We start from the raw sequence: 40390 nt of genomic DNA, 5'->3' as shown, positions 1-40390 counted from the left end.
CACTTCCCCTTCCAGCCTTCCTTGCAGGTTGAGGCGGGCGAAGGTGAACTCGTGGGGTCTCCAGCTGGCCGATATTGAGGCTCAGGTTGGCCTGTGGCTGCCGTTTCGGGTCGATCAGCTCCCAGTCACTCAGGGTGGCATTGAGGCCGCGCAGGGTCAGCTCGGGGCTCTCCAGACTGAGCCGGTCTATGGTGCTGTCACTGATGGTGAGGGAGTGCACCGGCAGGCTCGGTAGCAGATCGGATAACGATTGAGGCAGCGGCAGCTTGATGGCGGGACGAATGAGATCGAGATGGGCGATGCGCACGTCGCGGCTCAGCCAGTCGATGCTCTCGATTTCCAGATAGATCTTGTCGAGTGAGACTGCATCGCCGTAACGCACCTGCTCTGCCAGCAGGGTGTAAGGGTGCAGCGGGCTGAACACCAGTCGCCCTATGGTGACCGGCACGCCGGTCTGCTGGCTGATCCAGCTGGCGATGGGGCCTTTGGCGCGCTCGGCGTCGAACAGGCCGAGGGCAACCCAGACAAACAGCAGCAGGAAGGCGAAGGTGTAGAGCAGGCCGCGTAGCCAGGAATTCATGGTTGCTTTCCTCCTGTTTTGGGATGTGTTGTCAGGCGTTTGAGTAGTGGCCTCGCAGACCGAGCCAGCGCCGTATCAAGGGTTCGACATGACTCGGATGCCTATCCATAAGGACATGTGCCCATCTTCTGCATCTACTTCGATCAGGCATTGGAATAGTGATCCCGTAAGCCGAGCCAACGGCGAATCAAGGGTTCGACATGGCTTGGGTGCCTATCCATGAGGAAGCGCGCCATTTTTTGCACCTGCGGAATAAGCGGCTGATCCCGCACCAGATCGGCGATCTTGAGATCGGCCAGACCGGTCTGGCGGGTGCCGAGCAGTTCCCCCGGGCCGCGCAGTTCCAGATCGCGCTGGGCGATGAGGAAGCCATCGTTGGTCTCCCGCAGCACCCCGAGCCGGCTCTGGGCCGTCTTGGACAAGGGGGCATGATAGAGCAGCACGCAGTGAGAGGCTACCGCACCACGGCCAACCCGACCGCGCAGCTGGTGCAACTGCGCCAGTCCCAGTCGCTCCGGGTTCTCGATGATCATCAGGCTGGCGTTGGGCACATCCACCCCCACCTCGATGACGGTGGTGGCGACCAGCAGTTGCAGTATGCCCGCCTTGAACTCCTCCATCACCCGCTGTTTCTCCACCGGACGCATCCGGCCGTGCACCAGCCCGATGTGCAGGCCGGGCAGCAGGGTCTGCAGTTCGGCGGCGGTATCCTCGGCGGCTTGGCACTCCAGCACCTCCGACTCCTCGATCAGGGTGCAGACCCAGTAGGCCTGCTTGCCCTCGGTGCAGGCGAGTTTGACCCGCTCGATCACGTCGCCGCGACGGCTGTCGGGCAGCGCCACCGTGGTGATGGGGGTTCGGCCCGGCGGCAGTTCGTCGATGACCGAGGTGTCGAGGTCGGCATAGGCGGTCATCGCCAGGGTGCGGGGGATCGGGGTGGCGGTCATGATCAGCTGATGGGGATGTACCCCTTCCCGCTCCCCTTTTTCCCGCAGGGCGAGGCGCTGATGCACCCCGAATCTGTGCTGTTCATCGATGATGACCAAGGCGAGGCGCTGGAACACCACCTGCTCCTGAAAGATGGCGTGGGTGCCCACCACCATCTTGACGCTGCCATCGGCGATAGCGGCCAGCGACTCTTCCCGCGCCTTGCCTTTCTGTTTGCCCGCCAGCCAGCCGACTCCGATGCCGAGCGGTTCCAGCCACTTGGCGAAGTTGATGGCGTGCTGTTCCGCCAGCAGCTCGGTCGGTGCCATCAAGCCCACCTGACAGCCATTGCCGATAGCCTGCAGGGCGGCCAGCGCCGCGACCAGCGTCTTGCCGGAACCCACGTCACCCTGCACCAGCCGCATCATGGGGTGGCTCTGTTGCAGATCCTTGCTTATCTCGGCCACTACCCGGCTCTGGGCGCCGGTGGGCTTGAACGGCAGGGCGCCGAGCAGTTGTTCAACCAGCGCGGGCGCCGGTTTGAGGGCGCGGGCCAGCTGGGTTTGCGCCTGAGCGCGCACCTTGAGTACCGAGAGGTTGTGCGCCAGCAGCTCCTCCAGTACCAGTCGCTGCTGGGCCGGATGTTGGCCGCTTTCCAGCAGCGGCAGCGCTACCGATGGGGGCGGGCGATGCAGCAGTTTCAGGGCGGCGGCCAGTTCAATCTGGTGGGGATAGAGGCCGGCGGGCAGCAGCTCCTCCACGCCATAGAGGTCGAGCTGGGCCAGCGCCTGATCGGTGAGGTTGCGCAGGGTGAGCTGGCGTAGCCCTTCGGTAGTCGGGTAGACGGGGGTGAGCGCCTCTTCGGTCTGACCGGCCTGCTCCTCGCCGAGCAGCTTGTACTCGGGGTGGGCCATCTCCAGCCCGTATTTGCCGGGACGCACCTCGCCAAAGCAGCGGATCAGGCGGCCCGCCGCCAGACTGTTTTTCTGGGCGGCGGTGAAGTTGAAGAAGCGCAAGGTGAGGGTGCCGGTGCCATCGCTGATGCGACAGACCATCATGCGGCGGCGCCCCATCACCAGCTGAGTGTCCTGGATTTCGCCCTCGACGGCGCCGTGCAGGCCGGGCGGCAGATCGCCGATGGGCCACACCTGGGTACGGTCCTCGTAGCGCAGGGGGAGGTGGAACAGCAGATCCTGTACCGTGGCCAGCCCCAGCCGCTCGAGCTTCTCCAGCATCTTGCTGCCGACACCCTTGAGGCTATCGAGAGGAATTTTATCCAATTTCATCAATTAGATGCCCGAAAACACTGTAAATATGTCCAGATGATAGGGGTTGTTGAGGGGCCGATGCAAGCCGAGTTGCTGCTGGCTGGGCCGTCAAAGTGGGGGAAACGGCGGATATAACCAAGGCCTGCCGAAAACGGGAGGCCTTTGTGCGGCTGCCAACAGGCAAGGTGCGGGCGCATGGCGCCCGGAGTCAGATGATGCGTTTGAGCAGCAGGTGGGCCTTGACCCTGTGGATCCGTCCCAGCAGCTTGCGCACCTGTTCCGGGTAGTCCTGAATCTGCTCAACCTGATCAAAGTGGCTGATCCGCTTGGTGTTGGTCAGGATGTTCTCCCGCTCCGCGTTGAACTGGGGACGCAGCAGGTGGCGACGATCGTGTACCAGCAGGCCGTTCTCCAGATCCAGCGCCCAGGCGCGGGGGTTGAGGTTGTTGCCGGTGAGCAGGGCCCACTCGTCATCCACGAAGATCCCCTTGAGATGGTAGGAGTTGCGCTCGCAACACCAGAGCATCAGGTTGAGGCGACCGTCGTCGATGTGACGCTGGTTGCGCTCGGCAAACTTGCGCAGGTTGGTCTCGTAGAGATAGGGCAGGCCACCGATGGTGGAGAACTTCTCTTCCGGCGGAATGAAGAAGTCGTTGGCGGTCTTGTCGCCCACTACGATGGTCACCTTGCAACCGCGCTGCAGCAGATCCTCGATATCCTTGCTCAACTCCTTGGGGGGGTTGAAGTAAGGGGTGCAGATGAAGATCTCCCGCTCGGTGGCGCGCACCAGATTGCGGATCATCAGGTTGAGCTGATTGTTGCGCTTGCCCAGACCCACCATGGGGGTGATGGCCACCTCCTGGGTGTTGACCGGCATGGTGCTGAAACGGTACTGGCTCTGGCGCAGGCTCTGCTTGAAGCGGCGGATCGGCCCTTTCAGCTGTTTGGCGCTGGGGATGTCGCTGTGATCCAGTCGCTGCACCGCGTCGCTCTTCACGAACAGGTCATCCACATAGTTGACCATGCTGCGGGCCAGCTCCGGGCTGGTGATCTGGTGATAGCGATCGAAGCGGTAGCGATCCTGCTGATGCAGGTAGATGTCGTTGAGGCTGGCACCGGAGTAGAGCACCACATCATCAAAGATGAAGCCCTTGAGGTGGAGCACGCCGAGCAGTTCGCGCCCTTTGACCGGCACGCCGTAGATTTCGATCTGGTGCTCGTGTTCGGCAGCCATGGCCTGATACATCAGGTGGTTGCCGCCCTGCTTGCCTTTGCCGATCAGGCCGCGCTGGGCACGGTGGAAGTCGACGAACAGCTTGATGTCGAGGGCCGGATTGCGCTGCTTGGCGGCGTAGAGGGCGGAGAGGATCTCCCGGCCTGCTTCGTCATCTTGCAGATAGAGCGCGACCAGATAGATGCGCCGGGTGGCACTGGCGATAAGCGCAAGAATGCGGCGTTTGAAATCCTGGGCGCTATAGAGCACTTCAAACTGATCCGCTGCGACGGCGATCTGGGGCAGGCGCGCCAGCAGTTGTCGATAATGGGCCGATGAATGCATAGATAAACCTGAAATCACGGGGTTAAGCGTTCCACTCGGAGCGATGAATAGGCGATTCTAGCAATCTCGCCCTCTCAGCCAAAGAAAGAATCATCAGAAAGATGAAAAAGGCCTCACGAGTGAGGCCTTTTTGTCAGCATTTCCCCCTTGTCAGAGGAAGCTGTAGATGATCATCGCCATCACGCCGCCGGTGGTGCCGATGATGGTTTCCATCACGGTCCAGGTCTGCAGGGTCTGCTTCTCGGTCAGGCCGAGGTAGCGGTTCGCCAGCCAGAAACCGGAGTCGTTGACGTGGGAGAGCACGATGGCACCGCCGCCAATGGCGATGGTGACGGCCGCCAGCTGGGCGCCGTTCAGGCCGAGCGGCTCCAGCATCGGCAGCACCAGACCGCAGGCGGTCAGCATGGCGACGGTGGCAGAGCCCTGAATCACCCGTACCGCAGCGGCCAGAATGAAGGCCAGTGCGACGATAGGCAGACCGGAGTCGGCCAGCATGTTGCCCAGCGCGGCGCCCACACCGGAATCAACCAGCACCTGCTTGAAGACGCCACCGGCACCGGTCACCAGGATGATGACACCGGCGGGCTGGATGGCGCTGTTGCAGACGCTCATCACCTCGTCACGGGACATGCCGCGGCGAATACCCAGCAGGTAGAAAGCGGCCAGACAGGCGACCATGATGGCGGTGAAGGGGTGACCGATGAACTCCAGCCAGTTGTGCAGGGTGGAGCCTGCCTCGACGAAGCGACCGACGATGGTCTTGAGGCCGATCAGCAGCAGCGGCAGACCGATGAGGCCCATGGCCAGCCCGAAGGAGGGCAGGGATTTGCTGTCATCGTGAACGCTGTTCTGGGCATCAGCAGGCAGCGGCACATCGACGATCTTGCTGATGAAGTCACCGAACAGCGGGCCCGCCAGGATCAACGCCGGTACGGCGGCGATCAGGCCGAACAGGATCATATAGCCGAAGTCGGCACCCAGCTGGGAAGCCACCAGGATCGGGCCCGGCGCCGGAATAAGGAAGGCCTGGCAAGTGGCGATACCGGCCAGCAGGGCGATACCGATCTTCACCACGCTGCCGCCGCCACGACGGACGATGGCGAAGGCGACGCCGATCAGCAGCACCACGGCCACATCAAAGAAGAGCGGCAGGGCGCAGACAAAGCCGGTCAGGGCCATTGCCCAGTTGGCGCGCTTGACGCCGAACTTGCCGAGCAGGGTGTGAGCCACCCGGTCGAGAGCACCGGTCACTTCCATCACCTTGCCGAACATGGCGCCCAGCGCCACCACTACCGCGACGAAACCGAGGGTGCCACCCATCCCTTTCTGGATGGTGTTGGCGATGTCGGCCGGGTTCATGCCGGCGGCAAGACCCGCCACCATGGAGACCAGGATCAGGGCTACCACGGCGTGGAGCCGGGCCTTCATCACCAGGAAGAGCAGCAACACAATCGAGCCGGCGGCTGTCATGATCAGGGAGAGGTCAGACATTGTTATGCGTTCCTTTTTCCAAGTTCAGTCGTGACACCTTGCCGATCCGTCGGCAAACCATATCTTTATGATTTATTTAGATTTATGGCAAGGGCTCAACATCATATGCCCAGGTGACTATGGGTTTGCTCAGTCTGTGGCAGACTTCACATTTTTAATCGTTACCGGTAACATGTTACCGGTAACGTGTTAGATTAGAACCCATCAACAGCTGGTTTTTTGAAAAGTGGGACAGAGGTCAAATTATGGCGGGTAAGTGCATTATCGTGATGGGTGTGTGTGGTAGCGGCAAATCCAGCGTGGGTCTGAAAGTGGCCGAAGCGCTGGGCGCCAAGTTCATCGATGGTGATGACCTGCACCCCAAGGCCAACATCCAGAAGATGGCTGGCGGCAACCCCCTCAACGATGAGGATCGTGCCCCCTGGCTGGAGCGGATCCGCGACGCCGCCTACAGTCTCGAGCAGAAGAACGAGACCGGCATCATTGTCTGTTCCGCCCTCAAAAAGAAGTACCGCGACCAGATCCGCGAAGGCAACGAGTCGGTCAGCTTCATTTTCCTCGATGGCAGCCAGCCGCTGATCCTCGAGCGGATGCGTGCCCGCAAGGGCCACTTCATGCGTGAAAGCATGGTACAAAGTCAGTTCGATACTCTGGAGCGCCCGGATGGCGAAGCCGGTGTATTCCACATTGATATAGACGGCACCTTCGAACAGGTGGTTGACCGCGCCGTCACAGCATTGGAGCAAGCCCAATGATTCATCAGGTAATTTCCGACGTCACCGCCCGCATCCGCGAGCGCAGTGTCGCCCGTCGTCAGGCATTTCTGGCCCGCATCCAGCGTCAGGCAGAGCAGGGCAAGACCCGCGCCGCGCTGGCCTGCGGCAACCTGGCCCACGCCGTGGCCGCCTGCAGCAGTGACGAGAAGGGTCGCATTCTCGATATGACCCGCGCCAACGTCGGCATCGTCACCGCCTACAACGATATGCTGAGCGCCCATCAGCCTTATCAGGGCTATCCGGATCAGATCAAGGCGGTACTGGCCGAGCTGGGCCACAGTGCCCAGGTCGCCGGCGGCGTGCCAGCTATGTGCGACGGCGTGACCCAGGGTCAGCCGGGGATGGACATGTCCCTCTTCTCCCGCGACCTGATCGCCCAGGCGACCGCGCTGTCGCTTTCTCACAACACCTTCGACGCCACCCTGCTGCTCGGCATCTGCGACAAGATTGCACCGGGTCAGATCATGGGGGCCCTCTCCCACGCTCACCTGCCGACTGCATTCGTACCGGCGGGCCCCATGGCGAGCGGCATCAGCAACGACGAGAAGGTGAAGGTGCGTCAGAAGTACGCCGCCGGTGAAGTGGGCCGTGATGCCCTGCTGGAGATGGAGTGCGGCGCCTACCATGCGGCGGGCACCTGCACCTTCTACGGCACTGCCAACACCAACCAGCTGGTGTTCGAGGCCATGGGCCTGATGCTGCCGGGCTCCGCCTTCGTGCATCCCCATAGCGAACTGCGCCGCGCCCTCACCGATGAGGCCGCCCGCCGCATCAGCGCCATGATCCCGGGATCTCCGGCTTATCGCCCGCTCAGCACAGTGCTGGACGAGCGCTCGCTGGTCAACGGTCTGGTGGCCCTGCTCGCCTCCGGCGGCAGCACCAACCACAGCATTCACATGGTGGCGCTGGCCCGCGCGGCCGGTCTGGTACTGACCTGGGATGACATCAGCGATCTCTCCGATGTGGTGCCGCTGCTGGTGCGCATGTACCCGAACGGCCCAGCCGATGTGAACGCCTTCGAACAGGCGGGCGGTGTGCCCGGGATGATGCGCCGTCTGGCCGAAGATGGGCTGATCCACATGGATGCCACCCCGGTGTTTGGCGAGATGCAGGATTACCTCAGCCGTCCGGCACTGGTGGATGGCCAGCTGGTATGGCAGCCGGTCGGTGAGAGCGGCGATGCGAGCGTGTTGTCACCTTCCGGCAGCGTATTCCAGGCCACTGGCGGCACCAAGCTGCTGGCGGGCAATCTGGGCCGCGCCGTGGTCAAGGTCTCCGCCGTGGCTCCCGAGTATCGGGTTATCGAAGCGCCAGCGCGGGTCTTCTCCTCCCAGCATGCGGTGGAAGCGGCCTACAAGGCGGGCGATCTCAATCAGGATGCCGTTATCGTGGTGCGCCACAATGGTCCGGCCGCCAACGGCATGCCGGAGCTGCACAAGCTGATGCCGGTGCTCGGCAACCTGCAGAAGGCGGGTTACAAGGTGGCGCTGGTCACCGATGGCCGTCTCTCCGGCGCCTCCGGCAAGATCCCAGCCGCCATCCACGTCACCCCGGAAGCGCTGCACGGCGGGGCCATTGGCCTGCTTGCTGACGGTGACCTGCTGCGGGTTGACGCGGTAAACGGCAGCCTCGACTGCCTGACCGATTTGAGTGGCCGTACCCAGGCCGAGATTGACCTCACTCCGGAACAAGAGGGGTGGGGCCGTGAACTGTTCAGCGTGATGCGTCGCGCGGTATCGAGCGCCGAGTGTGGCGCCACCATCTTTGACTAAGGAAGAGCTATGCAGAACTGGAAAGTGACCCCGGCCGAGGTGTTTGCCGCCTCCCCGCTGGTACCCGTGATGGTTATCAACGAGCTGGATCAGGCCCTGCCGATGGCCAAGGCGCTGCTCGACGGCGGCATCTCTGTCTTCGAAATCACCTTGCGCACCCCGGTGGCGCTCGATGCCATCGCCCTTATCGCCAAGGCGATGCCGGATGCCATGGTCGGTGCCGGTACCGTGCTCAACTGCGAGCAGTTTGATGCAGCTGTCGCTGCCGGTGCCCGCTTCGTCATCTCCCCGGGGATGACCCCGGCCCTGCTGGCCCACGCGGCCAAGAGCACTGCACCGCTGATCCCGGGCGTGGCGACTCCGTCTGAAGTGATGCAGGCGCTGGAAGCGGGCTATGACCACCTGAAGTTCTTCCCGGCCGAAGCGAACGGCGGCACCAAGGCGCTCTCCGCCATTGCCGCGCCGCTGCCCCAGGTGAAGTTCTGCCCGACCGGCGGTATCGGCCCGAAAAACGTGGCCGACTATCTGGCGCTCAAGTGCGTCGCCACCGTCGGCGGCTCCTGGATGCTGCCGGCCGATGCGGTCAAGAGCGGCAACTGGGAAGAGGTGACCCGCCTCTCCCGCGAAGCGGTTGAGCTGGTTAAACGCTAAGCGTCAGTTGTGCAGAAAACCAAACAGGCCACCCTCGGGTGGCCTGTTTGTTATCGGCGTGACTTAAGTGGGTGAGGGAAGGGATTACCCCAGACTCTCCCCGACATAGAGGGAGAAGCCGATATCCTTGCGGGTGTCGGGTTGGGATTGGCCGCTGAGACGCGCCAGCAGCATGGTGGCCGCCTCCCGACCGATCGCTTCCCGCGGGGTGGCGATACTGGCCAGCTTGGGGGTCATGGCGTGGCCGATGTCGAGGGCGTTGCAACCGGCGATGGCGATCTGCTGGGGCACCGGGATCCACTTGGCCTGACACTGCAGCAGGGCGCCCACCGCCAGGTCATCGTTGGTGCAGAACAGGCCGTCGAGGTCGGGATAGCGCACCAGCGCCTGATCCAGCAGCTCGCCCCCCAGAGTGAAGCTGGAGGATTGTTCGGTCAGCAGATGCTGGCCGGTGAGGCCGAAGTCGGTCATCGCCTGATAGTAACCCTCCATCCGCAGCTGGGTACGCACGTCGAGCCGCGCTCCCAGATAGACCACCTTGCGTCGGCCCCGGTGCAGCATCTCTGTTACCATGGCCCGGGCCGCGGCTCTATGATCCATGCCGACCACCATGTCGATGGGGGTTTGCGGCAGATCCATGGTCTCCACCACCGGAATGCCGGCGGTGGCGATCATCTTGCGGGTGCGTTCGGTGTGCTGGCTGTCGGAGAGGATCAGCCCATCCACGTGATAGGAGAGCAGGGACGCGACCTGCTCCTCCTCCCGCTCCGGGCTGTAGCCGTAGTGGGCCAGCAGGGTCTGGTAGCCAGCCGGTCGGGTCACCGACTCGATGCCGTGGATCACCGCCGAGAAGACCTGGTTGGAGAGGGAGGGGATCAGGATGCCGATCGCCTTGCTGGTCGCGTTGGAGAGAATGTCCGGCGCCCGGTTGGGGATATAACCCAGCTCTTCCACCACAGCCGCGATCCGCTCGCGGGTCCCCTCCGCCACGGTCTGCGGGTCGCGCAGATAGCGGCTGACAGTCATCTTGGTCACGCCGGTCTGGTCGGCGATATCTTGCAGGGTGGGGCGGCGCTTGCGGGTGGGGCTCATAGGGGTTTCCAGCGTGGATGTTACATGTAACATTACCGTTTTTGGCGGATAAAGTCAGCATATGAAGCCGTTTTTGCAGGAGTTTTCCGATGATCAGAGGCAAGCAGTTCGTGGATGTCCGGTTCGAGCAACAGGATGTGGAGGGGGAGCAGTTCTCGGAGTGCCGCTTTATCGGCTGCAACTTCTCCTGGCTGGATTTGAGCGATAGCCGCTTCATCGACTGCAGCTTCTACGATCGGGAGAGTGAACGGGGCTGCCTGTTGCAGGGTTGCGATCTGCGCGAGGCCAGCTTCCTGCGCTGCGATCTCACCATGGCCGATTGCAGCCGCAGCCAGTGTCTGGGGTTGGAGATGCGCGACTGTCAGGCGGTCGGTATCAACTTCAGCCACGCCAGCTTCGCCAACCAGATCACCGCCAAAAGCTACTTCTGCGAGGCCCATCTGACCGGCAACAACTTCAGCTATGCCAGCTTCGAGGGCTGCCTGCTGGAGAAGTGCGAGCTGACCGGCAACCGTTGGCAGGGGGCCAACCTGTTTGGTGCCTCGCTGGTGGGTTCCGAGCTCAGCGGCTCCGAGTTTGGCCAGATCGACTGGACCAGCTTCAAGCTGCAGGGCTGCGATCTGCGCCAGTGCGACCTGCCGGGGCTGGATTTGCGGCGGGTCGATCTGCAAGGGGTGCAGATCAACGAGGATCAGCAGCAGACCTTGCTGGAGCAGATAGGTCTGGTTGTCTTCCCCTGAGCCGAGCGAAAAATTAGGTAATTTTTCATCAAATTAGGCCGACAGTGGGTAGGGCGCTCCTGAAACGACAAAAGCCTGCGTGATGCAGGCTTTTGTTCGTGAGCGTGTGACGCGTTTGTCGGCCGGGTTGACTCAACCCTTGGCCAGCCATTTGGTCGGGTTGATCGCCTCGCCCTGATAGCGAATTTCGAAATAGAGGCCCGGTCTGTCCTGACCGCCACTGTCACCGACCAGTGCCACAGGTTCACCCTGTTCCACATTCTGGCCCACCTGACGAAGCAGCGACTGATTGTGACCGTAGAGGCTCATATAGCCCTTACCGTGATCGATTACCAGCAGCATACCGAAGCCATCGAGCCAGTCGGCGTAAACCACTTGTCCCGGTGCGACCGCCTTGACCTGAGTTCCTTCGCTGGCGCCGATCAGGGTGCCTTTCCACTTAAGCTGGGCGGTGCGCGGCGAACCGTAAGAGATGAGGATCGGTCCCTGCACCGGCCAGCGCAGGCTGCCATTGGTCTTGAGGCCGCTGTAGTGACCGGCACTGCTGATGCCCGAGCCGCGCTCCGGTTTGCTGCTGGCCACCTCTTCGGCCGGTTCTGCCGGTTTGACGGTTTTGTTCTGCTGGGCGGCGAGTCGTTGTTGCTCGGCGCGGCGCTGTTCGGCCAGCTTGCGCTGACGCTCCTGCTCCGCTTTCAGCTTGGCCAGCCGTTCCCGCTCGGCCCGTTCACGGCGCTCCTGCTCTTCGCGCTTGCGACGCAACTCTTCCAGCCGGGCTTTCAGCGCTTTCTCCGCCTTGACCAGCTTGGTGAGCTTCTGCTCGTCATCCTGCACCGACTGCTGCAACTTGTTGCGCACCTTGGCCCGGCTCTGCTGGCTGGCCAGCAGGGTCTGGTGATGCTCCTGCTGTTCGGCAAGCAGGGTTTGCAGTCTGGTTTCGGTCTCTTTGGTTGCCTGCTGGTTTTTTGCCAGCTTGTCGCGGGTGGCGCGCAGGGCGTCGATGGCCTCGATACGGGCCTTGTTGAGGTAGTCGTAGTAGTCGAGCGAGCGGCTCAGTTTGGCCGGATCCTGCTGATTGAGCAGCAGTTTGAGGTAGTCGTGGTTGCCCGCCTGAAAGGCGCTCTCCGCCTGTTTGGCCAGCAACTGCTTTTGATGTTTGGCTTGAACTTCCAGCGCCAGCTTGTCTTTTTGCAGGGTCGCCAGCTTCTGCTGGTTCTGCTTCAACTGCTGCCTGGTCTGGTTGAGTTTGGCGGCGGCGGCCGAGATGGCCTGCTCGTCAGCCTTGAGCTGGGTATTGAGCTTGGCAAGCTCCTGCTTGCTGAGCTTGATGGTCTTCTGTTGCTCTTTGATCTGGGACTGCATGGTGCCCAGCTGCTGATTGGCGGCCAAAGCCGGTGTGCTGGCGCCAAACGACAGGCAAAAAAACAGCGCGCCGGCCAACAGGCCGACGCGACTGGTTTTCTGTGAAATAACTTCGCATCCCCGCATGGGGAAGGATTATTTCAGAATCATCAGGGGCTTGCCAGTCATTTCCGGCGGTACCGGCAGACCCATCAGGGTCAGCATGGTGGGGGCCAGATCGGACAGTTTGCCACCTTCAACCACCTCGGCTTTGCGACCGAAATAGATGAGCGGAACCGGCAGATTGGTGTGGGCGGTGTGGGCCTGACCAGTCTCTTCGTCCAGCATCTTCTCGGCGTTACCGTGGTCGGCAGTGATCAGGCACTCGCCACCCACTTCGGCCAGGGCGTCGGTCACGCGACCGATGCAGTGGTCAACGGCTTCACACGCTTTGACGGCGGCATCGAACACACCGGTGTGACCAACCATGTCGCCATTCGGGTAGTTACAGATGATGACGTCGTACTTGCCGCTCTTGATGGCCGCAACCAGCTTGTCGGTCAGCTCTTCGGAGCTCATTTCCGGCTGCAGGTCATAGGTCGCCACTTTCGGGCTGGCCACGATCTCGCGATCTTCGCCGGTGAAGCAGGACTCTTCGCCACCGTTGAAGAAGAAGGTGACGTGAGCATACTTCTCTGTTTCGGAGATGCGCAGCTGGGTCTTGCCCTGCTTGGCCAGCCACTCACCCAGGGTGTTGACCAGAGCGGTCGGCGGGTAGGCACAGGCAGTTTTGATGTCGGCCGCGTATTCGGTCAGCATCACGAAGTTCAGCTTCGGCTCAACGGCACGGACGAAGCCGGTGAAGTCGGTGTCAACGAAGGCGCGGGTGATTTCACGGGCACGGTCGGCACGGAAGTTCATGAAAATCAGCGCATCACCATCTTCCATCGGTGCAGCTTCGCCGATGCGGGTGGCTTTGACGAACTCGTCGTTCTCGTCGCGGGCATAGGCGGCAGCCAGGGCTTCGGTGGCGCTCTCGGCGGTGAACTCGCCCTTGCCCTGGGTCATCAGGTCATAGGCTTGCTGCACGCGATCCCAGCGGTTGTCACGGTCCATGGCGAAGTAACGGCCGATCATGGAGGCGAAACGACCCTTGCCGAGCTTGGCGAACAGGGCATCGAACAGCTCGATGGAGGACTGGGCGGAGCGCGGCGGAACGTCGCGGCCATCCAGGAAGGCGTGCAGGTAGATCTTCTCGGCGCCACGCTTAGCTGCCATTTCGATCATGCCCATGATGTGCTCTTCGTGGCTGTGTACGCCACCCGGGGACATCAGGCCCATGATGTGAACGGCTTTGCCGTTGGTCACGGCAGCGTCAACAGCCTTGGCCAGCTCGACGTTCTGGAAGAATTCACCGTCCTGGATGTCTTTGGAGATGCGGGTCAGCTCCTGATAGACGATGCGACCGGCACCGATGTTGACGTGGCCTACTTCAGAGTTGCCCATCTGGCCATCCGGCAGACCGACATCCAGACCGGAGCCGGAGATCAGGGTGCTGGTGTAGTCACGGGCCAGACGATCGAGGTTGGGAGTCTTGGCGGCAGCGACGGCGTTGTGCTCTTGCTTGGTGCTGTAGCCCCAACCGTCCATGATGACCAGAACCAAAGGTTTCTTAGCTGTTGACATAAGACTATGTCCTCTCGGATTGGAAAAAATGCGGGAAATGAAACTAGCGTAATATTACTACATCTGCCGAAATAGTCACCTGATAGCCAAGGGGCGCTCCCGCGGCCCCGCAAGCCACGCCCTTCCTGCCATGATCGATGCCCAATGATGATGGGAGCCTGCTCGCGCTTTGCCGCCAAGATGGCTGATCTTATCAATACCCCCATGTATACTCGGGCCCTTGTCTTGGTCCCTGGATAGTAGAAGATGCAAGAGTATTTGGATTTTGCGGCCCGTAACCCGCTGCTGACCGCAGCCTGGTTGGGTCTGGCTGGCACCCTGGTTTACACCACTGTGCGTGCCCGTTTGTCCCCGGTAAAAACCGTCAACAACCACACCGCGACCCTGCTGATCAACCGCGAGAATGCCACCGTGGTGGATATTCGCAGTCAGGAAGAGTACGCCAAGGGCCATCTGGCCGGTGCCCAGCACCTGCCGCTGACCCAGATCCAGAGCAATAACCTGGGCCCGGTTGAAAAGCATAAAGATGCCCCCATCATAGTGGTGTGCGAGTCGGGAATGACTGCGGGCGGCGCGGGCCGTCAGCTGAGCAAAGCTGGCTTCAAGCAGGTTTATGTGCTCGGCGGTGGCATGGCCCAATGGCGTGCAGAAAATCTGCCGGTAACCAAGAAACGCTGATTTAAGCAGGGCCTGAGCCCACTTATCCATATAACAAGGAATCAAACGAAATGGCTGACGAGATCAACAACCAGGAAGTACAACCGGAATTCCACATCCAGCGTGTTTACACCAAGGATGTCTCTTTCGAAGCGCCGAATACCCCGCACATCTTCCAGAAAGAGTGGCAGCCGGACGTCAAGCTGGATATGGATACCAAGACCAACATCCTGGCTGAGAGCGTGTATGAGGTTGTCCTGACCCTGACCGTAACCTGCAAACTGGAAACCGAAACCGCCTTCCTGTGCGAAGTACAGCAAGCCGGTATCTTCACCATAGGCAACCTGCCGGAGCCGCAACTGGCTCACTGCCTGGCTGCCTTCTGCCCGAACATCCTGTTCCCGTATGCCCGCGAAGCCGTGGCCAACATGGTGAGCAAGGGTTCCTTCCCGCAGCTGAACCTGGCACCGGTCAACTTCGATGCCCTGTTTGCCCAGCACATGGCGCAAGCACAGGCCCAGCAGGCGACTGCGGAAGCCTGATAATGGCTGACCAGATCGCTATCTCGGTCTTGGGGGCGGGGTCTTATGGCTCCGCCCTTGCCATTTCTCTGGCGCGCAATGGTCATCCGACCCTGCTGTGGGGTCACGACCCTGCTCATGTCGCCGAGCTGGAACAAGACCGCTGCAACAAGGCATTTTTGCCTGATGTCCCTTTTCCCGCCGATCTGCAGCTGACTGCGGATCTGCAACGTGCGGTACAAGCTGCCCCCGTGCTGCTGCTGGTCGTGCCAAGCCATGTATTTGGCGATGTGCTGACCCGGATCAAACCCTTCCTGCGCCCCGATACCCGTATCGCCTGGGCCACCAAGGGTCTGGAGCCGGACAGTGGCCGTCTGCTGCAGGATGTGGCCCGTGAAGTGCTGGGTGACGAGATACCGCTGGCGGTGATCTCCGGCCCCACCTTCGCCAAGGAGCTGGCTGCCGGTCTGCCGACCGCCATCTCGGTCGCTTCGACCCACGACGAGTTCGCCGACGATCTCTCCCACCTGCTGCACTGTGGCCGCTCGTTCCGGGTCTATACCAATCCGGATTTCGTCGGTCTGCAGCTGGGTGGGGCGGTGAAGAACGTCATCGCCATCGGTGCCGGCCTCTCCGACGGGCTCGGGTTTGGCGCCAATGCCAGAACCGCGCTCATCACCCGGGGTCTGGTGGAGATGCAGCGTCTGGGTGCGGCGCTGGGTGCCGATGCCAAAACCTTTATGGGGATGGCGGGGCTCGGGGATCTGGTGCTCACCTGTACCGACAACCAGTCGCGCAACCGTCGCTTCGGGCTGGCCCTCGGGGCTGGCAAGGATGTGAACACCGCCATGACCGAGATCGGTCAGGTGGTGGAGGGATATCGCAACACCAAAGAGGTGCATCTGCTGGCGGCCCGCTGCGGCGTCGAGATGCCCATTTGCGAGCAGATCTTCAAGGTGCTCTACGAGGGTAAGAACCCGAAAGAGGCGGCCATCGCCCTGCTGTCGCGAGACAAGAAGGACGAGTAATCTGCCGATTACCCATGCAAAAGGCCCCGCCAGATGGCGGGGCCTTTTCTTTGCTGCAAGGGCTGCAAATCAGTAGTAAGAGTGGTCGCCGCGCTGGTGCTCGGTGGCGTCTTTCACACCGTTGAGCTCACCCGGGAACTTCTCCAACAGCTGCTTCTCGATCCCCTCTTTCAGGGTGTAATCGACCATGGAGCAACCGTTGCAACCGCCGCCAAACTGCAGGATGGCCAGTTTGTCTTCAGTCAGCTCGACCAGGGTGACCTTGCCACCGTGACCGGCCAGCATGGGGTTCACTTCGGACATCAACACGTACTCGATGCGCTCGATCAGCGGCGCGTCGTCGGCCACTTTACGCATCTTGGCGTTCGGTGCTTTCAGGGTGAGCTGGGAGCCCATCTGGTCGGTCACGAAGTCGATGGTGGCATCCACCAGGAAGGGGGCGCTCAGGGGATCGACCATGCAGTCGAAGCCGCTGAAGGGCAGGTGTTGATCTTCCGGGTCCACGGCATCGGGCGGGCAATACGATACGCCACACTCGGCATTCTGGGTTCCCGGATTGACCACAAACACCCGGATATTGGTGCCATCAGGCTGTTTTTCCAGCAGTTTACGGAAATGGGCCTGGGCGGCGTCGGAAATGCTGATCATCACTATCCTCATAAACCTGAGTGTACGACTAGGGTATTCATGATAACGCGGTTATTAATGCTTGGGTAGCATGCCGATGTCTACTTGCTGTGCCGCAGGGTACGACAGATCGCCCACACTTCTACGTTTGTGATGCCGCTCTCATGGAGCAGACGGCTGAGCTGACCGGCGGTGGCGCCTGTGGTCACAACGTCATCGAGCAGGGCGACATGATGGTATTGGTGGGAGCGGATCCGGAATGCCCCGCGCAGATTGCGCCGCCGCTGCCCGGCGCTCAGGGTTGTTTGTTGCGGGGTCGCCTTGATGCGCTGCAACAGGGTGTTGTCGCAGGGAATGGCGGTGAACTCGCCAAGGGCTTGCGCGATCTCCTCCGCCTGATTGAACCCGCGCCGCCACTGCCGCCACCAGTGAAGGGGAACCGGAATGATCGCTTCTGGCGGCTCGCGGCTATCCAGATGATCGGCCAAGAGGCGTGCCAGTAGCGGCGCCAGCAGGATCTGGCCGGAATATTTGAGCCGGGGGATCAGCATGGGGTAGGGGGTTTGGTAGTCGCCGATCACCTGCAACCGCTCCCAGGGGGGAGGTCTGCGCTGGCAGCGGCCGCAGACCGGTATGCTCTCCTCTATATAGTCAGTCAGCGGTGCGGCGCAGAGGCGGCATCTCGGCTGTGACTGGTGCAGCGCCTGCCGACACCAGCTGCAGAGCAGGGGCTCGTTGTCGCAAGGCTGATGGCAGAGCAGGCAGCTCCCTTGCCAGTCACCGTGGCTGCCTAGCAGCGGGCTTGCTTTAGCGAGCAGTCGCTTTAACATGCTGACCCCAAGAGCATGAACAGGGATCTTGAGTCTAGATGAGCATATCGGTAGAGCAGTTTGGCCAGGGGCCAGATTTGGTGCTGTTGCACGGGTGGGGGATGAACGGTGCGGTCTGGCATGGTGTTGCCCAACAGTTGGCGCCCCACTATCGGGTTCATCTGGTGGATTTGCCCGGCTTTGGCAACAGCCCGCTGGCAGACGAGGTGGATTACAGCCTGCCCTGGCTTGCCGAGCAGGTGGCCGCCATCTTGCCGCAGAAGTGCCATCTGCTTGGCTGGTCGCTCGGCGGTCTGGTGGCAAGCCAGTTGGCGCTGACGCATCCCGATCGGTTGCACTCCCTGATCACGGTAGCCAGCTCTCCCTGTTTCATGGCCCGCGATGAGTGGCCGGGGATCGCCCCCAAAGTACTGACCGGTTTCAACCAGATGCTGGCAGGGGATTTTCGCCAGACCATAGAGCGCTTTCTGGCGATCCAGGCAATGGGCAGTGAACATGCCCGGGACGATATCCGCCAGTTGCGCCACTGGCTGGCCGAGCGCCCGGCGCCCCAGTTTGCCGCACTCGAGGCCGGGCTGACGCTGTTGGCCGAGATTGACCTACGCGAACCGCTGCGGGAGCTGGATCTGCCCTGGTTGCGGATCTATGGCCGACTGGATTCATTGGTACCCAAGGCCGCCATTCCCCTGCTGGATGATCTCTACCCTGCCAGCCGCAGCGTGACCCTTAATAAGGCCTCACACGCACCTTTTATCTCCCATCCTGACGAATTCATTGAAATCGTTCGAGATTTTGTTGGCTAAAAAATAGCCTGCAAGCTTCATTAATCCTCTGGTCTGGCGGATAATTAAGCTGTGACCAGAGGAGTAACACCATGCGTATTGATTCTGCTTTCAACAGCGGGGTACAGGGATTTCAGCGAGCCGAGCAGATTGCCGACAAGGCATCCAGTCAGATCGCCCGCCTCAACACCCCCAGCGGGGATCAGGTGCAAGTGACTGATGAGCTTGTCAATCTCAAGGTGGCCGAGCAGCAGGCTGGCGCTTCCGCCAAGGTAGTGCAGACCGCCAGCGATATGATGGGAACCCTGATCGACATCCGGGTGTGAGATGAACATCAATGTCAGTCTGCCTCCCCTTATCCCGACACAGCTGCAACCCCAGGTGGAAGCGGCGAGGACGGATAATCGCCGGGCAGAACTGATCCCACAGGCACGAGCGGGCCAAGCCTCCGTTGCCGAATCCGAAGTCGGCTCCCAGAAAGAGAAATCCAAAGCCGGTCAGGCCTCCAGCAATCAGAGCTCCCAGAATAGCCGTGAAACCGGGCAATTAGCCCCGACGACACTGCCAGACAATCGCTTTGTCGAGGCCACCGGCGAGGATGGGCAGCGCAAGCAGCAAGATCCCAAACAGCAGGAGCAGCAACAGCGGCAAGAGCAGCAGGTTCAGGATCTTGTCGAGCGTGACAAGGAGGTGCGCACTCACGAGCAGGCGCACCAGTCTGCGGGTGGAGAGTACGCCAGCTCGCCCACCTATCAGTTTACGCAAGGGCCGGATGGCAAGCGTTATGCGACGGGTGGCGAAGTCCAGATCGATACCAGTGTCGTACCCGGTGACCCTGCCGCTACCATCGCCAAGATGCAGCAGATCCGCTCTGCAGCGCTGGCGCCTGCCGAGCCTTCCGCGCAGGATTTGGCCGTTGCACGCAGCGCCGCCGCCAGTGAAGCCAAGGCGCGCAAAGAGCTGATGGCCGAGCAGAGCGCGAAATCGGGCGGTGTGCTGAGTGCCTATATGGACAAGCGCAACAGCGTCATCGCGGGCCACTATCAACAGGCTGTCAGCCCGGCTTCTACCCTGTCCCTCAGTCTGCATATCTGAATCACCCTCGCCAAACTTTCAGCTGCTTTGCCTGTTTTGCAACTAACCTGAAGATCAGGCCCATTCCAATTTCACAGGAGCTGTCATGCATTTCGATGAAGTCAAAGCGGAAGATTTCACCACCTTCTCCCGTGTACCGCCCCCCCACCTGCAGATGGAGCAATTTCTGATGCAGCTCGGAGGAGGAGGAACTGAAGGAACCAGTTTTAAGAAGAAAGTGATGCTGGCGGCTGGCTGGAGTCACACCGGCGTCGTCTCTTACGGCAAGTATCCGCAAGAGGCCTGCAAGGCATTCAACCGACTGCGGGAGGTGCTGGCCCAGCATGGAGAGCCCGAGAGCATTCTTGCTGCCCTGACGCAGTGATCCTGAGCTTCGCGTGTAAAAAAGCCCCTTGCGGGGCTTTTTGCATTCAGAGGCGTTCCGGACGGTTTCGTTACTTTTTCGCTTTGGAGAGCGCCGCCGCGAAGGCGTTGCCCATGGCACCACCCATAGGGGCGCTTTGGCGCGGCTCATTTCTTGGTTTGGCGTTGCCAGCACTGCTGTTGCGCGCTTCAGCCGACTTGCGGGCGGGTTGCCCTGCCTTTTCGTCGAGGCGCATGGTCAGGCTAATCCGCTTGCGCGGGGCGTCCACTTCCAGCACCTTGACCCGCACAATGTCGCCCGCCTTGACCACCTCACGGGGATCCTTGACGAAACGGTCGGTCAGGGAGGAGATGTGCACCAGCCCGTCCTGATGAACACCGATATCGACGAAGGCACCGAAGTTGGTGACGTTGGTGACCACCCCTTCCAGCACCATCTCGGGCACCAGGTCGCTGATCTGCTCCACCCCTTCCTTGAAGGTCGCGGTTTTGAACTCGGGGCGCGGGTCGCGGCCCGGCTTGTCCAGCTCGCCGATGATGTCGGTGACGGTAGGTACGCCGAATTGCTCATCGGTATAGTCGGCCGGTTTCAGGCTGCGCAGCAGGCTGCTGTTGCCGAGCAGGCTCTCAACTGTCTGCTCCAGCTTGGCGAGGATCCGCTCCACCACCGGATAGGACTCCGGGTGTACCGCCGAGCTGTCGAGGGGATTGCTGCCGCCGCGAATGCGCAGGAAGCCGGCACACTGTTCGAAGGCTTTGGGGCCGAGTCGGCTCACTTTCAGCAACTGCTGACGGCTCTTGAAGGCTCCGTGCTCATCCCGGTAGGCGACGATGTTCTGGGCCAACGTTTGGGAGAGGCCGGAAACCCGGTTGAGCAGGGCGACCGAGGCGGTGTTCACATCGACCCCGACCGCGTTCACGCAATCCTCAACCACGGCATCCAGCCGGCGGGCCAGCTGGCTCTGGCCGACGTCGTGCTGATACTGGCCCACCCCGATACTCTTGGGATCGATTTTGACCAGTTCGGCCAGCGGGTCTTGCAGGCGGCGGGCGATGGAGACGGCGCCACGGATCGAGACGTCGAGATCCGGGAACTCCTGAGAGGCAAGTTCGGAGGCGGAGTAGACCGAGGCTCCTGCCTCGCTCACTACTATCTTCTGCGCTTTGGCGGCGGGGTAGCGCTCGAACAGATCGCTCACCAGTCGGTCGGTCTCCCGCGAGGCGGTGCCGTTGCCGATGCTGATGAGCTCGACCTTGTGTTTCTGGCACAGCTCTCTCAGGGTCTTGAGGCTTTGATCAATCTGGCGTTTTGGTTCGAACGGATAGATGGTGGCGTGATCGACCAGCTTGCCGGTGGCATCCACCACGGCAACCTTGACCCCAGTGCGGATGCCCGGATCCAGCCCCATGGTGCAGCGCATGCCCGCCGGGGCCGCCATCAGCAGATCCTTGAGGTTCATGGCGAACACCTTGATCGCCTCCTCCTCTGCCGATTCGCGGATACGGCCGATCAGCTCGGTCTCCATCTGAAGCGACAACTTGATCTTCCAGGTCCAGCTCACCACCCCTTGCAGCCATTTGTCGGCCGGGCGGTTCTGCAGATTGAGCTTGAGGTGGTGGGCAATGATCCCTTCGCAGGGGCTGGCACTCTCATCGTCACCGGTTACCAGCGCCAGATTGAGGATCCCTTCATTGCGGCCGCGCAGCATGGCCAGCACCCGGTGGGAGGGGGCCTTGTGCAGGGGTTCGTCGTGTTCGAAATAGTCCTTGAACTTGGCCCCTTCCTGCTCCTTGCCTGCCACAACGCGGGCGCGCAGGGTGGCATTTTGCCACAGGTAGTCGCGCAGCTTCTCCAGCAGGTCGGCCTGCTCGGCGAAGCGTTCCATCAGGATATAGCGGGCGCCGTCGAGGGCTGCTTTGCTGTCGGCAATGCCCTGTTCGGGATTGAGGAAGGTGGCTGCAGCTTGCTCGGGATCCTGCATCGGGTCGCTGAGCAGCAGATTGGCCAGCGGCTCCAACCCGGCTTCGATCGCCATCTGCCCCTTGGTGCGGCGCTTGGGCTTGTAGGGGAGGTAGAGATCTTCCAGTCGGGTCTTGCTGTCGGCGCCATTCAATTCGCGCATCAGCTCGGGGGTCAGCTTGCCCTGCTCTTCGATGGAGCGAATGATCACCTGACGGCGATCTTCCAGTTCACGCAGATAGCCGAGGCGGCTCTCCAGAGTACGTAGCTGGCTGTCGTCCAGACCGCCGGTCACCTCTTTACGGTAACGGGCGATAAAGGGCACGGTCGAGCCTTCATCCAGCAGGCGCACTGCGGCCTGCACCTGCTCCGGGCGAGCATTGAGCTCACCGGCAATCTGTCTCTCTATGGTTTGCATCATGATGTTGTTGAGGGCCTCTGTGGTCGAGTCCGCGCCATCAGGCGCCAAGTGTGAGCACTATATGGGGTCGTGTTGCGGGATGCCACCCTGCGCCGGGGTCTGCACCCGTCAGACTGATAAGTCGCAGGGGAGAGCGCATATCTTGCCATTGCACCTGTGACTCAGGATGTGCCTGTGGCAAGCAGCTCACCAGTAGTCCGGCTATTTGGGGTAGCTGATCTCGTTGATATACCAGCAGACGTCACCAACTGGCGTACGGACGATGGCTTCATCACCGACCTCTTTCTTGAGCAGGGCGCGGGCCATGGGGGAGTCGATGGAGATGTAATCCTTGCGCTCGAAGATCTCGTCATAGCCGACGATGCGAAAGCGCTTGGTCTCGCCCTCTTCGTTTTCCACCTCGACCCAGGCGCCGAAGAAGACCTTGCCCTCCTGCGCGGGGGCATAGTCGACGATCCCCAGCTCTTCGAGGCACTTGCGCAGGTAACGCACCCGCCGATCGATCTCCCGCAGCCGCTTCTTGTTGTACTGGTAGTCGGCATTTTCGCTGCGATCCCCCAGACTGGCGGCCCATGCCACCTTCTTGGTGACCTCGGGGCGCTCCTGGCGCCAGAGGAAATCGAGCTCTTCTTTCAGCTTGTTGTAGCCTTCGCGGGTGATCAGCTTTGTCTTCATGGTGATGCGGACCTGGTCAAAGAGGGGTATTCATCGCTAACTGCTCCGGAATATTAGCTTTTGTCCTCTTGCTGTCGAGGGAAATCGTGATGGCTCGGCTGGCGCCATTCAGGGAGTCGCTGGCCAGCGCAGTGACTTGATGGCCTTCACGCTCTGATCATGGGTAATAACCGGTAACATATTTGTGCTTTGCTCCCGCTATATCCCCCCCTAGTATTGGGGGCAGCTAAAGAATGAAGAGGCAAAGCAATGAGTCAGCAGCAATACAAGGTCCTGGTCGTGGACGATGACCTGAAATTACGTTCCCTGTTGGAACGCTATCTCACCGAGCAGGGATTCGTAGTGCGCGGTGTGGCCAATGGCGAGCAGGCCGATCGCTTGCTGACTCGTGAAAACTTCAGCCTGATGGTGCTCGACCTGATGTTGCCGGGGGAGGATGGGCTCTCCATCTGCCGTCGTCTGCGGGAAGCGGGCAACCAGATCCCGGTGCTGATGCTCACTGCCAAGGGGGATGAAGTGGATCGCATCGTCGGGCTCGAGATGGGGGCTGATGACTATCTGCCCAAGCCGTTTAACCCCCGCGAACTGCTGGCGCGGATCCGTGCCGTGCTGCGCCGCCATACCGTCGAGCTGCCGGGGGCACCCTCTGCTGCAGAGAAAGTGGTCAACTTCGGTGCCTTCCAGCTCAATCTGGCGACCCGCGAGCTGAGCCGGGATGGTGAGCCGATGGCGCTCACCAGCGGTGAATTTGCGGTGCTCAAAGTGCTGGTCAGCCATCCGCGTGAACCGCTCTCCCGCGACAAGCTGATGAATCTGGCCCGTGGCCGCGAATACACCGCCACCGAGCGCAGCATCGACGTGCAGGTCTCTCGCCTGCGCCGCCTGCTGGAACAGGATCCGGCCCAGCCCCGCTACCTGCAGACCGTCTGGGGTCTGGGGTATGTGTTCGTGCCAGATGGTGACGGTGCATGAAAAAGGTCGGCAGCATGTTCTCGCGCATGCTCTGGTTTCTGGCTGCCGTTCTGGTGGTCTATCAAGCAGTCTCCTACGTCACCTTCTACAACTATCTGCTGGCGCCAACCGTCAAGCAGATCAGTCACTTGCTGGCCAATCAGGTCAAGCTGATCTTTCCGGTCAACACAGAACAACTGGCGCTGAGTGAAGATGCCGAGGCGCTGGTCTATGTGACGACCGGTACCGATATCTATACCCAGAGCGAGGCGGTGCAGCATGGCTTCAACGAGGCCAAGCCGTACCCCTATCTGGAGGAGAACATCAGCCGCGAGCTGGGTGGCCCGGCCAAGGTGCGGGTCGAGATCCAGGATCACTACATCATCTGGATCCAGCCGCCGCAGGCCAGCAAAATCTGGGTGCGGATCCCGCTGACCGAGATCGAAGATGACGATATCGAACCCCTTATCATCTATCTGAGCGTGCTGCTGGTGATCACCCTGTTTGCGGCCTGGCGCTTTGCCCGGCAGCTGGTGCGCCCGCTCGAAGATCTCGAGGCTGGTGCCGTTGCTGTTGCCAGGGGCCATTTCCCCGAGGCGCTGGGGGAGCTGGGATCACGGGAAGTGCGGCGACTGACCCGCACCTTCAACCACATGTCGCACTCCATCAAGAGCCTGATCGAAGAGCGTAACCTGATGATGGCGGGGGTTTCCCACGATCTGCGAACCCCGCTGACCCGCATCCGGCTGGCGACCGAGATGATGTCCTCCGGTGACGAGTACCTCAAGGAGAGCATCAACGCCGACATCGATGAGTCAAATGCCATCATCGATCAGTTCATTGATTACATCCGTCCGGATGAAGGCCAGGATCTGGAGCCTATCGACCTGACCCAACTGGTGCACGATACCTTGCTGATCTACTCGGAGCAGGGGTTGGAGGTCGATCTGGCGCTGCCGCAAGAGGCGGTGCGGGTGGCCTGCAATCCGGTCAGTATCCGGCGGGTGTTGAACAACCTATCAAGCAACTCGCAGCGTTACGGGGCGAGCCGCTTGCATGCTGAGCTCAAGGACGATGGGCACTGGGTGCGCCTGCGCCTATCCGATGATGGCCCCGGCATTCCGGAGCAGGACTACTCCCGGGTGCTCAAGCCGTTTACTCAGGGTAATGTGGCCCGGACCGTTGGCGGCAGTGGCTTGGGGTTGGCTATCGTGGCCAAGATAGTCGCCCAGCACCATGGCACTATCCGACTGGGAAGTTCGGATCTCGGCGGCTTGCTGGTCGAGATGCGGCTGCCGAAACATCAGCCACAGGAGTGGATGGATTGAGAGAAGGGCGTATCCGTTGATACGCCCTTCTGCATGGTCAGCTCTTGCTTTCGACTGATGCTCGATAGCGTTTGCCGTACTTGAGCTGCTGGATCAACAGGGCGGCAACGATGAGCGCCAACCCGATTGGGGTGGCTGGATGGATGGCTTCGCCTATCAACAGGTTGAGCAGCACCAGTGAGGCAAACGGCGAGATAAAGATGAGGTTGCTGATGGGGGCCGTGTTGGTGGCATGGCGCAGCGCCATCAGCCAGAGCACGAAACCGAAGCCCATTTCGAACAGTCCCACATAGATGGCTCCAGCCCATCCCTGCCAGGCGGTCATGGCAAAATCGGAGAGCAACCAGGTTGCAACGACGATAAAAGGCAGGCTGATCATAAAGCCGAGCAACAGGCTGACGATGGGATCGCCCTGATTGCGGGTGTTGAGGATCCAGTAGCTGGCCCAGATGAGGGTCGAGACCAGCGCCAGCGTCACGCCGAGGGGGCTGTCGAACTGGAGGCCGAATACATCCCCTCTGGTGGCGATCACCAGTGCGCCAAAGTAGCCGAGCACGATGGCGACGCCATCGCGCCGACGCAGCTTCTGGCCGAGGAAGGGGACGGCCAGCAGACTGAGGGTAATGGCCCAGGTGTAGTTGAGGGTCTGTGCCTGCTGGGCAGGCAGCAGGTCATAGGCCTTGAACAGCAACAGGTAATAGAGAAAGGGGTTCAGTACGCCCAGAGTCAGGTAGTAGAAAGGGCGGGCCTTGATGTAGCTCCCCAGCAGCGGCAGTTTGCCCTGTTTGGCGACGACGGCTGTCAGTGTGAGAGTCGAGGTGAAGGCGGCCACAAGCAACAGTTGCACAGGTTCGAAATAGGCGAGGGAGATCTTGAAGGCTGTGGCGACCGTCGACCAGAGGGCAACGGCGCAAAGGCCATACTGATAGGCTTTCTTTTGATCTTTGAGCATGGGATGTCGTTCCACTGACAGAGGCAAGCGCACAGTCTACCAGTCTGCTTGTAACATTGTCGTTACCTTGGTGTCGGCAGCAGAGTGTGTTGCCGCAGGCGAGATCCATCTGTCACATAAAACTGCGCATAATCTGTTCTCTCTCCCTTGCGCAAATTTGAAAAATCCGTATAATCCCCTCCGCTTACCCATGAGGTAAGCCAGACGATACGTCTGCTGCTGAGTTTCCTGTTTACAGGAGCCAGCCATACAGTCCTCCCGATATGGGGGGAAACGTGAAAAATCACACCTCTGGCGGGAGAAGTCTCGGTCGGGCGGTGTTGATTTATGTTCTTTTATCTATTGGAGCTCTGTCAATGCAGAACCAAAGAATCCGTATCCGCCTGAAGGCTTTTGATCATCGCCTGATTGATCAATCCACTGCGGAAATCGTTGAAACTGCTAAGCGCACTGGCGCGCAGGTTCGCGGTCCTATTCCGCTGCCGACTCGCAAAGAGCGCTTCACCGTCCTGATCTCCCCGCACGTCAACAAAGATGCGCGTGATCAGTACGAGATCCGCACTCACAAGCGTCTGGTAGACATCGTTGAGCCGACTGACAAGACCGTAGACGCCCTGATGCGTCTGGATCTGGCAGCTGGTGTAGACGTCCAGATCAGCCTGGGTTAATTACGGAAAGAGGTTGATAACAATGACAATCGGTCTTGTAGGTCGCAAAGTGGGTATGACTCGCATCTTCACTGAAGATGGCGTTTCTATCCCGGTGACTGTTATCGAAGTTGAAGCTAACCGTGTAACTCAGGTCAAATCTGTAGAAACCGACGGCTACAACGCTATTCAGGTTACCACTGGCGCCAAGAAAGCCAGCCGTGTGACCAAGCCGGAAGCTGGCCACTTCGCCAAAGCTGGTGTAGAAGCCGGTCGCGGTCTGTGGGAATTCCGTCTGAACAACGGTGAAACTTTCACTGTTGGTAGCGAGCTGAAAGTAGATCTTCTCGCTGACGTTAAGCTGGTAGACGTTACCGGCACATCCAAAGGTAAGGGCTTTGCTGGTACTGTTAAGCGCCACAACTTCCGCACCCAGGATATGACCCACGGTAACTCCTTGTCTCACCGCGTTCCGGGTTCTATCGGTCAGAACCAGACTCCGGGTCGTGTATTCAAGGGCAAAAAGATGGCTGGTCACATGGGTGCTGAGCGTGTAACGACTCAGAACCTGGAACTGGTTCGTGTTGACGCTGAACGCAACCTGCTGCTCATCAAAGGTGCAGTACCGGGTGCAACCAACGGCAACGTGATCGTCAAACCTGCCGTCAAAGCGTAACGTCTGAGGAGATAGTAATGGAATTGGTAATGAAAGACGCCAAGAGCGCTCTTGAAGTTTCCGAGACTACCTTCGGGCGCGAATTCAACGAAGCTCTGGTTCACCAGGTCGTCGTTGCATATGCCGCTGGTGCCCGTCAGGGTACTCGTGCGCAGCTGACTCGCTCTGAAGTGTCTGGTGGCGGCAAAAAGCCGTGGCGTCAGAAGGGTACTGGTCGTGCCCGTGCTGGCTCCATCCGTTCGCCCATCTGGCGTTCCGGTGGTGTGACTTTTGCTGCTAAGCCGCAAGATCACAGCCAGAAAGTAAACAAGAAGATGTACCGCGGCGCTATCCGTAGCATTCTGTCCGAGCTGGTACGTCAAGAGCGCCTGATCGTTGTTGAGAAGTTCGGCATCGAAGCTCCGAAGACCAAAGAACTGATCGCCAAGCTGAAAGAAATGGAACTGACTGACGTTCTGATCGTGACTGCTGAAGTCGATGAGAACCTGTTCCTGGCTGCTCGCAACCTGTACAAAGTTGACGTGCGTGACGTTGCCGGTATCGACCCGGTCAGCCTGATCGCTTTCGACAAGGTTCTGATGACTGCTGACGCAGTTAAGCAAATCGAGGAGATGCTGGCATGATCCGTGAAGAGCGTCTGCTGAAAGTTCTGAAGGCTCCGCACATCTCTGAAAAGAGCACCATGGTTGCAGAAAAGCAGAACACTATCGTGTTCAAAGTTGCTGTTGATGCTACCAAGGCGGAAGTCAAAGCTGCAGTTGCGAAACTGTTCGAGGTCGAAGTTGAGACCGTCCGTACCCTGAACATGAAGGGTAAGACCAAGCGCGCAGGTGCACGCGTAGGCCGTCGTTCCGATTGGAAAAAGGCTTATGTGACCCTGAAAGCTGGTCAGGACATCGACTTCATGGGCGCAGCCGAGTAAGAGGAGTTCTCAAAAATGGCAATCGTTAAGTGCAAGCCTACTTCTCCGGGCCGCCGCCACGTCGTCAAGATCGTCAATCAAGAGCTGTACAAGGGCAAGCCCTTCGCCGCTCTGCTGGACAGCAAAAGCAAGTCCGGTGGTCGTAACAACAACGGCCGTATCACTACCCGTCATATCGGTGGTGGTCACAAGCAGCACTACCGTATCGTCGACTTCAAGCGCGACAAAGACGGTATCCCGGCTAAAGTAGAGCGCCTGGAATACGATCCGAACCGTACCGCTAACATCGCTCTGGTGTTGTATGCAGACGGTGAGCGTCGTTACATCCTGGCTCCGAAAGGCCTGAAAGCTGGTGACGCGATCGCTTCTGGTGCTGATGCAGCCATCAAGGTAGGTAACGCCCTGCCGATGCGCAACATCCCGGTTGGTTCTACCGTTCACGCTGTAGAGATGAAACCTGGTAAAGGTGCCCAGCTGGCTCGTTCCGCTGGTACTTTCATCCAGATCCTGGCTCGTGAAGGTAACTATGTAACTCTGCGTCTGCGTTCCGGCGAAGTACGTAAAGTTCTGGCCGAGTGCCGCGCTACCATCGGTGAAGTCGGTAACTCCGAGCACATGTTGCGTCAACTGGGTAAAGCCGGTGCAAACCGCTGGCGTGGTATTCGTCCGACCGTTCGCGGTATGGCGATGAACCCGGTTGACCACCCGCACGGTGGTGGTGAGGGTCGTAACAAGGGCATGCAGCCTGTGTCCCCATGGGGCCAGAAGGCTAAAGGCTTCAAGACCCGTAAGAACAAGCGTACCGACAAGTACATCGTACGTCGTCGTAACAAGTAATTGTTAACATAGAGGAATCACCATGCCACGTTCTCTCAAGAAGGGTCCATTTATTGACCTGCACTTGCTGAAGAAGGTAGAGAAAGCGGTGGAAAGCGGGGATAAAAAGCCGGTTAAAACCTGGTCCCGTCGTTCAATGATCATCCCGAACATGATCGGTTTGACCATCGCTGTCCATAATGGTCGTCAGCACGTTCCGGTTTTCGTTACCGAAGAAATGATCGGTCACAAACTGGGTGAATTCGCACCGACTCGTACTTATCGCGGCCATGCTGCTGATAAGAAGGCTAAGAAGCGCTAAGGGATAAATGATGGAAGCTATCGCTAAACACCGTTATGCCCGTACTTCTGCCCAGAAAGCTCGTCTGGTAGCCGATCAAGTACGTGGTCTGTCCGTAGACAAGGCTCTGAATATCCTGACCTTCAGCCCGAAAAAGGCTGCAGTGCTGGTTAAGAAAGTGCTGGAATCTGCCATTGCAAACGCTGAGCACAACGAAGGCGCCGATATCGACGCGCTGCGTGTTGCTACTATCATGGTCGACGAAGGTCCCTCCATGAAGCGCATCCGTCCGCGTGCCAAAGGTCGTGCGGATCGTATCCTCAAGCGTACCGCTCACATCACTGTAGTGGTATCCGACGCTAAGGCTGGGAGATAAGCAATGGGTCAGAAAGTACATCCTAATGGCATTCGCCTGGGTATTACCAAGCCTTGGAATTCTACCTGGTTCGCGAACACCAAAGACTTCGCTGACAACCTGTACAGCGATTTTCAAGTACGCCAGTTCCTGACCAAGGAACTGAAAAACGCGTCCTTGTCCAAGATCACCATTGAGCGTCCGGCCAAGAGCATCCGTGTGACCATTCACACCGCTCGTCCGGGTGTTGTAATCGGTAAGAAAGGCGAAGACGTTGAGAAGCTGCGCAAAGCTGTAGCCACTATTGCTGGCGTGCCTGCTCAGATCAACATTTCCGAAGTCCGCAAGCCGGAGCTGGATGGCAAACTCGTTGCCGACAGCATCACTTCCCAGCTGGAGCGTCGTGTAATGTTCCGTCGTGCTATGAAGCGCGCCGTACAGAACGCAATGCGCCTGGGTGCCAAGGGCATCAAAGTGGAAGTTTCCGGTCGTCTGGGCGGCGCTGAAATCGCGCGTACCGAATGGTACCGTGAAGGTCGTGTGCCGTTGCACACCCTGCGTGCCGACATCGACTACGCAACTTCTGAAGCCCACACCACTTACGGTGTGATCGGCGTTAAAGTTTGGATCTTCAAGGGCGAAGTTCTGGGCGGTCTGGCTGCTGTTAACGCTGCCGCTGCTCAAGAGCAAGCTCCTGCAAAGCCCAAGCGTGACAACAAGCGCCGCGCTGCTAAGTAAGGAGATTCGGTAAATGTTGCAACCTAAGCGTACTAAATTCCGCAAGACCCACAAGGGTCGTAACCGCGGTCTGGCCACCTCTGGTAACGAAGTATCCTTCGGTACCTTTGGCCTGAAGGCGACATCCCGTGGTCAACTGACTGCTCGTCAAATCGAAGCAGCCCGTCGTGCCATGACCCGTCACGTTAAGCGTCAAGGTAAGATCTGGATCCGTGTGTTCCCGGACAAGCCCATCACCGAAAAGCCCCTCGAAGTTCGTATGGGTAAAGGTAAGGGTAACGTGGAATACTGGGTTTGCCCGATCCAGCCTGGCAAGGTTCTGTACGAGATGGACGGTGTACCTGAGGCTCTGGCGCGTGAAGCGTTTGCCCTGGCCGCAGCTAAGCTGTCTGTTCAGACCACTTTCGTAATTAAGACGGTGATGTGATGAAAGCCCAAGATCTGCGTCAAAAGAGCGTCGAAGAACTGAACCAGGAGCTGCTGGGCCTGCTGCGTGAGCAATTCAACATGCGCATGCAAGCGTCCACCGGCCAGCTGGCTCAGACTCACACTCTGAAACAAGTGCGTCGTGACGTCGCACGTATCAAGACTGTACTGACTGAGAAGGCAGGTGCGTAATGACTGACAAGATCCGTACTCTGCAAGGTCGTGTAATCAGCGACAAGATGGACAAATCCATCACTGTTGCTATCGAGCGCAAGGTAAAGCACCCGATCTACGGTAAGATCATCAAGCGCACTACCAAGCTGCACGTGCATGACGAAAACAACGAGTGCAAAGCTGGCGACCTCGTGGAAATCCGCGAATGCCGCCCGCTGTCCAAGACCAAGTCCTGGACCCTGGTTGCCGTTGTAGAAAAGGCCTAATCGGTACTTTGTAGTCCAAGCGGCCCCTTTCAGGGGCCGTTTGTTTTTTAGGCTACCTTTTCTGAAAATCCTGTGTTATAGTTTCGCGCCTTTTGAAGGCAGCCAGATCCCATTAGGGATAAGAAGTAAACAAAGCGGAGCACTAAGATGATCCAGATGCAAAGTATGCTGGGTGTTGCCGACAACTCCGGCGCTCGCAGTGTAATGTGTATTAAGGTTCTGGGTGGCTCGCACCGCCGTTACGCCGGCATCGGCGACATCATCAAGGTTTCCATCAAGGAAGCCATTCCTCGCGGTAAAGTGAAGAAAGGTGATGTGTATAACGCGGTGGTCGTACGCACCCGTAAAGGCGTTCGTCGTCCGGACGGCTCTGTCATCCGTTTCGACAACAATGCGGCTGTGTTGCTTAACAACAACCAACAGCCAATCGGTACTCGTATTTTTGGCCCGGTGACCCGTGAACTGCGTAATGAGAAGTTCATGAAGATTGTGTCCCTGGCACCCGAAGTACTGTAAGGAGTCGAACGATGGCAGCTAAAATCCGTCGCGAAGACGAAGTGATTGTTCTTACCGGCAAAGACAAGGGCAAGCGTGGCAAAGTCACTCAAGTCCTGATTGCAAAAGGTAAGGTAATCGTGGAAGGCATCAACCAGGTGAAGAAACACCAGAAGCCGGTACCCGCACTGGGTCAGGCTGGCGGTATCGTCACCAAAGAAGCCCCCATCGATGTATCAAACGTAGCGCTGTTCAACTCTGCCACTGGCAAAGCTGACCGCGTTGGTTTCCGGATTGAAGACGGCAAAAAAGTCCGTTTCTTCAAATCCACCGGCGAACTTGTGAAGTAATTGGAGTTTAACGATGGCGAAACTGCATGATTACTACAAATCCGATGTAGTAAATGAACTGTCCAAGCAGTTCGGTTACAAGACTATCATGCAAGTCCCTCGGATCGAGAAAATCACCCTGAACATGGGTGTTGGTGAAGCGATCTCTGACAAGAAATTGCTGGAAAATGCTGCTGCCGATATGGCTGCCATTTCCGGTCAGAAGCCGCTGATCACCAAAGCTCGCAAATCTGTTGCGGGCTTCAAGATTCGTGAAGGCTACCCGATAGGTTGTAAAGTAACCCTGCGTGGCGAGCGTATGTGGGAGTTCCTGGAACGGCTGATCTGCATCTCCGTACCGCGTATCCGTGACTTCCGTGGCCTGAACGCTAAAGCGTTCGACGGTCGTGGTAACTACTCCATGGGCGTGCGTGAGCAGATCATCTTCCCGGAAATCGACTATGACAAAGTCGATCGCGTCCGTGGTCTGGATATCACCATCACCACTTCCGCGAATACCGATGAAGAAGGCCGTGCTCTGCTGGCTGCCTTTAACTTCCCATTCCGCAAGTAAGGTTAGGGTTATGGCTAAAACATCCATGAAAGCGCGCGAAGCAAAGCGTGCCAAGCTGGTAGCCAAGTACGCGACCAAGCGTGCCGAGCTGAAAGCTATCATCGTTGACATGAACGCTTCTGAAGAAGCGCGTTGGGATGCTGTACTGCAACTGCAACAGCTGCCCCGTGATTCCAGTCCGTCCCGCCAGCGTAACCGTTGCAATATTACTGGTCGTCCGCACGGTTTCCTGCGCAAGTTTGGCCTGTCTCGCATCAAGGTGCGTGAGCATGCCATGAAGGGCGAAATTCCGGGCCTGAAGAAGGCTTCTTGGTAACGAATCTCGGGAGTTAGACTTATGAGCATGCAAGATCCGATCGCGGATATGCTGACCCGCATCCGTAACGGTCAGGCGGCGAGCAAAGTTGCGGTTTCCATGCCTTCTTCCAAGCTGAAAGTGGCTATCGCCAAAGTGCTGAAAGAAGAAGGTTACATCGCTGGCTACTCCGTAGCTGGTGACGTGAAGCCGGAACTGGAAATTGAACTGAAATATTTCCAGGGCAAGCCAGTTGTAGAACTGATCCAACGCGTAAGCCGTCCAGGCCTGCGTATTTACAAGCGCACTACTGATCTGCCGAAAGTTATGGGCGGTCTCGGTGTTGCTATCGTGTCCACGTCTAAAGGTGTGATGACTGACCGTGCTGCTCGCAAAGCAAGCATGGGCGGTGAGATCATCTGCTACGTCGCTTAATAGGAGGTAGGAAATGTCTCGTGTTGCTAAGGCACCCGTCACTATTCCTGCTGGCGTAGAGGTGACTCTGAACGGCCAGGAACTGACCATCAAAGGTGGTAAAGGTTCTCTGGTTCGCTCTATTCACGCCGGTGTAGAAGTGACCAAAGAAGACAATGTACTGAAGTTCGCCCCGCGCGGCAGCATCGCTGGTGCTGACGCTCAGGCCGGTACTGCCCGTGCATTGGTCAACAACATGGTAATCGGTGTTACCCAAGGCTTCGAGCGCAAGCTGCAGCTGGTTGGTGTAGGTTATAAAGCCTCCATCAAGGGCAATGCTGTTGCGCTGGCTCTGGGCTTCTCTCACCCGGTAGAGCATGCGCTGCCGGCTGGTGTGACCGCTGAGTGCCCGACAGCTACAGAAATCGTTCTGCGTGGCGTCGACAAGCAGCTGGTTGGCCAAGTCGCCGCCGATATCCGTGCTTACCGCGCTCCGGAGCCCTACAAGGGCAAGGGTGTACGCTATGCCAACGAGCAAGTGCGTACTAAAGAAGCTAAGAAGAAGTAAGGTAACACTATGGACAAGAAAGCAGCTCGTCTCCGTCGTGCTACTCGTGCTCGGAAAAAGATGCAGGAACTGGGAGCTACCCGTCTGGTTGTTCACCGTACCCCGCGTCATATCTATGCGCAGGTTATTGCAGCCAACGGTTCCGAAGTTCTGGCCTCTGCTTCCACAGTAGAGAAAGCCATCAGTGAAGCTCTGAAATACACCGGTAACGCAGATGCTGCTACCGCTGTAGGTAAGGCTATCGCTGAGCGTGCTATTGCCAAAGGCGTTCAGAACGTATCTTTCGATCGTTCCGGTTTCAAGTATCACGGTCGCATCGCTGCCCTGGCAGCTGCCGCACGTGACGCTGGTCTTCAGTTCTAAGCTAGGAGTCGAAGATGGCTAAAGTCGAATCTCAAGCCGGCGAACTGCAAGAAAAGCTCATTGCAGTAAACCGTGTTTCGAAAACTGTTAAAGGTGGTCGTATCATGTCCTTCACCGCGTTGACCGTGGTGGGTGATGGTAACGGCCGTGTAGGTTACGGTTACGGTAAAGCCCGTGAAGTTCCGGCTGCTATTCAAAAAGCAATGGAACAGGCTAAGCGTAACCTGAACAAGGTTGAGCTGAACAACGGCACTCTGCACCACCCGGTGCGTGGTGTTCACTCTGGCTCCACCGTGTTCATGAAGCCGGCCTCCCAAGGTACTGGTATCATTGCAGGCGGCGCTATGCGTGCTGTTCTGGAAGTTGCCGGTATCCACAACGTGCTGGCCAAGACCTACGGTTCCACCAACCCAATCAACGTTGTTCGCGCTACTGTAGACGCTCTGGTTCACGGTCAATCACCGGAACAGATCGCTGCCAAGCGTGGTCTGCGCGTTGAAGAAATTCTGGGGTAATGCGACATGGCTAACACTGTAAAAGTAACTCAAACTCGCAGCTCTATCGGCCGTCTGCCAAAGCACAAGGCGACTCTGCGTGGTCTGGGTCTGCGTCGCATTGGTCACACCGTTGAGCTGGAAGATACTCCTTGCGTACGCGGCATGATCAACCAGGTTTATTACATGGTTAAGGTGGAGGGCTAAGCATGCGTCTGAACACTCTGTCTCCGGCCGCTGGTTCCAAGCCTGAAAAACAACGTCGTGGTCGTGGTATCGGCTCCGGCCTGGGCAAGACTGGTGGTCGTGGTGTTAAAGGCCAAACCTCTCGTTCCGGTGGCGGTAAAGTCCGCAACGGTTTCGAAGGCGGCCAGATGCCTTTGAAAATCCGTCTGCCGAAGTTCGGTTTCTTCTCTCGCAAATCTTTGGTTTCTGCCGAAGTGCGTCTGAACGAAATCGCCCTGGTAGAAGGTGATGTGGTCGACCTGAGCACTCTGAAGCAAGCCGGTGTTGTTACTAAGAACATCGTGTTCGCTAAAGTTGTTCTGTCAGGCAACATTGACCGTGCTGTGACCGTTCGTGGTCTGTCCGTCACCAAAGGTGCACGCGCAGCCATCGAGGCCGCTGGCGGTAAAATCGAGGAATAATCAGTACAATGGCTAAGAAACCAGGATTGGATGTTAAAGCACAGGGTGGTCTGAGTGAACTGAAGAGCCGTCTGCTCTTCGTTCTCGGGGCGATTATCGTTTTCCGTGCAGGCTCTTATGTGCCGATTCCTGGTATTGACGCCGCCGTACTGGCCGAGTTGTTCCAGCAACAGAAGGGCACCATCATTGAGATGTTCAACATGTTCAGTGGTGGTGCACTCTCGCGTGCTTCTATTCTTGCGTTGGGGATCATGCCGTACATTTCGGCATCGATCATTATCCAGCTGCTGACAGTGGTTCACCCCGCTCTTGCTGAACTCAAGAAAGAAGGTGAATCCGGCCGTCGCAAGATTAGCCAATATACCCGTTGGGGCACGCTGGTTTTGGGAACTTTCCAGGCCATTGGTATTGCAACCGGTCTGCCGAATATGATGCATGGACTCGTGACTAATCCGGGTCTAGGCTTCTATTTCACAGCGGTTGTGAGTCTGGTCACCGGTACCATGTTTTTGATGTGGTTGGGTGAACAGATTACCGAGCGTGGGATTGGTAATGGTATCTCGTTGATTATTTTCACAGGTATCGTTGCTGGTCTGCCGCATGCCATTGGCGCTACGGCCGAACAGGCACGTCAAGGGGAATTGCACATCCTGCTGTTGTTGTTGCTGGGCTTGATTGTTTTCGCAGTGACTTACTTTGTGGTGTTCGTGGAGCGTGGTCAGCGTCGTATCGTCGTTAACTATGCCAAGCGTCAACAAGGCCGCCAGGTATTTGCCGCGCAAAGCACACACCTGCCGTTGAAAGTGAATATGGCTGGTGTGATTCCTGCGATTTTCGCATCCAGTATCATCCTCTTCCCGGGGACCATTACCTCTTGGTTTGGTCAGGGCGAGGGTAAAGTAGCTGATATCCTGCAACAGGTCTCTATGGTCCTGCAGCCGGGTCAACCGCTTTACGAGATGCTGTATGCAGCAGCCATTATCTTCTTCTGCTTCTTCTATACCGCGCTGGTGTTCAACCCCCGCGAGACAGCAGATAATCTGAAGAAGAGTGGAGCCTTTATCCCGGGGATTCGCCCGGGCGAGCAGACAGCACGTTACATCGATAAGGTTATGACTCGCCTGACATTGGCAGGTGCGCTCTATATAACCTTTATCTGTCTGGTACCCCAGTTCTTGATGACTGCCTGGAACGTACAGTTCTACTTCGGTGGCACTTCGCTGCTGATTATCGTGGTAGTTATCATGGACTTCATGGCTCAGGTACAAACCCATATGATGTCTCATCAATATGGCGACGTCCTGAGGAAGGCCAACCTGAAGGGCTACGGCCGCTAAAGGTCGGCGTAGTTACGGAGTTAAGCAATGAAAGTTCGTGCTTCCGTTAAGGCAATCTGCCGTAACTGCAAAATCATCAAGCGTCACGGTGTGGTGCGTGTGATTTGCAGCGAGCCAAAGCATAAACAGCGCCAAGGCTAATTTTTTACGGTTAGTACTTGCAACAAATAGTTGTGCTGGCTAATATAGCCAGCCAACTTTTGTTGTGTATTGGTTGACCGCCACGTATCCGCTCACGGGCTTTGTGGTGGTCGTAATCTACTATATGTAGGAGTGAATAGTGGCCCGTATCGCTGGCATTAACATTCCTGACCATAAGCATGCAGTCATCGCTTTGACTGCTATTTATGGCGTCGGTCGTACCCGCTCCAAGGCCATCTGTGCCGCAGCCGGTATCGCTGAGAATGTGAAAATTAAAGACCTGGACGAAGCTCAGATCGAGAGTCTGCGTGAACAAGTAGGTAAATTCACCGTTGAAGGTGACCTGCGTCGTCAGATTTCCATGAACATCAAGCGATTGATGGATCTGGGTTGCTACCGTGGTTTGCGTCACCGTCGTAGCCTGCCTGTTCGTGGTCAACGTACCAAGACCAACGCTCGTACCCGTAAGGGTCCGCGCAAGGCTATCAAGAAGTAACGGGAAGGTAGAAAATGGCTAAAACTCCGACTCGTGCTCGCAAGCGCGTTAAAAAGCAAGTGAGCGACGGTATTGCGCACGTTCATGCATCTTTCAACAACACAATCGTGACCATTACTGACCGTCAGGGCAATGCTCTGTCTTGGGCTACTTCTGGTGGTTCCGGTTTCCGTGGTTCTCGTAAGTCCACCCCGTTCGCTGCTCAGGTAGCTGCCGAGCGCGCTGGTGAGATGGCCAAAGAATATGGCGTCAAGAACCTGGAAGTCATGGTCAAAGGTCCGGGTCCCGGTCGTGAGTCTTCCATCCGCGCCCTGAACGCGGCTGGTTTCCGCATCACTAACATTACTGATGTGACTCCGATCCCGCACAACGGTTGTCGTCCTCCCAAGAAGCGCCGCGTATAACGCTGTAGCTACTTGGTCTAGGATTGTTGGAGAAAGAAGATGGCAAGATATATCGGTCCTAAGCTTAAGCTTAGCCGTCGTGAGGGCACCGACCTCTTCCTGAAGTCAGGTGTTCGTGCGATTGATTCTAAGTGCAAGATTGACACCGCCCCTGGTCAGCACGGTGCGCGTAAAGCGCGTCTGTCCGACTACGGTGTTCAGCTGCGCGAGAAACAAAAAGTTCGTCGTATCTACGGCGTATTGGAAAAACAGTTCCGCAACTACTACCGCGACGCTGCCCGTCAAAAGGGTAACACCGGTGAAAACCTGTTGCAGCTGCTGGAAGGTCGTTTGGACAACGTTGTTTATCGTATGGGCTTCGGCGCTACCCGTGCTGAATCTCGTCAGCTGGTGAGCCACAAGGCCATCATGGTAAACGGTCGCGTTGTGAACATTCCTTCTTTCCAGGTTTCCCCTGAGGACGTGATCTGCGTTCGTGAGAAGGCTAAAGAAGCAAGCGCGTATCAAAGCTTCCCTGGAAGTTGCTGGTCAGCGTGAGAAGCCGACTTGGGTAGAGGTTGACGCCGCTAAAATGGAAGGTGCTTTCAAGCGTCTGCCAGAGCGTTCCGACCTGTCTGCCGACATTAACGAACAGCTGATCGTCGAGCTTTACTCCAAGTAAAGCTAGCTTCTAAAGAGAGGACACAATGCTGGGTTCTGTAACAGATTTTCTTAAACCGCGGCTAGTTGACATCGAGCAAGTTAGCCCGACTCATGCGAAAGTGACTCTTGAGCCACTCGAGCGTGGCTTTGGTCACACGCTGGGCAACGCCCTGCGTCGTATTTTGCTGTCATCTATGCCCGGTTGTGCAGTTACTGAAGTCGAAATTGACGGGGTACTGCATGAGTACAGCAGCAAAGAAGGTGTACAGGAAGACATTCTTGAAATCCTGCTCAACCTGAAAGGTATCGCTGTGAAGCTGGAAGGCAAGGACGAGGTAACTCTGTCCCTGACCAAGTCTGGAACAGGCCCCGTTACCGCTGGTGATATCACTCACGGTGATGAAGTCGAGATCGTAAACCCGGAGCACGTAATCTGCCACCTGACTGGTGCCAATGCTGAAATCAGCATGCGCCTGAAAGTTCAGCGCGGTCGTGGTTATGTGCCTGCTTCTGCTCGTGTTCACAACGATGACGAAGAGCGCCCGATTGGTCGCCTGCTGCTGGACTCTGCGTTCAGCCCCATCGTTCGTATTGCCTACAATGTTGAGGCAGCACGTGTGGAACAGCGTACCGACTTGGACAAGCTGGTCATCGACATGGAGACCAATGGTACCCTGGATCCTGAAGAAGCCATCCGTCGTTCTGCCACTATTCTGGCCGAGCAACTGGAAGCCTTCGTGGATCTGCGCGATGTCAGCGTGCCCGAGAAGAAAGAAGAGAAACCCGAGTTTGATCCGATTCTGCTACGTCCTGTCGATGATTTGGAGCTGACAGTTCGTTCTGCGAACTGTCTGAAGGCAGAAGCTATCCACTATATTGGTGATCTGGTACAGCGTACCGAAGTTGAGTTGCTTAAGACTCCTAACCTCGGTAAGAAGTCCCTGACTGAGATCAAGGACGTGTTGGCCTCCCGTGGTCTGTCTCTTGGCATGCGCCTTGAGAACTGGCCGCCCGCCAGCATCGCTGACGAGTAATCCAGATTACGGGTTTCACAGATTTAGTTAGAAGGATAAGGTCATGCGCCATCGTTTGAGTGGTCGTCAACTGAACCGGAACAGCAGCCATCGTCAGGCAATGTTCCGCAACATGGCCAGCTCCCTGGTTCGTCATGAGATCATCAAGACGACTCTGCCTAAGGCAAAAGAGCTGCGTCGTGTAGTTGAACCGCTGATCACCCTTGCCAAGACTGATAGCGTTGCTAATCGTCGCCTGGCATTCGCCCGTACTCGCGATAACGCGATCGTGGCTAAGCTGTTCAATGAACTGGGCCCGCGCTACCTGGAGCGCGCCGGCGGTTATACTCGCATTCTGAAATGCGGTTTCCGTGCAGGCGACAACGCCCCTATGGCTTATATTGAGCTGGTAGACCGCCCGGCGGCTGCTGAAGCAGCTGCTGAGTGATAAAGAAAAAGCCGGGCTTGTCCCGGCTTTTCTTTTAATGAATTCTGATACTGCCTCAACTGCCTCAACTGCCTCAACTGCCTCAACTGCCTCAACTGCCTCAACTGCCTCAACTGCCTCAACTGCCTCAACTGCCTCAACTGCCTCAACTGCCTCAACTGCCTCAACTGCCTCAACTGCCTCAACTGCCTCAACTGCCTCAACTGCCTCAACTGCCTCAACTGCCTCAACTGCCTCAACTGCCTCAACTGCCTCAACTGCCTCAACTCATCATTCACCTCTTATTTTTCTATAGAAGTAAGCGCTGTTCCCAAGCCCTGCTGAACGGTGAATAGTTAGG

Annotated in this window: 51 protein-coding genes and 2 pseudogenes; 41 read left to right on the top strand and 12 right to left on the bottom strand. The window is 58.2% G+C overall.

Going from position 1 to position 40390, the window contains the following annotated elements; translation table 11 throughout:
- From ACTG1K_RS23685 to gntU, 4 genes and pseudogenes are all read right to left on the bottom strand, one after another.
- Window positions 1-580: pseudogene (locus ACTG1K_RS23685) on the bottom strand (membrane assembly protein AsmA); the annotation flags it as partial.
- Between the two features lie 143 nt (window positions 581-723).
- Window positions 724-2793, bottom strand: coding sequence for an ATP-dependent DNA helicase RecG (gene recG, locus ACTG1K_RS23680; RefSeq protein ID WP_368150119.1), 2070 nt, complete (start codon window positions 2791-2793; stop codon window positions 724-726).
- Window positions 2794-2983: 190 nt separating this feature from the next.
- The gene (gene pssA, locus ACTG1K_RS23675; protein ID WP_193860903.1) at window positions 2984-4333 is read right to left on the bottom strand and encodes a CDP-diacylglycerol--serine O-phosphatidyltransferase; all 1350 of its coding nucleotides are present in this window, start codon (window positions 4331-4333) and stop codon (window positions 2984-2986) included.
- Between the two features lie 150 nt (window positions 4334-4483).
- Complete coding sequence (gene gntU, locus ACTG1K_RS23670) at window positions 4484-5824, bottom strand: gluconate transporter (protein ID WP_005355418.1); 1341 nt, start codon at window positions 5822-5824, stop codon at window positions 4484-4486.
- A gap of 245 nt (window positions 5825-6069) precedes the next feature.
- Here gntU and ACTG1K_RS23665 point away from each other — a divergent pair, with 245 nt between their 5' ends.
- From ACTG1K_RS23665 to ACTG1K_RS23655, 3 genes are read left to right on the top strand one after another with little or no spacing between them, the layout of a single operon-like run.
- Entirely contained in the window at window positions 6070-6579 is a 510-nt protein-coding gene (locus ACTG1K_RS23665) for a gluconokinase (protein ID WP_005340649.1), read from the top strand.
- Window positions 6576-8372, top strand: a complete 1797-nt coding sequence (gene edd / locus ACTG1K_RS23660) for a phosphogluconate dehydratase (RefSeq protein WP_440004742.1) — start codon at window positions 6576-6578, stop codon at window positions 8370-8372. Before ACTG1K_RS23665 ends, edd begins: the two co-directional genes overlap by 4 nt.
- Before the next feature lie 9 nt (window positions 8373-8381).
- Window positions 8382-9023, top strand: coding sequence for a bifunctional 4-hydroxy-2-oxoglutarate aldolase/2-dehydro-3-deoxy-phosphogluconate aldolase (locus ACTG1K_RS23655; RefSeq protein WP_005342660.1), 642 nt, complete (start codon window positions 8382-8384; stop codon window positions 9021-9023).
- An 84-nt stretch (window positions 9024-9107) separates the two neighbouring features.
- On the opposite strand, the gene ACTG1K_RS23650 is transcribed toward ACTG1K_RS23655, so the two are convergent.
- Entirely contained in the window at window positions 9108-10115 is a 1008-nt protein-coding gene (locus ACTG1K_RS23650) for a substrate-binding domain-containing protein (RefSeq protein WP_106844209.1), read from the bottom strand.
- An 89-nt stretch (window positions 10116-10204) separates the two neighbouring features.
- On the opposite strand from ACTG1K_RS23650, the gene ACTG1K_RS23645 reads away from it, so the two are divergent.
- Window positions 10205-10855, top strand: coding sequence for a Qnr family pentapeptide repeat protein (locus ACTG1K_RS23645; protein ID WP_374880129.1), 651 nt, complete (start codon window positions 10205-10207; stop codon window positions 10853-10855).
- Between the two features lie 132 nt (window positions 10856-10987).
- On the opposite strand, the gene envC is transcribed toward ACTG1K_RS23645, so the two are convergent.
- Together envC and gpmM are read right to left on the bottom strand one after the other, a co-directional pair.
- On the bottom strand, window positions 10988-12340 hold the full coding sequence (gene envC / locus ACTG1K_RS23640) for a murein hydrolase activator EnvC (protein ID WP_440004741.1): 1353 nt from the start codon (window positions 12338-12340) through the stop codon (window positions 10988-10990).
- A 9-nt stretch (window positions 12341-12349) separates the two neighbouring features.
- A complete protein-coding gene (gpmM, locus tag ACTG1K_RS23635) occupies window positions 12350-13879 on the bottom strand; it encodes a 2,3-bisphosphoglycerate-independent phosphoglycerate mutase (RefSeq protein ID WP_421284604.1) in 1530 nt (509 codons plus the stop codon).
- Between the two features lie 246 nt (window positions 13880-14125).
- On the opposite strand from gpmM, the gene ACTG1K_RS23630 reads away from it, so the two are divergent.
- The 3 genes from ACTG1K_RS23630 to gpsA are packed head-to-tail and all read left to right on the top strand — an operon-like array spanning window position 14126 to window position 16085.
- The gene (locus ACTG1K_RS23630) at window positions 14126-14557 is read left to right on the top strand and encodes a rhodanese-like domain-containing protein (protein ID WP_005340640.1); all 432 of its coding nucleotides are present in this window, start codon (window positions 14126-14128) and stop codon (window positions 14555-14557) included.
- 50 nt (window positions 14558-14607) lie between these two features.
- On the top strand, window positions 14608-15078 hold the full coding sequence (gene secB / locus ACTG1K_RS23625; RefSeq protein ID WP_042054222.1) for a protein-export chaperone SecB: 471 nt from the start codon (window positions 14608-14610) through the stop codon (window positions 15076-15078).
- A 2-nt stretch (window positions 15079-15080) separates the two neighbouring features.
- Window positions 15081-16085, top strand: a complete 1005-nt coding sequence (gene gpsA, locus ACTG1K_RS23620) for an NAD(P)H-dependent glycerol-3-phosphate dehydrogenase (RefSeq protein ID WP_005356865.1) — start codon at window positions 15081-15083, stop codon at window positions 16083-16085.
- Between the two features lie 69 nt (window positions 16086-16154).
- On the opposite strand, the gene nfuA is transcribed toward gpsA, so the two are convergent.
- Together nfuA and ACTG1K_RS23610 are read right to left on the bottom strand one after the other, a co-directional pair.
- Window positions 16155-16733, bottom strand: a complete 579-nt coding sequence (nfuA, locus tag ACTG1K_RS23615; protein ID WP_005340636.1) for a Fe-S biogenesis protein NfuA — start codon at window positions 16731-16733, stop codon at window positions 16155-16157.
- Window positions 16734-16813: 80 nt separating this feature from the next.
- Complete coding sequence (locus ACTG1K_RS23610) at window positions 16814-17542, bottom strand: ComF family protein (RefSeq protein ID WP_440004740.1); 729 nt, start codon at window positions 17540-17542, stop codon at window positions 16814-16816.
- A 38-nt stretch (window positions 17543-17580) separates the two neighbouring features.
- Between ACTG1K_RS23610 and bioH the strand changes: the two genes are divergently transcribed.
- The 4 genes from bioH to ACTG1K_RS23590 all read left to right on the top strand — a co-directional run bounded on the left by bioH (window position 17581) and on the right by ACTG1K_RS23590 (window position 19783).
- Window positions 17581-18345: a pimeloyl-ACP methyl ester esterase BioH gene (gene bioH / locus ACTG1K_RS23605; protein ID WP_425856567.1), complete on the top strand. Its 765-nt coding sequence runs from the start codon at window positions 17581-17583 to the stop codon at window positions 18343-18345.
- 71 nt (window positions 18346-18416) lie between these two features.
- The gene (locus tag ACTG1K_RS23600) at window positions 18417-18650 is read left to right on the top strand and encodes a flagellar basal body rod C-terminal domain-containing protein (RefSeq protein WP_075113715.1); all 234 of its coding nucleotides are present in this window, start codon (window positions 18417-18419) and stop codon (window positions 18648-18650) included.
- A 1-nt stretch (window position 18651) separates the two neighbouring features.
- A complete protein-coding gene (locus ACTG1K_RS23595) occupies window positions 18652-19419 on the top strand; it encodes a putative metalloprotease CJM1_0395 family protein (protein WP_439971415.1) in 768 nt (255 codons plus the stop codon).
- Between the two features lie 85 nt (window positions 19420-19504).
- Complete coding sequence (locus tag ACTG1K_RS23590) at window positions 19505-19783, top strand: hypothetical protein (protein WP_005355353.1); 279 nt, start codon at window positions 19505-19507, stop codon at window positions 19781-19783.
- Window positions 19784-19853: 70 nt separating this feature from the next.
- Here ACTG1K_RS23590 and ACTG1K_RS23585 read toward each other — a convergent pair whose 3' ends face one another.
- Entirely contained in the window at window positions 19854-22163 is a 2310-nt protein-coding gene (locus ACTG1K_RS23585) for a Tex family protein (protein ID WP_440006901.1), read from the bottom strand.
- A gap of 201 nt (window positions 22164-22364) precedes the next feature.
- Window positions 22365-22838, bottom strand: coding sequence for a transcription elongation factor GreB (gene greB / locus ACTG1K_RS23580; RefSeq protein ID WP_005342682.1), 474 nt, complete (start codon window positions 22836-22838; stop codon window positions 22365-22367).
- A gap of 249 nt (window positions 22839-23087) precedes the next feature.
- On the opposite strand from greB, the gene ompR reads away from it, so the two are divergent.
- Both ompR and envZ read left to right on the top strand, forming a co-directional pair.
- Entirely contained in the window at window positions 23088-23810 is a 723-nt protein-coding gene (ompR, locus tag ACTG1K_RS23575; protein ID WP_005340625.1) for an osmolarity response regulator transcription factor OmpR, read from the top strand.
- Entirely contained in the window at window positions 23807-25117 is a 1311-nt protein-coding gene (gene envZ / locus ACTG1K_RS23570) for a two-component system sensor histidine kinase EnvZ (protein ID WP_021230784.1), read from the top strand. Before ompR ends, envZ begins: the two co-directional genes overlap by 4 nt.
- Window positions 25118-25154: 37 nt before the next feature.
- On the opposite strand, the gene ACTG1K_RS23565 is transcribed toward envZ, so the two are convergent.
- Window positions 25155-26069, bottom strand: a complete 915-nt coding sequence (locus ACTG1K_RS23565; protein WP_440004739.1) for a DMT family transporter — start codon at window positions 26067-26069, stop codon at window positions 25155-25157.
- A 356-nt stretch (window positions 26070-26425) separates the two neighbouring features.
- On the opposite strand from ACTG1K_RS23565, the gene rpsJ reads away from it, so the two are divergent.
- The 28 genes and pseudogenes from rpsJ (at window position 26426) to rplQ (ending at window position 40050) form a co-directional block, all read left to right on the top strand.
- The gene (gene rpsJ / locus ACTG1K_RS23560) at window positions 26426-26737 is read left to right on the top strand and encodes a 30S ribosomal protein S10 (protein WP_005307944.1); all 312 of its coding nucleotides are present in this window, start codon (window positions 26426-26428) and stop codon (window positions 26735-26737) included.
- A 22-nt stretch (window positions 26738-26759) separates the two neighbouring features.
- Complete coding sequence (gene rplC, locus ACTG1K_RS23555; RefSeq protein ID WP_005340620.1) at window positions 26760-27392, top strand: 50S ribosomal protein L3; 633 nt, start codon at window positions 26760-26762, stop codon at window positions 27390-27392.
- Between the two features lie 17 nt (window positions 27393-27409).
- A complete protein-coding gene (rplD, locus tag ACTG1K_RS23550; RefSeq protein ID WP_005340616.1) occupies window positions 27410-28015 on the top strand; it encodes a 50S ribosomal protein L4 in 606 nt (201 codons plus the stop codon).
- Entirely contained in the window at window positions 28012-28314 is a 303-nt protein-coding gene (gene rplW, locus ACTG1K_RS23545; protein ID WP_005307955.1) for a 50S ribosomal protein L23, read from the top strand. Before rplD ends, rplW begins: the two co-directional genes overlap by 4 nt.
- Window positions 28315-28329: 15 nt before the next feature.
- A complete protein-coding gene (gene rplB, locus ACTG1K_RS23540) occupies window positions 28330-29151 on the top strand; it encodes a 50S ribosomal protein L2 (RefSeq protein WP_005340614.1) in 822 nt (273 codons plus the stop codon).
- A 22-nt stretch (window positions 29152-29173) separates the two neighbouring features.
- A complete protein-coding gene (gene rpsS / locus ACTG1K_RS23535) occupies window positions 29174-29452 on the top strand; it encodes a 30S ribosomal protein S19 (protein WP_005307960.1) in 279 nt (92 codons plus the stop codon).
- A 10-nt stretch (window positions 29453-29462) separates the two neighbouring features.
- Window positions 29463-29807, top strand: a complete 345-nt coding sequence (gene rplV, locus ACTG1K_RS23530; protein ID WP_005319741.1) for a 50S ribosomal protein L22 — start codon at window positions 29463-29465, stop codon at window positions 29805-29807.
- Window positions 29808-29810: 3 nt separating this feature from the next.
- Window positions 29811-30524 carry a 30S ribosomal protein S3 gene (gene rpsC, locus ACTG1K_RS23525; protein ID WP_005307962.1) on the top strand — a complete coding sequence of 238 codons (714 nt, stop codon included), beginning with the start codon at window positions 29811-29813 and terminating at the stop codon, window positions 30522-30524.
- Between the two features lie 13 nt (window positions 30525-30537).
- Entirely contained in the window at window positions 30538-30951 is a 414-nt protein-coding gene (gene rplP, locus ACTG1K_RS23520; RefSeq protein WP_005340612.1) for a 50S ribosomal protein L16, read from the top strand.
- Entirely contained in the window at window positions 30951-31142 is a 192-nt protein-coding gene (gene rpmC / locus ACTG1K_RS23515; protein WP_005307965.1) for a 50S ribosomal protein L29, read from the top strand. The genes rplP and rpmC overlap by 1 nt, the downstream gene beginning before the upstream one ends.
- Window positions 31142-31390, top strand: a complete 249-nt coding sequence (gene rpsQ / locus ACTG1K_RS23510; RefSeq protein ID WP_005307966.1) for a 30S ribosomal protein S17 — start codon at window positions 31142-31144, stop codon at window positions 31388-31390. The genes rpmC and rpsQ overlap by 1 nt, the downstream gene beginning before the upstream one ends.
- 147 nt (window positions 31391-31537) lie before the next feature.
- Window positions 31538-31906 (top strand): 50S ribosomal protein L14, encoded by a 369-nt coding sequence (gene rplN / locus ACTG1K_RS23505; protein ID WP_005307975.1) that lies wholly within the window; start codon window positions 31538-31540, stop codon window positions 31904-31906.
- 11 nt (window positions 31907-31917) lie between these two features.
- Entirely contained in the window at window positions 31918-32235 is a 318-nt protein-coding gene (gene rplX, locus ACTG1K_RS23500) for a 50S ribosomal protein L24 (RefSeq protein ID WP_005307977.1), read from the top strand.
- A gap of 13 nt (window positions 32236-32248) precedes the next feature.
- Window positions 32249-32788 carry a 50S ribosomal protein L5 gene (rplE, locus tag ACTG1K_RS23495; RefSeq protein WP_005331162.1) on the top strand — a complete coding sequence of 180 codons (540 nt, stop codon included), beginning with the start codon at window positions 32249-32251 and terminating at the stop codon, window positions 32786-32788.
- Between the two features lie 10 nt (window positions 32789-32798).
- Window positions 32799-33104 carry a 30S ribosomal protein S14 gene (gene rpsN, locus ACTG1K_RS23490; RefSeq protein ID WP_005340609.1) on the top strand — a complete coding sequence of 102 codons (306 nt, stop codon included), beginning with the start codon at window positions 32799-32801 and terminating at the stop codon, window positions 33102-33104.
- A 21-nt stretch (window positions 33105-33125) separates the two neighbouring features.
- The gene (gene rpsH, locus ACTG1K_RS23485) at window positions 33126-33518 is read left to right on the top strand and encodes a 30S ribosomal protein S8 (protein ID WP_005307980.1); all 393 of its coding nucleotides are present in this window, start codon (window positions 33126-33128) and stop codon (window positions 33516-33518) included.
- Between the two features lie 13 nt (window positions 33519-33531).
- The gene (gene rplF, locus ACTG1K_RS23480; protein WP_005340607.1) at window positions 33532-34065 is read left to right on the top strand and encodes a 50S ribosomal protein L6; all 534 of its coding nucleotides are present in this window, start codon (window positions 33532-33534) and stop codon (window positions 34063-34065) included.
- A 9-nt stretch (window positions 34066-34074) separates the two neighbouring features.
- Window positions 34075-34428, top strand: a complete 354-nt coding sequence (gene rplR / locus ACTG1K_RS23475; protein WP_005340606.1) for a 50S ribosomal protein L18 — start codon at window positions 34075-34077, stop codon at window positions 34426-34428.
- A 14-nt stretch (window positions 34429-34442) separates the two neighbouring features.
- The gene (rpsE, locus tag ACTG1K_RS23470) at window positions 34443-34943 is read left to right on the top strand and encodes a 30S ribosomal protein S5 (protein WP_005340605.1); all 501 of its coding nucleotides are present in this window, start codon (window positions 34443-34445) and stop codon (window positions 34941-34943) included.
- 6 nt (window positions 34944-34949) lie between these two features.
- Window positions 34950-35129 carry a 50S ribosomal protein L30 gene (gene rpmD / locus ACTG1K_RS23465; RefSeq protein WP_005307985.1) on the top strand — a complete coding sequence of 60 codons (180 nt, stop codon included), beginning with the start codon at window positions 34950-34952 and terminating at the stop codon, window positions 35127-35129.
- A gap of 2 nt (window positions 35130-35131) precedes the next feature.
- Window positions 35132-35569 (top strand): 50S ribosomal protein L15, encoded by a 438-nt coding sequence (rplO, locus tag ACTG1K_RS23460; RefSeq protein ID WP_005340604.1) that lies wholly within the window; start codon window positions 35132-35134, stop codon window positions 35567-35569.
- Between the two features lie 8 nt (window positions 35570-35577).
- Window positions 35578-36906 carry a preprotein translocase subunit SecY gene (secY, locus tag ACTG1K_RS23455; protein ID WP_005340602.1) on the top strand — a complete coding sequence of 443 codons (1329 nt, stop codon included), beginning with the start codon at window positions 35578-35580 and terminating at the stop codon, window positions 36904-36906.
- Window positions 36907-36933: 27 nt separating this feature from the next.
- The gene (gene rpmJ / locus ACTG1K_RS23450) at window positions 36934-37047 is read left to right on the top strand and encodes a 50S ribosomal protein L36 (RefSeq protein WP_005319705.1); all 114 of its coding nucleotides are present in this window, start codon (window positions 36934-36936) and stop codon (window positions 37045-37047) included.
- Window positions 37048-37186: 139 nt separating this feature from the next.
- On the top strand, window positions 37187-37543 hold the full coding sequence (gene rpsM / locus ACTG1K_RS23445) for a 30S ribosomal protein S13 (RefSeq protein ID WP_005307991.1): 357 nt from the start codon (window positions 37187-37189) through the stop codon (window positions 37541-37543).
- Between the two features lie 14 nt (window positions 37544-37557).
- Entirely contained in the window at window positions 37558-37947 is a 390-nt protein-coding gene (gene rpsK / locus ACTG1K_RS23440; protein ID WP_005307993.1) for a 30S ribosomal protein S11, read from the top strand.
- Window positions 37948-37986: 39 nt separating this feature from the next.
- Window positions 37987-38608 (top strand): annotated as a pseudogene (rpsD, locus tag ACTG1K_RS23435) (30S ribosomal protein S4).
- Between the two features lie 25 nt (window positions 38609-38633).
- A complete protein-coding gene (locus tag ACTG1K_RS23430) occupies window positions 38634-39623 on the top strand; it encodes a DNA-directed RNA polymerase subunit alpha (protein WP_005307997.1) in 990 nt (329 codons plus the stop codon).
- Between the two features lie 43 nt (window positions 39624-39666).
- Window positions 39667-40050, top strand: coding sequence for a 50S ribosomal protein L17 (rplQ, locus tag ACTG1K_RS23425; RefSeq protein WP_005307999.1), 384 nt, complete (start codon window positions 39667-39669; stop codon window positions 40048-40050).
- Window positions 40051-40390 lie beyond the last annotated feature (340 nt).

It is taken from the genome of Aeromonas sp. 102P, assembly GCF_051920345.1.
GTDB lineage: Bacteria > Pseudomonadota > Gammaproteobacteria > Enterobacterales > Aeromonadaceae > Aeromonas > Aeromonas veronii.
This window is presented reverse-complemented; position numbering and strand designations above follow the sequence as displayed.

Coding starts and splice junctions, on each gene's coding strand:
- recG (WP_368150119.1), bottom strand. CDS start 2,793: ATGAAATTGGATAAAATTCCTCTCGATAGCCTCAAGGGTGTCGGCAGC.
- pssA (WP_193860903.1), bottom strand. CDS start 4,333: ATGCATTCATCGGCCCATTATCGACAACTGCTGGCGCGCCTGCCCCAG.
- gntU (WP_005355418.1), bottom strand. CDS start 5,824: ATGTCTGACCTCTCCCTGATCATGACAGCCGCCGGCTCGATTGTGTTG.
- ACTG1K_RS23665 (WP_005340649.1), top strand. CDS start 6,070: ATGGCGGGTAAGTGCATTATCGTGATGGGTGTGTGTGGTAGCGGCAAA.
- edd (WP_440004742.1), top strand. CDS start 6,576: ATGATTCATCAGGTAATTTCCGACGTCACCGCCCGCATCCGCGAGCGC.
- ACTG1K_RS23655 (WP_005342660.1), top strand. CDS start 8,382: ATGCAGAACTGGAAAGTGACCCCGGCCGAGGTGTTTGCCGCCTCCCCG.
- ACTG1K_RS23650 (WP_106844209.1), bottom strand. CDS start 10,115: ATGAGCCCCACCCGCAAGCGCCGCCCCACCCTGCAAGATATCGCCGAC.
- ACTG1K_RS23645 (WP_374880129.1), top strand. CDS start 10,205: ATGATCAGAGGCAAGCAGTTCGTGGATGTCCGGTTCGAGCAACAGGAT.
- envC (WP_440004741.1), bottom strand. CDS start 12,340: ATGCGGGGATGCGAAGTTATTTCACAGAAAACCAGTCGCGTCGGCCTG.
- gpmM (WP_421284604.1), bottom strand. CDS start 13,879: ATGTCAACAGCTAAGAAACCTTTGGTTCTGGTCATCATGGACGGTTGG.
- ACTG1K_RS23630 (WP_005340640.1), top strand. CDS start 14,126: ATGCAAGAGTATTTGGATTTTGCGGCCCGTAACCCGCTGCTGACCGCA.
- secB (WP_042054222.1), top strand. CDS start 14,608: ATGGCTGACGAGATCAACAACCAGGAAGTACAACCGGAATTCCACATC.
- gpsA (WP_005356865.1), top strand. CDS start 15,081: ATGGCTGACCAGATCGCTATCTCGGTCTTGGGGGCGGGGTCTTATGGC.
- nfuA (WP_005340636.1), bottom strand. CDS start 16,733: ATGATCAGCATTTCCGACGCCGCCCAGGCCCATTTCCGTAAACTGCTG.
- ACTG1K_RS23610 (WP_440004740.1), bottom strand. CDS start 17,542: ATGTTAAAGCGACTGCTCGCTAAAGCAAGCCCGCTGCTAGGCAGCCAC.
- bioH (WP_425856567.1), top strand. CDS start 17,581: ATGAGCATATCGGTAGAGCAGTTTGGCCAGGGGCCAGATTTGGTGCTG.
- ACTG1K_RS23600 (WP_075113715.1), top strand. CDS start 18,417: ATGCGTATTGATTCTGCTTTCAACAGCGGGGTACAGGGATTTCAGCGA.
- ACTG1K_RS23595 (WP_439971415.1), top strand. CDS start 18,652: ATGAACATCAATGTCAGTCTGCCTCCCCTTATCCCGACACAGCTGCAA.
- ACTG1K_RS23590 (WP_005355353.1), top strand. CDS start 19,505: ATGCATTTCGATGAAGTCAAAGCGGAAGATTTCACCACCTTCTCCCGT.
- ACTG1K_RS23585 (WP_440006901.1), bottom strand. CDS start 22,163: ATGATGCAAACCATAGAGAGACAGATTGCCGGTGAGCTCAATGCTCGC.
- greB (WP_005342682.1), bottom strand. CDS start 22,838: ATGAAGACAAAGCTGATCACCCGCGAAGGCTACAACAAGCTGAAAGAA.
- ompR (WP_005340625.1), top strand. CDS start 23,088: ATGAGTCAGCAGCAATACAAGGTCCTGGTCGTGGACGATGACCTGAAA.
- envZ (WP_021230784.1), top strand. CDS start 23,807: ATGAAAAAGGTCGGCAGCATGTTCTCGCGCATGCTCTGGTTTCTGGCT.
- ACTG1K_RS23565 (WP_440004739.1), bottom strand. CDS start 26,069: ATGCTCAAAGATCAAAAGAAAGCCTATCAGTATGGCCTTTGCGCCGTT.
- rpsJ (WP_005307944.1), top strand. CDS start 26,426: ATGCAGAACCAAAGAATCCGTATCCGCCTGAAGGCTTTTGATCATCGC.
- rplC (WP_005340620.1), top strand. CDS start 26,760: ATGACAATCGGTCTTGTAGGTCGCAAAGTGGGTATGACTCGCATCTTC.
- rplD (WP_005340616.1), top strand. CDS start 27,410: ATGGAATTGGTAATGAAAGACGCCAAGAGCGCTCTTGAAGTTTCCGAG.
- rplW (WP_005307955.1), top strand. CDS start 28,012: ATGATCCGTGAAGAGCGTCTGCTGAAAGTTCTGAAGGCTCCGCACATC.
- rplB (WP_005340614.1), top strand. CDS start 28,330: ATGGCAATCGTTAAGTGCAAGCCTACTTCTCCGGGCCGCCGCCACGTC.
- rpsS (WP_005307960.1), top strand. CDS start 29,174: ATGCCACGTTCTCTCAAGAAGGGTCCATTTATTGACCTGCACTTGCTG.
- rplV (WP_005319741.1), top strand. CDS start 29,463: ATGGAAGCTATCGCTAAACACCGTTATGCCCGTACTTCTGCCCAGAAA.
- rpsC (WP_005307962.1), top strand. CDS start 29,811: ATGGGTCAGAAAGTACATCCTAATGGCATTCGCCTGGGTATTACCAAG.
- rplP (WP_005340612.1), top strand. CDS start 30,538: ATGTTGCAACCTAAGCGTACTAAATTCCGCAAGACCCACAAGGGTCGT.
- rpmC (WP_005307965.1), top strand. CDS start 30,951: ATGAAAGCCCAAGATCTGCGTCAAAAGAGCGTCGAAGAACTGAACCAG.
- rpsQ (WP_005307966.1), top strand. CDS start 31,142: ATGACTGACAAGATCCGTACTCTGCAAGGTCGTGTAATCAGCGACAAG.
- rplN (WP_005307975.1), top strand. CDS start 31,538: ATGATCCAGATGCAAAGTATGCTGGGTGTTGCCGACAACTCCGGCGCT.
- rplX (WP_005307977.1), top strand. CDS start 31,918: ATGGCAGCTAAAATCCGTCGCGAAGACGAAGTGATTGTTCTTACCGGC.
- rplE (WP_005331162.1), top strand. CDS start 32,249: ATGGCGAAACTGCATGATTACTACAAATCCGATGTAGTAAATGAACTG.
- rpsN (WP_005340609.1), top strand. CDS start 32,799: ATGGCTAAAACATCCATGAAAGCGCGCGAAGCAAAGCGTGCCAAGCTG.
- rpsH (WP_005307980.1), top strand. CDS start 33,126: ATGAGCATGCAAGATCCGATCGCGGATATGCTGACCCGCATCCGTAAC.
- rplF (WP_005340607.1), top strand. CDS start 33,532: ATGTCTCGTGTTGCTAAGGCACCCGTCACTATTCCTGCTGGCGTAGAG.
- rplR (WP_005340606.1), top strand. CDS start 34,075: ATGGACAAGAAAGCAGCTCGTCTCCGTCGTGCTACTCGTGCTCGGAAA.
- rpsE (WP_005340605.1), top strand. CDS start 34,443: ATGGCTAAAGTCGAATCTCAAGCCGGCGAACTGCAAGAAAAGCTCATT.
- rpmD (WP_005307985.1), top strand. CDS start 34,950: ATGGCTAACACTGTAAAAGTAACTCAAACTCGCAGCTCTATCGGCCGT.
- rplO (WP_005340604.1), top strand. CDS start 35,132: ATGCGTCTGAACACTCTGTCTCCGGCCGCTGGTTCCAAGCCTGAAAAA.
- secY (WP_005340602.1), top strand. CDS start 35,578: ATGGCTAAGAAACCAGGATTGGATGTTAAAGCACAGGGTGGTCTGAGT.
- rpmJ (WP_005319705.1), top strand. CDS start 36,934: ATGAAAGTTCGTGCTTCCGTTAAGGCAATCTGCCGTAACTGCAAAATC.
- rpsK (WP_005307993.1), top strand. CDS start 37,558: ATGGCTAAAACTCCGACTCGTGCTCGCAAGCGCGTTAAAAAGCAAGTG.
- ACTG1K_RS23430 (WP_005307997.1), top strand. CDS start 38,634: ATGCTGGGTTCTGTAACAGATTTTCTTAAACCGCGGCTAGTTGACATC.
- rplQ (WP_005307999.1), top strand. CDS start 39,667: ATGCGCCATCGTTTGAGTGGTCGTCAACTGAACCGGAACAGCAGCCAT.